The 57671-nt window shown below is 48.2% G+C and carries 41 protein-coding genes (2 of these 41 cut by a window edge); 32 read left to right on the top strand and 9 right to left on the bottom strand.

The window, feature by feature from the left end; all coding sequences use genetic code 11:
- The 6 genes from NFR62_RS03425 to NFR62_RS03400 form a co-directional block, all read left to right on the top strand.
- Positions 1 to 1390, top strand: partial view of a discoidin domain-containing protein gene (locus tag NFR62_RS03425; protein ID WP_251614104.1) — the 3' portion only. It extends 227 nt beyond the left edge of the window; 1390 of the gene's 1617 nt are visible here — the last part of the coding sequence; the start codon falls outside the window, past its left edge; its stop codon occupies positions 1388 to 1390.
- 35 nt (positions 1391 to 1425) lie between these two features.
- Positions 1426 to 3432, top strand: a complete 2007-nt coding sequence (locus NFR62_RS03420) for an extracellular solute-binding protein (protein WP_251614100.1) — start codon at positions 1426 to 1428, stop codon at positions 3430 to 3432.
- 10 nt (positions 3433 to 3442) lie between these two features.
- Complete coding sequence (locus NFR62_RS03415) at positions 3443 to 4378, top strand: ABC transporter permease (protein WP_251614097.1); 936 nt, start codon at positions 3443 to 3445, stop codon at positions 4376 to 4378.
- A 10-nt stretch (positions 4379 to 4388) separates the two neighbouring features.
- Complete coding sequence (locus tag NFR62_RS03410) at positions 4389 to 5306, top strand: carbohydrate ABC transporter permease (RefSeq protein ID WP_251614094.1); 918 nt, start codon at positions 4389 to 4391, stop codon at positions 5304 to 5306.
- Between the two features lie 68 nt (positions 5307 to 5374).
- Complete coding sequence (locus NFR62_RS03405; RefSeq protein ID WP_251614091.1) at positions 5375 to 7084, top strand: hypothetical protein; 1710 nt, start codon at positions 5375 to 5377, stop codon at positions 7082 to 7084.
- A 197-nt stretch (positions 7085 to 7281) separates the two neighbouring features.
- Positions 7282 to 9849: a hypothetical protein gene (locus NFR62_RS03400; protein ID WP_251614088.1), complete on the top strand. Its 2568-nt coding sequence runs from the start codon at positions 7282 to 7284 to the stop codon at positions 9847 to 9849.
- 190 nt (positions 9850 to 10039) lie between these two features.
- On the opposite strand, the gene NFR62_RS03395 is transcribed toward NFR62_RS03400, so the two are convergent.
- The 4 genes from NFR62_RS03395 to NFR62_RS03380 form a co-directional block, all read right to left on the bottom strand.
- On the bottom strand, positions 10040 to 10375 hold the full coding sequence (locus tag NFR62_RS03395) for a hypothetical protein (protein WP_251614084.1): 336 nt from the start codon (positions 10373 to 10375) through the stop codon (positions 10040 to 10042).
- Positions 10376 to 10731: 356 nt separating this feature from the next.
- The gene (locus tag NFR62_RS03390) at positions 10732 to 10902 is read right to left on the bottom strand and encodes a hypothetical protein (protein WP_251614081.1); all 171 of its coding nucleotides are present in this window, start codon (positions 10900 to 10902) and stop codon (positions 10732 to 10734) included.
- A gap of 44 nt (positions 10903 to 10946) precedes the next feature.
- Entirely contained in the window at positions 10947 to 11399 is a 453-nt protein-coding gene (locus NFR62_RS03385) for a GNAT family N-acetyltransferase (RefSeq protein WP_251614078.1), read from the bottom strand.
- Between the two features lie 285 nt (positions 11400 to 11684).
- The gene (locus tag NFR62_RS03380; protein WP_251614061.1) at positions 11685 to 19613 is read right to left on the bottom strand and encodes a cell envelope integrity TolA family protein; all 7929 of its coding nucleotides are present in this window, start codon (positions 19611 to 19613) and stop codon (positions 11685 to 11687) included.
- 312 nt (positions 19614 to 19925) lie between these two features.
- Between NFR62_RS03380 and NFR62_RS03375 the strand changes: the two genes are divergently transcribed.
- The 8 genes from NFR62_RS03375 (at position 19926) to NFR62_RS03340 (ending at position 32315) form a co-directional block, all read left to right on the top strand.
- Positions 19926 to 22712, top strand: coding sequence for an HAD-IC family P-type ATPase (locus tag NFR62_RS03375; RefSeq protein ID WP_251614058.1), 2787 nt, complete (start codon positions 19926 to 19928; stop codon positions 22710 to 22712).
- A 15-nt stretch (positions 22713 to 22727) separates the two neighbouring features.
- Positions 22728 to 25085: a glycoside hydrolase family 2 protein gene (locus tag NFR62_RS03370; RefSeq protein ID WP_251614055.1), complete on the top strand. Its 2358-nt coding sequence runs from the start codon at positions 22728 to 22730 to the stop codon at positions 25083 to 25085.
- A 58-nt stretch (positions 25086 to 25143) separates the two neighbouring features.
- The gene (pflB, locus tag NFR62_RS03365) at positions 25144 to 27366 is read left to right on the top strand and encodes a formate C-acetyltransferase (protein ID WP_251614052.1); all 2223 of its coding nucleotides are present in this window, start codon (positions 25144 to 25146) and stop codon (positions 27364 to 27366) included.
- Positions 27367 to 27588: 222 nt separating this feature from the next.
- Positions 27589 to 28611: a leucine-rich repeat protein gene (locus NFR62_RS03360; protein ID WP_251614049.1), complete on the top strand. Its 1023-nt coding sequence runs from the start codon at positions 27589 to 27591 to the stop codon at positions 28609 to 28611.
- A 9-nt stretch (positions 28612 to 28620) separates the two neighbouring features.
- A complete protein-coding gene (gene pflA / locus NFR62_RS03355; protein WP_251614046.1) occupies positions 28621 to 29298 on the top strand; it encodes a pyruvate formate-lyase-activating protein in 678 nt (225 codons plus the stop codon).
- Between the two features lie 34 nt (positions 29299 to 29332).
- Positions 29333 to 29764 (top strand): 3-hydroxyacyl-ACP dehydratase FabZ family protein, encoded by a 432-nt coding sequence (locus tag NFR62_RS03350; protein ID WP_251614043.1) that lies wholly within the window; start codon positions 29333 to 29335, stop codon positions 29762 to 29764.
- A gap of 150 nt (positions 29765 to 29914) precedes the next feature.
- The gene (locus NFR62_RS03345; RefSeq protein ID WP_251614040.1) at positions 29915 to 31258 is read left to right on the top strand and encodes a PTS sugar transporter subunit IIC; all 1344 of its coding nucleotides are present in this window, start codon (positions 29915 to 29917) and stop codon (positions 31256 to 31258) included.
- Positions 31259 to 31337: 79 nt separating this feature from the next.
- Complete coding sequence (locus NFR62_RS03340; protein WP_338049883.1) at positions 31338 to 32315, top strand: cation diffusion facilitator family transporter; 978 nt, start codon at positions 31338 to 31340, stop codon at positions 32313 to 32315.
- Between the two features lie 76 nt (positions 32316 to 32391).
- Here the strand turns inward: NFR62_RS03340 and NFR62_RS03335 are convergent, their stop codons facing one another.
- Positions 32392 to 32982 (bottom strand): hypothetical protein, encoded by a 591-nt coding sequence (locus tag NFR62_RS03335; protein ID WP_251614037.1) that lies wholly within the window; start codon positions 32980 to 32982, stop codon positions 32392 to 32394.
- A 328-nt stretch (positions 32983 to 33310) separates the two neighbouring features.
- On the opposite strand from NFR62_RS03335, the gene NFR62_RS03330 reads away from it, so the two are divergent.
- The 10 genes from NFR62_RS03330 to NFR62_RS03285 all read left to right on the top strand — a co-directional run bounded on the left by NFR62_RS03330 (position 33311) and on the right by NFR62_RS03285 (position 42671).
- A complete protein-coding gene (locus tag NFR62_RS03330; protein ID WP_251614034.1) occupies positions 33311 to 34234 on the top strand; it encodes a homoserine O-succinyltransferase in 924 nt (307 codons plus the stop codon).
- Between the two features lie 61 nt (positions 34235 to 34295).
- Positions 34296 to 35720: a pyruvate kinase gene (gene pyk / locus NFR62_RS03325; RefSeq protein ID WP_251614031.1), complete on the top strand. Its 1425-nt coding sequence runs from the start codon at positions 34296 to 34298 to the stop codon at positions 35718 to 35720.
- 21 nt (positions 35721 to 35741) lie between these two features.
- Complete coding sequence (locus tag NFR62_RS03320; RefSeq protein WP_251614028.1) at positions 35742 to 36407, top strand: response regulator transcription factor; 666 nt, start codon at positions 35742 to 35744, stop codon at positions 36405 to 36407.
- Between the two features lie 13 nt (positions 36408 to 36420).
- Positions 36421 to 37698 (top strand): sensor histidine kinase, encoded by a 1278-nt coding sequence (locus tag NFR62_RS03315; protein WP_251614025.1) that lies wholly within the window; start codon positions 36421 to 36423, stop codon positions 37696 to 37698.
- Positions 37699 to 37864: 166 nt separating this feature from the next.
- On the top strand, positions 37865 to 38749 hold the full coding sequence (locus tag NFR62_RS03310) for a nucleoside hydrolase (protein WP_251614022.1): 885 nt from the start codon (positions 37865 to 37867) through the stop codon (positions 38747 to 38749).
- 288 nt (positions 38750 to 39037) lie between these two features.
- Complete coding sequence (gene rplM / locus NFR62_RS03305; protein ID WP_251614019.1) at positions 39038 to 39484, top strand: 50S ribosomal protein L13; 447 nt, start codon at positions 39038 to 39040, stop codon at positions 39482 to 39484.
- Position 39485: 1 nt separating this feature from the next.
- Positions 39486 to 39899: a 30S ribosomal protein S9 gene (gene rpsI / locus NFR62_RS03300; protein WP_251614016.1), complete on the top strand. Its 414-nt coding sequence runs from the start codon at positions 39486 to 39488 to the stop codon at positions 39897 to 39899.
- A gap of 238 nt (positions 39900 to 40137) precedes the next feature.
- A complete protein-coding gene (rsmA, locus tag NFR62_RS03295; protein ID WP_251614011.1) occupies positions 40138 to 40944 on the top strand; it encodes a 16S rRNA (adenine(1518)-N(6)/adenine(1519)-N(6))-dimethyltransferase RsmA in 807 nt (268 codons plus the stop codon).
- Between the two features lie 59 nt (positions 40945 to 41003).
- The gene (locus NFR62_RS03290; RefSeq protein WP_251614008.1) at positions 41004 to 41804 is read left to right on the top strand and encodes a hypothetical protein; all 801 of its coding nucleotides are present in this window, start codon (positions 41004 to 41006) and stop codon (positions 41802 to 41804) included.
- Between the two features lie 126 nt (positions 41805 to 41930).
- Complete coding sequence (locus NFR62_RS03285) at positions 41931 to 42671, top strand: SLC5/6 family protein (protein ID WP_251614004.1); 741 nt, start codon at positions 41931 to 41933, stop codon at positions 42669 to 42671.
- A gap of 36 nt (positions 42672 to 42707) precedes the next feature.
- Here the strand turns inward: NFR62_RS03285 and NFR62_RS03280 are convergent, their stop codons facing one another.
- Positions 42708 to 43196 (bottom strand): hypothetical protein, encoded by a 489-nt coding sequence (locus tag NFR62_RS03280; protein ID WP_251614001.1) that lies wholly within the window; start codon positions 43194 to 43196, stop codon positions 42708 to 42710.
- Between the two features lie 287 nt (positions 43197 to 43483).
- A complete protein-coding gene (gene pckA / locus NFR62_RS03275; protein WP_251613997.1) occupies positions 43484 to 45064 on the bottom strand; it encodes a phosphoenolpyruvate carboxykinase (ATP) in 1581 nt (526 codons plus the stop codon).
- Between the two features lie 255 nt (positions 45065 to 45319).
- On the opposite strand from pckA, the gene NFR62_RS03270 reads away from it, so the two are divergent.
- Complete coding sequence (locus NFR62_RS03270) at positions 45320 to 47248, top strand: leucine-rich repeat protein (protein WP_251613994.1); 1929 nt, start codon at positions 45320 to 45322, stop codon at positions 47246 to 47248.
- 118 nt (positions 47249 to 47366) lie between these two features.
- Here the strand turns inward: NFR62_RS03270 and NFR62_RS03265 are convergent, their stop codons facing one another.
- The gene (locus tag NFR62_RS03265; RefSeq protein WP_251613991.1) at positions 47367 to 47606 is read right to left on the bottom strand and encodes a Veg family protein; all 240 of its coding nucleotides are present in this window, start codon (positions 47604 to 47606) and stop codon (positions 47367 to 47369) included.
- A gap of 130 nt (positions 47607 to 47736) precedes the next feature.
- Between NFR62_RS03265 and NFR62_RS03260 the strand changes: the two genes are divergently transcribed.
- Positions 47737 to 49245: a DUF3794 domain-containing protein gene (locus NFR62_RS03260; RefSeq protein ID WP_251613988.1), complete on the top strand. Its 1509-nt coding sequence runs from the start codon at positions 47737 to 47739 to the stop codon at positions 49243 to 49245.
- Positions 49246 to 49347: 102 nt separating this feature from the next.
- Here the strand turns inward: NFR62_RS03260 and NFR62_RS03255 are convergent, their stop codons facing one another.
- Positions 49348 to 50199 (bottom strand): helix-turn-helix domain-containing protein, encoded by an 852-nt coding sequence (locus NFR62_RS03255; RefSeq protein ID WP_251613985.1) that lies wholly within the window; start codon positions 50197 to 50199, stop codon positions 49348 to 49350.
- Positions 50200 to 50390: 191 nt separating this feature from the next.
- Here NFR62_RS03255 and NFR62_RS03250 point away from each other — a divergent pair, with 191 nt between their 5' ends.
- The 6 genes from NFR62_RS03250 to NFR62_RS03225 form a co-directional block, all read left to right on the top strand.
- Entirely contained in the window at positions 50391 to 51689 is a 1299-nt protein-coding gene (locus tag NFR62_RS03250; RefSeq protein WP_251613983.1) for an SGNH/GDSL hydrolase family protein, read from the top strand.
- Positions 51690 to 51729: 40 nt separating this feature from the next.
- Entirely contained in the window at positions 51730 to 53118 is a 1389-nt protein-coding gene (locus NFR62_RS03245) for an ABC transporter substrate-binding protein (protein ID WP_251613980.1), read from the top strand.
- Positions 53093 to 54034, top strand: a complete 942-nt coding sequence (locus NFR62_RS03240; RefSeq protein WP_251613976.1) for a carbohydrate ABC transporter permease — start codon at positions 53093 to 53095, stop codon at positions 54032 to 54034. Before NFR62_RS03245 ends, NFR62_RS03240 begins: the two co-directional genes overlap by 26 nt.
- A 2-nt stretch (positions 54035 to 54036) precedes the next feature.
- Complete coding sequence (locus NFR62_RS03235; RefSeq protein ID WP_251613972.1) at positions 54037 to 54912, top strand: carbohydrate ABC transporter permease; 876 nt, start codon at positions 54037 to 54039, stop codon at positions 54910 to 54912.
- Between the two features lie 335 nt (positions 54913 to 55247).
- Positions 55248 to 57149 (top strand): DOMON domain-containing protein, encoded by a 1902-nt coding sequence (locus tag NFR62_RS03230; protein WP_251613969.1) that lies wholly within the window; start codon positions 55248 to 55250, stop codon positions 57147 to 57149.
- A 70-nt stretch (positions 57150 to 57219) separates the two neighbouring features.
- Positions 57220 to 57671 carry the 5' end (the start) of an Ig-like domain-containing protein gene (locus NFR62_RS03225; protein ID WP_251613966.1) on the top strand. 3637 nt of this gene lie beyond the right edge of the window, so 452 of the gene's 4089 nt are visible here — the first part of the coding sequence; it begins with the start codon at positions 57220 to 57222; its stop codon lies off the right edge, out of view.

Raw genomic sequence — 57671 nt, 5'->3', positions numbered from 1 at the left:
CGGCGGCGAACCGATTACGGCTATGGAAGCTTTAAAGCAGTTCGACGTGGCTATTATTCACAGTTCGCAACTCTATTCGTGCGAAAACGCGAAAGAACTCGTTAAGGAGCTTAGCGACAACGGCACATACGTTATAGCGTATATAAGCATAGGCGAAGACGCGCAACTTCACGTAGGCGACGGTTTGGGCGAAAACGGGTACGCGTCGTATTACATATACGAAAACGGAATGCCCAAAATGAACGCTTCGTGGGGCTCGTATTTCGTTGACGCGGGCAATCCCGTTTGGCAAGCAACCATACTTAACACCGCGCGCGACATTATGGACTACGGAGTGGACGGGTTGTTCCTCGACACGCTCGATACTGTAGACGTGGCGTACAGCACGATAGGCGGAATGGTTGACCTCGTTAGAAGGCTCGACGAGGAATTCCCTGACGCGAAACTTATTCCCAACAGAGGCTTTACCGTGTATCCGTATATTTCGCAATATGTAGACGGAATTATGTTCGAAAGCTTTACAACCACTTACAACGAAAAAGCGGAAGTGTTCGAAGACCGTAGCGAAGCCGACCTCGACTATAACACCACCATAGCGTGCAACGTTATAAACCGCGCCCGCCGTTACGATTATATGCCCGTGTTCTGCCTCGACTATGTGAACGAGTTCGAATACAGCTACGTTCCGCAAGGCATAATGAACAACGTTTGGCAATACGACTTTATATCTTATGTAACCTATACGCGCGCGCTCGACGCTTGCCCCGTGCCCGGAGTTAAGCCCACTTCGCAACGCGGCTCGCTTGCGCTTTCCAAACTCGGGGAAGACAGCGGCGACGTAGGAACGAACGGCGACACGAGCGCGGCGAACCTTGCCTACGCCGAAAACGGATTGTGCAAAGTTACCGTTGATACCACGTTCGCGGGATATTCGGGCGCCAAACCTTTAACCGACGGCTTCTATGCGACAAAAGAAAATCACAACCAAGTGAATTGGGCAACGGAGTCGTGGGCGAGCGAAAATAATCCGAAAAAAGACCACTGGATTCAATTTACGTTCAATCAAGAACAAACGGTTAGCGAAGTTGCGGTTTATTGGGGAATAGACGGCACCGGCAGCAATCCCACCATTTATTCGGCGCGCGAAGCGTGGGTAGAAGCTTGGCTCGACGGCGAGTGGAAGCGGTTGGACTACTTCTTCTGGAAAACCGAGAGCGGAGAATATTTAACTCAGCAACAAAGCACGGTGTTTAAATTCGACGCCGTTAAAACCGACAGAATACGAGTGTATCAACCTAAAAACATGGGCGACGGAACTTCGTCGCGTACCGACGGAGACGAAACCGTGTTCTCCGGCATAATGTGGGTGAGCGAAGTGGAAATCCGCTGAGCGCGATTTAATACAAAATAGGGAGGACTGTGACTGTGAAAAAGATTATATCGTTAGCCTGCGCGTTTTTGCTCGCGCTTACGTTCGTGGGCACTCTCGCGGGTTGCAACTATAAAAAGGATTACACCTATAAGCCTATTAACAGGGGCACTTTAAGGGAGCCCGAAGTGGAATTTAAAACGGCGGCGGAGGACCCCGAGCAGAACGCAAAGTTCCGCGAAAAGTATCCCACGCTCAAAAAATACGAACAGCCCGTTAAAGTTACTGTGGGCGCCATACAGTATCAACTCGAATCGGACGTTAAGTCGGGCACTACGCCTATGAACCAGTCGTTTAATAAGATTGCGCGCGATGTGTTGAATATCGAGATTGAATACACCGTAGTTTCGGTTAGCACGGGCTACGACCAAAAGCTTAACCTTGCAATATCGGCGAACCAAATGCCCGACATGTTTTACACCACGCAGCCCGAAATGTTCACTATGCTGCGCGACACGAAGATGCTTGCGGACTTAACCGATTCGCTCTATATGCTCAACGACAATCTTTTGGACAATTATTTAACTTACATGCCCGAATTGCTTGAAGCGTGCATGGAAGACAGCAAGCTGTACGCGCTTCCTCAGCAGTCGAACAAATACGCTTCGGCTCAAAGGCTTTACATACGCAAAGACTGGCTCGATATTGTGGGAATGCAAGCGCCCACAACGATAGACGAAATGATTGCGGTTGGCGAAGCTTTTGCCAAACCCGAAAACAAAGCGAAAATTGCGGAAAAAACGGGAGTTGCGGCGAGCAAGCTCGTGCCGCTTTCAATGCACAAAGACATTACTTATGCGGGTTCGTATTCTGCCGAAGGCATGTTCAACGCGCACGGCGCGTCGGTGGGCTCGTATTTTAAAGGCGAAGACGGACAGCTTTATTCCTCGAACACTTCGCCCGAAGCTCGCGCGGCGATTGAAACAATGCGCACAATGTACGAAAAAGGAATACTCGACAACGAGTTTTCAAACATTACTTCCGCCGACGTGCAGTCTTACGTTTCGGCGGGGCAGATAGGCATGGTGTTCGGCGAGTGGTGGCTGCCCAAAGACGCGCTTGGAACATGCGTTAAGTCTTACGGCGCGAAAGGAGCCGACTGGACTTGGGTTGATTTGCCTTCGTACAAAGGAAACGAAAGTTTGCCCATTGTAGACACAACGCTTATTTCGGGCTACAACCTCGTGTCTAAAAATTGCCGCAATCCCGAAGCGGTGGCAAAACTTATAAATCTGTTCTACGATATTTATTACAACGACAACGCCGAGCAAATGTACGGCTCGGGAGTTCTCCCCTCGAACGGCTTTTACTATCAGTTTGTGCCCGTTAAAGTTTGGGACGGAATGGCGAGCGCTGCGGAATACCACAGAGTTCAAACGGTGTTTAACGAGCTTTACGAGGGCGGACTTAACAGCCGCGAACTTTTGAGCGGCGGACTGAGCGAAGACCTTACGAACGCTCAAATAGCCGAATATGAGGCGGGGGGGGGTCGTCTTTATAAAATAAGCGCCTCCGAAAAAGGTTTTTATTGCCTTAACCGCCAAGTAGTTGAAAAAATAAATTCGGAGCCTGCGCTGAAAGAGGCTTTCGACACAATGCGCAACCGTGAAAAGATTTTACACTTTGCGCAAGGGTATCCTTATTTCGTCGCGTATAAGCAGGGCATTTCAATCGACAAAATGACAACCGCCGAACGCGAGGGCTGGGGAATTTATCACGAAATGATAGACGAAAACGGCAGCTACGCCTATGTGGTGGATTTGTCGGAGGGAAAGAAGAAGGCGAAGTACGACGAGTTCTACGGCGTTGCGCTTTCGGCTATGACCGACAAAGGCGGCTATCTTGCCGACCAAACGGGCATATACTATGCGCGTATCATAACGGGCACAAGCGGCATGTCGGCGTTCGACGAGTTTATAAGCGTTTATAACCGCAACGGCGGCGACGTTATATTAAAGCAAGTAAACGAATGGTATGCCGCCGAGCACGCGAGCGAAAATTGAGGCGGGGGTTATGGAAAGACGTCAAGTTATTACGGCGCGTCCCGCCCGTAAAAAAATAAATTTAAAAGAACAGCTGACGCTTCATTCCATGCTTTTGCCCGGAATCGCTTTGGCTACCGTTTTTCAGATTTTGCCTATGATAGGCATTATCATGGCGTTTCAAGACTACAACGTGGTAGACGGCTTTTTCGGCTCGCCGTTTGTGGGCTTTATGAACTTTTACGACCTGTTCATGCGCCCGGACTTTATGCAAGCCACTCTCAACACGGTGATAATTGCGTTCAGCAAAATAGTTTGCATAACCGTACTTTCCATTGTTCTCGCGCTGTTAATAAACGAAATACGCATAGGCGCAATAAAGAAAACAGTTCAAACGATTATCTTTTTGCCGTACTTCCTTTCTTGGACGCTTCTCGGCAACATAATGGTTGATATGTTTTCCAAAAGCGGCGGCTTTAACTATTTTTTGAGCTTTTTCGGAGTGGAGCCCGTAAGTTGGATTACTTCCAACACTTGGTTCCGCACCATAGTTGTGGCATCCGACGTTTGGAAAACGATAGGCTATCAAATAGTTGTGTTCTTGGCTGCGATTGTAAACATAGACCCCGCGCTTTACGAAGCGGCGCGCATAGACGGCGCCAACAGCCGCCAACTTTGCCGCCACATAACGCTTCCGGGAATTATGAGCATGATAGTGCTCATGAGCATTTTAAACATAGGCAACATAATGAACGCGGGCTTCGAGCAAATACTCGTTATGTACAACTATCTTGTTTACGAAACGGGCGACATTCTCGATACTATGGCATATCGCATAGGTTTGTTGCAAGTGGGGCAGTACTCTATGGGTACGGCGATAGGACTGTTTAAGTCGGTTATAAGCTGCGTGTTCTTTTCGGCGAGCTATTTCCTTGCTTACAAAGTTAAAGGTTACAAAATATTCTAAGGGGGGAGCGATGGAAAATATCAAATTCAACAAACAGCATCTTAAAATTGCGCCCTCGCGCCGAGCGTTTCTTATTATAAATACGTCGCTTTTGGTTTTGTTCGCGTTTGTGTGCCTTGTGCCGTTTTTAAACTTGCTCGCAACAAGTCTTTCGAGCAACGACGCGGTAAACGCGGGCGCGGTGGGATTTTTGCCGGTAGGCATAACGGGAACGGCGTACAAAATTTTAATGAGCAAAACCGAGTTTTTCCGCGCTTTCGGTTATAGCGTGCTAAGAGTGGTTACGGGCACCGTGTTGTCGCTCGTGGTAATAACTTTGGGCGCTTACCCGCTTTCCAAAACGTCGAGCGTATTTCGCGGCAGAGGTTTTTATGTGGTGTTCTTCACCGTTACCATGTTTTTCTCGGGCGGCTTGGTGCCCACCTACATAATAATAACGCGACTGCATCTTAACAACACGATTTTCGCGCTGATTCTTCCTACGGCTATGAACGCTTGGAACATGGTGCTTTTAATCAACTTTTTCAGGCAGGTTCCCAAAGAGCTCGAAGAGGCGGCGAAAATAGAAGGGGCGGGGCATTACCGCGTTTTGGTGCAAATAGTGCTTCCCGTGTCGCTTCCCGCAATAGCCACCGTTGTGTTGTTTACTGCGGTTCAGCATTGGAACGCATGGTTCGACGGAACCATATATATGCAACCCGCCAAACTTCCTTTGCAATCGTATATTTACAACATGATAAACGAGGCGAACACTTTGCGGCAAAACCTTACGAGCTCGCCCGAAGACCAGGCGCTTTTGGCGACGCTTCCCACTAAAACGCTCGAATCCGCTCAAATCTTTATTGCCATGCTACCCATAATGCTCGTTTATCCTTTCGCGCAAAAGTTCTTTATTAAAGGCTTGGTGCTCGGTTCGGTTAAAGAATAAGTTTGTTTTCGTAAAAAATCAAGTTATATAAAGCGGTTAAAACACGAAATAGAAAAGGAGAGAAAATAATGAAACGAACGTCGAAAATTCTTGCGTTGCTTGCGGCTTCCGCAATGTGCTTCTCGTTTGCGGCATGCGGGAATAAACCCGCGCAAAGCGTCCCGAAATACGAGTATACCGACACAATCGAGCGTCCTGAAATAGACATGCCCGAAATAGCTACGCGGGTTAAATATCCCGCCAAGCCCGATTCTAAGCCCTCCGCGCCCGCCGAAGGCGTTGCGCCGTCGGTTAAGGCGTATACGGCTTCGGAAGCGGCAAGCCCTTATTCGGTTACCGATTCGGGCGATGCGAAACGAATTTCTTATTCCGACGTGTCGGATTGGTCGTATGTTTATGTGCAAATAGAAAACTATTCGCCCGATTACGGCAATTTTAAAATAACGCTCAACAACGACCCCGAAAACAAAGGGACCGACGCGGCGAGCGCCGAGCGCATAGCGGTGCAGGCTGTTTACTACGAAGCTTACGAACTCGGCTATTCTCCCGTAACGGTATTTAGCGGAGAGCTTACGGGCGGCGAACAATACGTTATAGCCGACTTGGGCGAAACCCTTATAACCGACGCGTCGTTCGGCGCGGTTGCGGGGCAATCGGTGCGCAATAAAACCGTGCTCGGCTTTGTGGTGTTTATCGACTCTCTTCCTTCTATGCCTCCCGCAAACGGAGCTTCGGGCACGCTCGATATTTTAAACTTTCAGCTTTTGAAAAACGGCGACCCCGCTCTTGAAGACAGATACGTTAAGCCGATTGCTTCGTTTGAAAACGCCGAAGCGAGCGAGGGAATAACCGTTGCGAAAGGAGAAACGCTCACTGTGAGCGGCACGGGAAGCGTGAGCTTGCCGCTTGATAAATACACTCCCGATTTTGCGAAATTTACTCTTTCGGTAAACGGAACGCAAAGCGAAAAGGTGAAAGTGGGCGTGCGTTACTCTTTGAAGGAAACTTACGAACTTTCGCCCCAAACCGAAGCTACGCTAACCGGTTCCGAGCAAGATGTTGTTTTCGATTTTAACGCTCTGCGTCCCGCAAGCGGCGGCGACGATATGGAGTCGCGCCTTATTAAATACGGCGACGTTACGCACATTGTGCTTTTGTTCGATTCCGTTACCGACTTTGTTTTAAGCGACGTTAAATGGACTCGCACCGCAACCGACGGCGCGTATGTTGCCGACAGCTGGACGAGTAATTCTTCGTCGGTTACAAAGAATTGGGCTTACGAGGGCGGCAACGCGGGTTTTGCGCTTGAATATCACACCGCGTGGAATTACGTTTCCGTTCCCGTTCGCAAAGGCGAAGGAATAGCAAAAATAGTGCTGACTCTTTATGCGCCCGACGGGCTTAACCATTTGGGCGTGGGCGTTGTGAACAACTCGCCGCACAACAGCGCGGGGCAAAACAAAGGCTCGTTTATAGTTCGCCGTGCCGCCGACGTTATAAAAGGAGCGGACACGGAACCGTCGGATTACAGCGGCGAAAAGTATATGCAGGGCATTACCGAAACGATTGCTTACAGCGCCGAAACAAAAACTTACACTTTAACCTACGATTTTTCGAAAATGAAAAAAGACGACGACGAAAAGACTTTTGCCGACTACACCACAACGGCTATCCTGTTTTATATGAACTGCCCTTGCGGCGGAGCCGACGCAAAAGCCCACGAATTTGAGGGGGCCCGCTCGCTCTACTTTATGAGCATACAGCTTTTGGGCGAATAGTTTCCGCGTTTGTTGCAGTGGATTGCCGCGTCGCCTAACGGCTCCTCGCAATAACAACACCGCACGCGTAACTGTGTCATTGCGAGTGATAGCGAAGCAATCCCGTGCACGGAGCGAAAACAACGCGATAATTTATTAAGTTATTCATGCCGATAAAGGCGTAAATAAAAAATTCTTAAATTTTAAGGAGGAACATTATGAAGAAAACAGTAGCAAAAAGAGCTACGGTATTGCTTGCAATACTCGTGTTGCTCGCGCTCTCTCTTTCGGGACTGAGCGTTGTCGCCTTCGCGGAAGGCAACCCCACAGTGGGCGCGTTTACAACAAATGACGCATATAAGTTTAATGGAACGTCAGAAACAGAATCGGAAAATAAAACGACAGTTAGCTATAATTGGACGACGGCGGGCACATATCTTGCAAGAGTGAACGTTGCGAATTATACGGGAGGCGGAAGCATTGAGCTTAGCTTAACGCCTGTTCAGAATGCGCATATTCGTCTTGTTTTGTTCGGTGCGTCAGCTTGGAACGTTTTTGGCGCCGACGCGATTGCGGATACCGAAATGACGGCGGGAGAAGCTTTCGAGCGCACAATAAGCTTGGCGGCTTGGGATTCCGACCTTACGAGCGCGAGAACATTTGATTTGGGCTTTTATTTTGACTCTAACATAGCCAACACTGGCAATAAAAAGATTACCGTAAATAAGTTGAGCGTTGGCGGAGTGAGTTACACACCCACCGAGTATACTCCCGAAGCTCCCGAAGTACAGGCTCCCGAAAAGTCGTTTAAAGAGCTTGCCGATTGGACTGTGACCAACGGCACGAAATCGGCTAACACGCTCGAAAAGTTGACCGGCGACGAAGCAAACGGAACTGTTGACAATGCGGCGGGCGACATAACGGCAAACGCCGGCGCGGCTACCGTTACAATCGAAGTTCCGCTAAGCGAGACGCTACCCGGCTGGCCTAACGATTGGAGCGCGCTTTATGTAAAGTTTAAGGCAACTAATATTGCGAGTTTGGCAGGACATATAGAAGAGGTTGCCGCAGGCGACGTTAATCTTTTCTGCGCCGATATTTTGGGAAGCGCTTGGAATGCCGAAGCGGTATCGTCTGTGACGGAAGGTTATAAGCTTTCTACCGTTAGCAGTTTGAGCACATATTTCGGCGCGTTTAAAGGCGATATTTCGAAAATTGTGTTGGTAGCCACAGTTAAAGATACTTCTGCGGAAGCTAAAATCGAATTCGGCGGCATGACGTTTGCAAGCACTCAACCCAAATTCGTGAACGATATAAGCTCTCCCGACCTCTCAATCGGCGAATGGGCGGGAGCCGCTTGCTACACGCTTACTCCCGATGCCGAAGTTACGGTAGGCGAGGGCAAAGACGCCGTAACATACTCGGGGTTAAAAGTTGAATACAGCGCAACTACGCAGTATGCGAACGTTAAAGCCGACGTTACAAATTACGATTTTACAAAGCATCCGAAATTGCGCATAGGTTTCTATTCGAGCGCCGCAGTGAAAGTAGGCGTATATGCAAATATAGAAGGCTCGCAGTGGGATGTGGCGGTTAAAGGGCATGCCGATTATAAGGCAGGTTATAATTCTATTATAATTGATTTGGAAGATAAGGTCTATAAGTCGGTTAATCTTTACATAGACAGCGCCGAAGCCACAACATGCGAAACGGCAAAAACGCTTGTTTTTGATTCCGTAACTTTCTACACTCCGTTTAATGTTGCCGCGCAAGATTCTACGGCAATAATAGACGGCGCCGTTGCGATAGAATTGCAAGACACCACCGACGGCAGCATACAATGGACGTGCGAAACTACTAACGGCGCAAGCTACTCGCGCGTAAAAGTTCCCGTAGAGCATTGGTATAAATTCGACCGCTACGTTTTGTTGGACGTTACGCTCGATTCTCCTTTAAAGCTTGGCGTATATTTTAACGCGGGTTCGCTTTTAGAACATGCGGCGCTTAGTGCGGGCAGATACAAACTGTGCCTCGATACGCGCGCTTATAATAATTGGGAGTCTTTTGTGGAAGACGGCGACAACATTCTTTTGTTCTATTGCGACGCGGGCTCGGGAGACGGCGTAGTTGCGGGCAATAAAAAAGTTACCGTGCACAGCATAAGTTTTGCGGAAACCGCCGAATATGTCAGCTCGCCCGATTCGTCGAAAGCAAGCGTGAATTTCGCAAATGAAACCGTTTCTATCGAAGAAGGCTTCGAGGCGTCCGCTTCCGCAGACTTTAACGCGTTGCTCGAAAACGGTTCCGCAATAGCGCCCGGCAGCATGCTTTATGTTCGCGGAAAAGACGCGAGCACTGCGGCAACCGAAATTAAATTGCCCGCCCGCCCGACTCTTTCGGCTGCCGACGCGCCCACGCCTACCAAAGGCGAAAACTATATCCGTTTCGGCGACGCTTCGTTCGAATATAAAATGGGCGACGGAGAGTGGGCTAAAACGGGTTCGTGGGGCAACCTTACTGCGGGCACCGAATACACCGTGTACGTTCGCAAGGCGGCAACCGAAACCGCGTTCCGTTCGGAAGAGGTCGAACTTAAAATAACCACCAACGGTACAAAGCCGAGCGGAGGCAACGACGGCGATAACAACGGCGGAGATAATTCCGAAGAGCAACCCGCTAAAAAGAAATGCGGCTCGCAGGTAGGCTCGCAAGCCGTTGCGGTCGGTATGCTTCTTGTGCTCGCGGCAGGCGCGGTAATTGTTCTTAGAAAGAGAACCGCAAAATAATACGGCTTAACAAACAGGAAAGTAAAAAAATAAAAGCACCCGTCGAAAAGCGCACTTCCCATAGGGAATTAAAAAACTAAATTATTAAGAGTTATACTTTCAAGCAAGGACAAAAGCTCTCGAACGATATGTTCGAGAGCTTTTTACTACAAACCTTTTAGAAAGATAAATTGAAATTTATAAGACTTGTTCAATTTTTATATATTATAATTTTGCAATCTTTTTCAAAACGAAAATTCGCCCATTTTCTTCCTATTTGTCGCACAAAATAGTATTCATCGTTCGGAAATATCTGTTTTGTCATAAATCGTAACAGGTTTAGCGCATCGGCAGATTCGTTCAACACGATTTCACGCGTACTCCATCCGTCTGTTACAGGTGAATATATTTCGTGAATCATATCATAAAACAACTCTTTTCCGTTGATTGGTATTTTTCTTATTAAGTCCGACCTTCTGTCGCAATTGAGCATACTTTTTAACAGGTCATACTGTTTGCTATCAAGCGTTATTTTACATATTTCCATTGTAAGCTCCTTATTTGACCAATTTATTCAGCGAAAATCAAAGTTGCCTTGTAAAATATCTATTATATTCTCTGAATAATAAATTTTGCCGTTTATTGTCCTGTCTTTTATACAAGTCTTGGAACATATCGACTATCGAAATATTACATAGACCTTTATTTACAAGCAATTCATATTTTCCTTGTGAAAAAGCAAATTCTTCAATTAACCATTTGGCGTCCGCATTATTTTTTATAACGACCTCTCCCCAATATACAGACATAATACTTTCAAATTGTTTTTGCGATAATCCTAATTTACCGAATGTATTATTGCGATATAATTGAAAATATAATTTTTCTATATCTTTTAGACTTTCAATAGTGTAGTCGGGGGGGGGAACCGTCTAATTGTCCGCTTATAGCTTCTAACCTATTGAGCAATTCGTCTTTGTATGAGATAAAATATTTTTCGGCTTGGGCTATATCATAAAATTCTTTCAATTTTTCGCCGTATTTCAGCGCTATTATTAAACTGTGTTCGGACATATTGTTATTTTCCTTTATGTTATGAAAAATTCTTTTTTAGCCAGTTATATAAATTTTTCCATGTCAAAATGTCCCTCAGCGTAAATTAGTTGTCCGTTCTTATGCTCATAGCCTAATTTACGGTAGAATGGTATCGCTGACATTGCGGCGTGAATTTCAATTCTATTTGCTCTTTTTGCGTATTCGTCGTTTTCCAAAAATTCTATAATCTTTCTGCCTACACCTTTTCTCTGATATTTTGGATCAACAAAAATAGTATGTATCCAACTCTCGGTTAAGCTGTCCCAATATGTAGCAATGCCACCGCAACCGATAATTTTTCCGTTGTCTTTGACAACATAAAAATGTCCGTTGTCCATTTTAGTTTTGATTTCATCGTATGTGCAATAAAAATATTGCGACGGATAGAACTCGGCAAAATCGGAATATTTACAAGAACGAATTACCATATCGCATGTTTCCTGTATTTCGTTTTCTTCAATCAATTTTATGTTCACTCTTTATACTCCGTTAAATTACTGTTTATCGTACAATCATTATATCACGAAAAATGAAAGAGCGCAACTGATTGAATTTTGCGAGAAATATAAAACATATCTATATCTCACTAGGCTACGAGTAGCCAAGTTCGTCCACGCTTAAAATACAATAGAAAAGGTATGGCTTTATGCCATACCTTTTCTATTGCCTGCGACTTGCCTAAAATTCCCTATGGGAATTACTGTAAAGTCCGACGGGTGCTTTTTATAATTGAGTGTTTAATATAGTTTTGTTGTTTATTCTTAAAGCAAGGCGAGGAGGGAATCGAGTGCTCCCGACATATTTCCAACGGCGGAACCTGCGTTGGAGCAATCCGTTACGGCAGTTTGCGCCGCCGCTTGCGCTTTCTCAACGTCCGATTTGTACCAATTCAAGAATCCCATATCGAGGTTTGCGGCTGCGTTCGTTAAGTGCGTTGCGGCGGAACCCGCGTTGTTGCTTGACGTTGCGAGGTAACCGCTTGCGCCCATAAGCCCCGAAGCTCCGTTGCCGTTTTTGTCGCCTGCGTTTCCGAGCGATTCGGCGAGCGCCGCTTTAAGTTTTGCCGCGTCGGCTTCGCTAAGCGACGGAAGCGCTTTCGAGCACAGCGCCGTTGCCGCGTTCATTAGTTCGGTTGCCGCGTTTGCCGCCGACTTAACGTTGTTTGCGTAAGCCGACAGATTTTCGGCTGCCGATTTAACTTCGTTTCGTTTGTCTTTGCCGTATTGAGTGTTTAGAATGACGCTCGCCGTGTTGCCTGTCGTTGCGTAAGTTTGCGAAAGTTCGAACAGAACTCCGCTCGATTTTTCGAGAGCCGCCACAGCCGCGTCGGCACCGCCTGCGTATACGCTTTGCAGCTTAGCCACGTTTTCGGCGGTGGGGTTGTATTGTTTTGCCGTGAGCGCATGCGCGGTGAGGGAGAGCGCATTATTTAAAGTTGACGTTAGCGAATTAACCGATTCGGCATTTTGGCAAGCCGCGCTATTCACTTGCGCCGCATATACGGCTATTGAACGGATAGACGCGTCTAAGACGTTTGTTCCTATGTTTTCGGAAGCGGCTTTCGCTTGCGCCGCCGCTTGTTTTGCTCTGTTTGCGAGAGCAGCGGTTTGTTCGTTGCTGTCGGCGTAAGACGTTTCCGTAAGAATTTCCACCGCTTTGGCGGCGCCGCTTGCCGCAGTGTTCGCGGCGTCGGCATATTCGAGCGCTTCCGCTATTGCGGTAAGAGAGCCGTCGGCATTGCCTTGTTCGGCATATTCGAGCGCGTTTTGCGAAGCCGCGTTGCCGCTTGCCGCTATGCTTTCTGCCGACAGCACTGCGGCGTTGCCCGCTTTAAGCGCCGTTGATTGTTTGGTTTGCGCCACAAGTTCGGCATTCTCTTGCGCTTTTAAAAGAGCAGTTTCGTTTTCGGATATTTTTGCGGCTCTGTTTGCGGCTTCGCTCGTGGTGCTCATTGCGCCTATGGCGTTAAGCGCTTCGCCCGCATATATTGCCGCGTCGAGCATATTTCCCGCAGCCGCAGCCGATTCGGCGTTGTTCGCCGCTCTCTCGGCTTCCGCAATCGATTTTGCGCACGCCGTGCTTGCCGCAAGGCTCGCTTTTGCGGCGGTTTCTTTAACTGTGCCGTTCATGTCGGCAATAAAGTCTTGCGCCGTTTTTAGGGCGTCGGCTCCGTTTTCGCCTGCGGCTTCGGCGGCTTTAATCGTAGCTGTTGCCGCCGCTTTGCTTGCTTCTATCGCGCCTACGGCAGCCATAGCCGCGTTGCCTGCCGCCGAATACGCGCGAACCGACGATTCGTAGGCAAGAGCTTTTTCGGCGGAATCCGCCGCTTTAACCGCATAGCGGTAAGAATCTGCGGCAAGCTCAACCGTACTCTCTGCGGCGCTAACCCGTTTGTTTTCGGCGCTTAAAAGCTCTTCTCGCGCCTTTTCCGCGTTTTTGGTTGCCTGAGCGGCTTGTTTGCTTAAAAGGTCGTAGCCGAAAGGCTTTTTGCCGGTGGTTTCCCACTGAGCGTTCGCCTCGTTCAGCTTTTGCCGAGCTTCGGCGTTAGCTTGTTCGGCATTGCGCAAATTCTGTTCGAGTTCTGTTATTTTGCCGTTCAACTCTGTTAATGAAGTTACGCTCTTGTTAGCCTTTTCGGCTTTTTGTTGCGCTTTCTCGGCAAAAGTTTGGGCGGCTTCAACGGGGAAGAGAATCGCAAGGTCGTCTTCAAGGCGGCTTAGGTCGTGAGTTAGGCGCGAATCGTCAGCCCAACCCGCTTTGCCTCCGAAATACACTCTGTAAGGATAAGTCGTTCCGTCGGTGGTGTAATGGGGGTCGAGAGTGCGTTTGCCCGAAACGGTGCCGTCGGGTTCGCGTATAAGATTTTCGAGAGTGGTGTTGTTAAGGCTTAGGGTTACAAGACCCGCAAGTTTGGTGTTTAATTCGAGCCCCGTTATATAGTTGTTTTTGGAAGTGTCCACATAAAGATTTAAGTCGCCCAAACTACTGCTGCCCGCAAGTTCCGCAAGCCCGAGCACAAGCGAGAATCTGCCGCTGTCGGAATTGAAAGAGTAGTTTTTAAGTATTTTGCTTAGGTCTTTCGTTTGAGCGCCGCCGCTTCCGCCGCCCGACACCGAACTCATTATTTGGTCTTTTATGGTGTCGGACATGAGTATGAGTTTAAACAGATAGTAGGTGGGGTTTGCAAGGAATTCGTCTACCGTTGCGGTGCTAACGTCTGTTCCCACAAGCTCGTAGTAGTATTTAACCGCTTTCCAGTCGTATTTGCGCTCGTATTTGTCCACCACGAAATACAGCATGTTGTTTGCAAAGTAAATGTAGCTGTCCGATTTTTGAACAAGTTCCACTACTAACGACACTCGCGGCACGGCAAGCTTGATTGCCGCAACGGTTGAGCCGTCGTCAAGTATTTTTACTTTTGCGTCTATATCTATGTTTGCGTCTATTGTGAGCACTTTAAGATTGAGCGTGCCCGTTATGTTGAATTCGCGCAAGTCTGCGGTTTTTATAATACTGTATAAAAGCGTGTCTATGCTCGATAAATCCATAGCGCCGTCGGGCGGAACTATTTTATTGTAGGCGGGCGCTCCCGACTCTAAGGTTTCGCCTTTTTCGAAAGCGTCTAAGTCGGCTCTGAAATACACCGTGTCGCCGTTTGCTATAAGGTTGCTTATTTCAAGATAAGAAAGTTCGCCGTTTGCGTGCGCCACAGTTACCGACGCGATTTTTCCGCTTGTGGAAAGTCCGAATATTCCGTTGTCGATTTTGATTTGCAGGTAAGAATTTTCGTCGAATCCGAGCGATATTCCTCCAAGAACTTTATCAATAAGTTCTTCGGTTATAAATCCCGTAAGTCCGGATATTCCGCCGTTTTCTTCGTTTGTGGCGTCTTGCACGTTTTCGGCAACTCCGAACAGAGAGTTTATCGTTTCTCTAATCGAATCGAGCCCCGCAATTTCCATAGTTTTGAAAACGTCGGTTTGTATGTGTTCGTAACCTACCGAGTCGGTTAGGTCGTTAAGCATGGGAATATCAAGATTTAAAATGTCGCACAGCGAGCCTATTATTCCCGCAACCGCTTTAAAGTTCACTTTAACATAAAGCTTATTGTAGTTGACGTGGGCTTCAAGCTTTGTAATGTCGAATTTGGGAACAACCGAGTTTCCGAATTCGTCTATGCTCGGAGTGTAGTCGGTGTGGTCTATTAAATACAGCTCTATCGACTGTTCGCCCGTTTTGCCGTCGAGAAGTATTTTAACGTAAGCGTTTAAAAATCCTTCGGTGCGTTCTATGTTCAACTCGCCCGAAATGGTTGTGTTGCCCGAGTTGCCGCGCACGTTCCCCTCGAAGTTCAAGCGGTAGTAGTGGCGGTTAAGAGTGTTGAGAGCCGGCTCGATATAGCTTTGTAGCAGAGCAAGGCTAACATATCCGCCGTTCTTCGCGTTTTTCACTTCGTCGGCTATCGCTGCAAAGTGCGCTTCGTCGGAAACGGGGCGGAGCGCAAGATTGAGAGCGCCCTCTATGCTGCCCGCGTAGTTAAAGTTATATACGTTCACGTCTAAACCGTCGGCTTCGCCCGCGAGCCTTGCCGAAAGTGAGAAGTCGCCCGCGCTTATGCCCGCCGTAATGCCGCTTATGTTCACTGTGTTGCCCGCTTCGTCGGTAGCTTCCGATTGTTTGAGTACGGCGACGTAGCCGAGCAAGTCGGCAAGAGTTTTGCCGCCGAGCGCTTTTTCGAGCAAGCTCACTGTGTTTGCCGAGTGTTCCGCTATCGCGCCTACGGCGAGAGCCGCTTCTTCGCTTCCGCCCGCCGCTTTCGTGAGCCGTTCTATTTCGGCTTTGAGAGACGCCACGTCGTCGAGCGTGAACGAAAGTTTTATTCCGCCCGCCGTATTAACCGCGCCGCCGTTGTTGCGTTCGGGGTCGTTCAACGAGAGATACGCCGTTCCGTCGGAATAAAGAAGGTAAGCGGTGTGTTGTTTGAATTTAAGTTCGGCGCTCAAACTCAAAGGTCTGAGCGACAAACGAATTGTGCCGCTTAGCTCGCCGGATATAAGCGAGGATTTAATTGTTCCGTCGGTTATTTTGAGTTCGAACGCGTTAGACGAGAGCAAATTCGATAGGTTGGGCAGTAGTTCCGCCACGTTCATAAGGTCGAGGTAAGTTTCGGCTTCGGCGCTCGAAATGCCTCCTACGTTTTGCGCGCCGTAAGCGATTTGCGCGTCGAGTTCTATGCCGAGCCCCGCAACTTGCATGTTTTGTAACGACATTCCCGTTATAGCGGTTTCGTTTGCAGACAGCGTAAGCGAGTAGGGAGAACCGTTTGCGGGAACAACGGGAATAATCAAGGAACCGTTTTCGTCTACGCGTATTCCCGCGAGTAAAGTAGTTATTCCGTTAAAGTCGTGTTCGGGCACAACCGATTGCAAGAACGATAAATCAAGCAGAGCTTTTACCATTTCCAACCCGAACGGCATATCGAGCACGGGCAACAGTTCGTTCAACATATTTTCGGCGGTGCCGAGCAACGAAATTATTTTTGCAAAAGAGTCGCTTCCCGCAAGCGCCGTTATTTTGTCTTGCGCGTCAGCGCCCAAAATCGCCGCAAGCCGCGCCGCGTCGTCCGACGAAAGCACTTCGGGAATTTTGTTCACAAATCCGCCCGCAGACGAAAGCACTTTGTTTAGCTCGCGCAGAATAGTTCCCGCGTCGGTTGCGGCAAGTTTTAATTTCACGTTACCCGCCGATAAATAAATTATTCCGTTTTCGAGAGCAAAGTTTATTGCCTGCTCCGAAAGGTATGCCGTTCCGCCGAGAACGAATTTGCCGTTTTCGAATTTTAACCGAATATCGGCGGCAAATTCCTCGCGCGCTTCGTCTTTTTCGAGCGCTCCTTCTATGCGCACGGTAAACGCTTTCGCGCTGACTGCGTTTTTAATGGGGGCAATGAATTTTGCAAACGCCGCAAGATTTATAAACTCGCCGCCTTCCGGCAAAATGCTTTCGGGTTGTATTTTTTCGGCATATTCGGAACCCGTAACCGTCGCCTGTATGTTCGCTTTCAAATTCTTTTCGGGCAAATATGCGTTTAAGTTTGCTTCTATTGCGCCGTTACCGAGTTTTATTTGCGCCGCGATTGTTTCGGAAAGAGTAAGGCTTGCAATAAGCTCTTTTCCCGTTCCGCTTTCGGAAGAGTAGGAGAGGTTTAGCCCGTTGAGAATGGAATTTAGATTTAGGGCGTCGAGGCTAAGCCCGAGCGAACTCAAAAGATTGAGAACGGTTTTGCCGTTTTCGGGCATTAGCGTTCCGAATTGCTCGGAGAGCACTTTTTCCGCGTCGGCAATGTTTACGCTTGCCGCAAAGTTGCCGCATACTATGTAAGCTACGCCGTTTTTAAGCGAGCCGTCGGCTCCGCTCAAATACATGGCTTTGAGAGGAATTTCTCCGATTTGCGGAAGTTTTACCGAGAAACTCGCTTTTAAGGCGAGCGGGTTTGTGTTGAGCGTAAGCTCGCCGTTAGTAAGTTCTACTCGAGTTGTGCCCGCCGTAACCGAACATTCGCCGAGTTTTAACGAAAAACTCTTCGACGAAGCGAGCTTTTTGATTTCGGGAAGCAACGAGGCGATTTCGGACGCGTCTAAAAAGCTTTGCGGATTTTCGGGCGTGCCCACAGTTTCGCCGTCGGCTATTTCGCCTTTTTCGAGTTTAAGCTCCGCGTTTAACTCTATTCCGTCTACTTTCAAACCTTTAATCGAAAGCGTTTCGAGCATGTTTCCGTGCGTGAGAACCACCGACCATTCGGGGCCGATAAGGGGTTTAACTTGCAAATTAAATTCGGAGCCGTTGTAGTTTATGCTCTTTAAGAGAGCGAAAGCGGTGTCTAAGTTGAGCCCGCCGGGAAGCACGCTCGGCAGTAATTTTATTATGCTTTGCGCGTCGAACGACGGAAGATTCGCGTTGGGAATAAGCGAAGAGAGCGAATCGGCAAGAGCGCCGAGCTCGTTTACGTTTGCGCGGATTGCCGCGTTGCCCGCTTTTACGAACGCCGTTTCTCCGTTAAACCACAAATTCGCGTCTATTCCGAAAATCGAAAGAGAGCCGTCCGCCGTTATTCCCGCCGCGCTCTCGTTCGCTTTGGCTATGCGCAGCAAAAGATTGTTTACGTTTACGGGCGTCCCGTTTGCGTCAACCGAAAGATTGCCGCTTATTTTGTAGGCGGGCATTGCGATTGTGTTTGCAACCGCGTCGAGCAAAGGTTTTAGCTGAAGATATTCGGATTCGTTTAATTCGGGAAGAGTAACGCTTGAATCAACGTTTGCGCTAACCGTCATTTTAACGGCGTCCAACATAATTTCGGCGTCTATCGTGTCGGCGGTAACGGAACCGTCGTCCGCCTTTTTCAAGCCCATGTCAACGTCGAGAGCAATTCCCATGAGTTCGAAAGGCATGCGAATGTGAACGTGAGTGTCCGTTTCGGTTATTGTATGGTTTTCGAAAAGCGTCGCCAAAAAGTCGTCGCCGAATTCGAATCCCGAAAGATTTAGTCCCAGCGCGCTCAAATCTGAAACCGACAGAGAATATTTGTTGTTCCCGAGCGCCAAAAACAGCGAGTCGTTTTTATACGTTGCGAAAATGTCGTCGCCTACCGCAAAGCCGTAGTTGCCGCCCGCTATGTCTATTTGGGCGCGAACGGGGTAGGTTCTGCCGAACGCTTTGAGAGTTGCCGAGAGTTTAAGAACTTCGCTTCCCGAAATATACGCGCCGAAAGCTTCGTTAAGGTAGTCGGACGGTCCTTTTTCTGTGGAAACGTCGCCCGTGCTTCCCGTAGGAACGTAGTCGGCAAATATTTGCGCGCGTTCGGGCATAAAATCTTTTTCGTAAGAATAAGTTTCGGTAAGGGAGCTTTCGCACTTAGTGCCGCCCATTATGTCTATTTTATAGGTGTCGTAAGATTTGATTTCGCGTACAACCCAGTTTGAATCTATCGTGTACACAAGTCGGCACGCTAAAAATTCGGGATAAGCTGTAACTCCCGCGAAAGTCATCATTTCGTAGCGCGAGTATTTTTGCGCTTCGGACGCGTGCATAACAAGTTCGAAAGTGAACGTTCCGTCGGAGTTTTGGGAAACGAAACTTCCCGATTGCACCGATTCGTTCGTTACGCTGTATTTCGTTATTTCCTGAGGCACAACGCCGTAACGTTGGCGGTATACCGAGTTAGAAAGCTCGGTAACGCTGTCAGACCACGATTTAACCGCGCCGCCCGAAGCTTCGCCTTTGCGGTAAAGAAGGGCGCCGTCTTTAAAATAGCGTTGCTCCGCTACCGACGCGATTGCCGAGAGAGACACCGATTCGCTGAATATGTGCCCGCCGCGTTTGGAGCGGTAGTTTAAAACGGTTTGCTTATAAAAGCCCATTGCCGTAACGGTGCCGTTGGTTGTGCTTTGCACGCTGTCGGTGTTTAAGTATACGTCGGCGGCTATGGCAAAATTTTCCGCCGCAGAATAGTCGAGGGGAGAATTTTTTCCTTCCTGAGGTTTTGCGGTTGTGGATATAAGTCGGTATATGTCGAATTCCGTAAAACTTTGGTCGGCGTATATATCGTTGTTGGCTGTAAGCACATAAAACGCAATCGATATTATAGGGATTAGCGCGAATAATAATTTTGTTCTTTTAATATGCCATCTCATATTTTAACTCCGTTTAAGCGGGGAAAATAATTCCTTGTTTTTTTCGCGCGCAAAAATTTTTTTGCACATTATGTTAACGGATATTATATTATAATAATATATATCCTTATATAATTATATCGCAAACAACAAGCAATGTAAAGTTTTTTGAAAAATTTTCGCGTTTGAATTTGCAATTTTGGGCTATAAATTGCACAAAATTGCTTTTTACTGAAAATCGAAACAAAAGCAAAAGTGAATTCACCTTATCGTATATTTTTCGACTTCGGCTTTACTTGACAAAAAACGTTCTTTTGTGGTATTATTTAAAGCATGAAAAAGACGAAAGATTCGGTTGAAAAAACACGGGGAGGCGAATCCGTTCGAACCCCGCTCGATAAAAAGACCGCCGACGAAATCGCGCGCGCTCAGCGCGTGGTGGAGGGCGGCGAGGAAAAGCCTTTAAAGTCCGCGAAAAAAGGCGGCGAAAAGGCTAAGCTTAACGCCGAAATCGGCTCGGTAAAAGCGGAGGAATCGCTCGAACGCCTCAAAAAGCTTCCGAAAGTTGTTACCAAAGATACGAATACAATCGAGCTTGATATAGACCGCAGAGTGTTCGACGGCAGCGGCTCCGACGCCAAAGCGTCCGCCGAGCTTTCGCGTAGCGTAACGATAGACGGCACAATGCTCAGCCAAGAGCGCCTTGCCGCGCAAAGAAAAAAGAAGCGCAAATTTGTGAACACCGACTATTCGGGCGCCGAAAGATACGAGCCCGACTATTCTCGCGGGCTCACTTCTTTTCAGGTTGAAAAGCGCGAGTCCGACGGATTTATAAATTTGAGCAAGCGCAAGTCCGGAAAATCTTACGGACGTATTTTTTTCTCGAATATTTTCACTATTTTCAATCTTTTGATTTTCATTGTGGCGGCGGCTTTAATCGCCGTAGGGGCGGGGCTGAACCAACTGTTCTTTTTGGTTATTGCGGTAGCTAACCTCAGCATAGGAATTTTTCAGGAGATAAAGAGCAAGCGCGCCGTAGATAAACTCAATTTGATTACCGCTCCGAGCGCCATAGTTATTCGAGACGGCGAAAAGCGCGCCGTTCCCATATCCGAAATAGTGCTCGACGATATTATATATCTTGAAATGGGCAAGCAGATTCCCGCCGACGCCGTAGTTGTTAAAGGCGACATAGAGGTGAACGAAAGCATGCTCACGGGCGAAAGCGTGCCGATGCGCAAAAAAGAGGGCGCCGAACTTTTTTCGGGCAGTTTCGTTACGAGCGGCGCCGCTTATGCGAGAGTGGTGCAAGTGGGCGAAAACAACTATGTGGAAACGCTCACGTCTTACGCGAAAAAATACCGCAAGCCCAAATCCGAACTTCAAGCGTCGGTTAAGCTTATAATCCGCGTGGTTACTATTATACTCATTCCGCTTGCCATTCTTATGATTTTCAAGGAACACAAAGCGTTCGGCTTAACGGGTCTGCCGCCGTCAGAAAAGTGGAAAACGGTTATAAGCAACACGTCGGGCGCGGTTATAGGCATGATTCCCGCAGGAATGTTTTTGCTTACGAGCACGGCGCTTGCCGTGAGCGTGGTGCGCCTTGCCAAGAAGAAAACTCTCGTTCAAGATTTGTACTGCATAGAAATGCTTGCGCGCGTAGACGTGCTGTGCCTTGATAAAACGGGCACGATTACCGACGGCAGTATGCAGGTGAACAACGTTATAGAAATTAAAGGCGGAACGCAGGACTATCCGCTTCCCGAAATTATAGGCAGTATGCTGACCGCCACCGAAGACAACAACCAAACCGCGCTCGCTTTGGCGGCAAGGTTCGGATACAGTTCGGCTTTAAAGCCCAAAACGGTTATGCCTTTTTCCAGCCAAAGAAAGTTGTCGGCGGTAACTTTTGAAACGGGCGGCACTTACCTTTTGGGCGCGCCCGAGTTCGTTTTGAAAGATATGGGCGTTAGAATAGAAAAAATTGTGAGCGAAAACGCCGCAAACGGTTACCGCGTGCTTGTGTTGGCTCATTCTCCCGCCGAAATCACGGGCGAAAAGCTTCCCACAGTGCGTCGCCCTATTTGTCTTATAGTTATAGAAGACCACATACGCGACGACGCCGTCGAAACAATAAAGTGGTTTAAAGAAAACAACGTTGCCGTTAAGGTAATATCGGGCGACAACCCTATAACCGTTTCGGAAGTGGCGCGCAGAGTGGGCGTTGAAAACGCCGAACTCTATATTTCGCTCGAAGGACTAAGCAACCAAGAGGTTTTGGAAGCGGCGCCCAAGTACACCGTTTTCGGGCGCGTCACCCCCGAACAAAAATGTTTGCTTGTGAAAGCGCTTAAAGCGAAAGGGCACACCGTTGCCATGACGGGCGACGGCGTGAACGATATTTTGGCGATGCGAGAAGCGGATTGCAGCGTTTCAATCGCGTCGGGTAGCGAGGCCGCCCGAAACGTGAGCCACCTTGTGCTTTTAGACAGCAATTTCACGAGTATGCCCGACGTGGTTAAAGAGGGTAGGCGGGTTATAAACAACATTCAAAAGGCAAGCTCGCTGTTTCTCATGAAAACGTTTATGAGCATGGCGCTCGCAATTATCTTTTTGATTATGCGAAAGCCTTATCCGTTCGACACATCGAACTTGTTGCTGTTGGAACTTCTCGTTATAGGGCTTCCGAGCTTCGCGCTCGCTTTGCAAAAGAACTCGGATATTATTCGAGGAAGATTTTTGTCGAACGTTATAGGGCGGTGCGTGCCCGGCGGCATAACTCTTACTATGGCGGTAATGAGCGTGTATATTTACGGCAACGTGATTATGCCGAACTTGACGAACGCGGCGTATGTGAGTATGCTCGTAATTGCGCTAACCTACACTGGCATGATAATTCTCTACAAAAACTGCGAGCCTTTCGACGCATTTCGAACGGTGCTTGTAATAGCGATAGGCGCGCTGAGCGTTGTGGCTCTTGTGTTTTTGCCAGACGTGTTCGGAGTTTCGAAAATCGAAAAAGTGGATTTGTTTTTCACGACTACGGTTGTGCTTGCAAGTTACTTTGTGGTGTCTATAATGATGCGCATTATGCGCGGAGCGAAATTGCTTCAATAATAGCGGAGGCGGTAATTGATTAAGCATATACCCATAAACGACGGATGGCTGTACCGCAAAGGCTTTACGCAAGATTGCCTCGAACGCGAGTTCGATTGGTCGGATAGCTTTATAGTTCAAATTCCGCATAACATAGAGTGCGACAGTCGCGAATATTTCGACGAAAGAAATATGCGCGCGCTCAGCACTTATTCGAGAGTTTTAACCGTTCCCGAGTCTTATAACGGCAAGCGGCTATTGTTGAGTCTCGAAGGGGTGCTTTCGTATGTGGAAGTGTACGTTAACGGGATTTTCGTTACCAGCCATAAAGGGGAAAGCCCTTTTGTGGCGGATATAACCGCACCCGTAAAATACGAGTACGAAAACCGCATTGTATTGAAAGTTGATTCGAATTTGCGCGCGGAAGTGCCTTGTTGCGGCACTCGCGGACCTTTGGCGCTGTTTGGCGGAATATGCCGCGACGTCGTTTTTATGATTTGCGACGGCAGAGACATACGCGACGTGTGCGTTCGCACATACGGCGCGGGAAACTCGCGCACCGTCACCGCCGACGTGGAAATGTTCGATTATTACCCCGACACCGAGCTCGACGGCGAAATATTCGATTTCGACGGCAACAGCGTTGGGACGCTCGCGGCGCGTAGCGTTCAAGGCAATTCGGTGCGATTAAAAGGCGAATGTTCGCAAATTCAATGTTGGTCGCCCGATTCTCCCGCGCTTTATACTGCGTCGGTGCGTCTTAAAAGCGGCAAAAAAATTCTTGATTGCAAAAGCGTGGCGTTCGGATTTGTTTCGGCTGAATTTAAGCGCGACGGCTTTTATCTTAACGGCAAGCCGACTAAACTCATAGGGCTTTTGCGCGCCGACTGCTATCCGAGCATAGGGCGTTCGGCAACGGGTGAAACCGAAAGGCGGGACGCTCGCATAATAAAAGCGGCGGGTTGCAACGCTGTGCGCACAATGGGACAAGCCGGGCGCGACTTTATAGACGAGTGCAACCGCATAGGTCTTATGGTTATAGAAGACGTTTACGGCGACGGCTATGTGGGAGGCGCCGAATGGAAAGACGCGTTTTTAACTAACGTTACCGACATGGTTACGCGCGACCGAAACAATCCGTCGGTTATAGCGTGGGGAGTGCGCGTAAATAATTCGGGCGATTCCGACGAGCTGTATTTTAAGGCTCACAAAACGGCGAAAGAAGCCGACCCCACGCGCGCCACTTTGGGCGCCCGCAACTTTCTTGCGAGCCGCCCGATAGAAGACGTGTTCGCGTTTAACGAAACTTACCGCCCGTCGCGCAAAAAACGCAAAACGGGCAAGCTGTTTGTGCCGTTTTTGCTCGGCGAGCATTGCGGCAAAAACCGCCCCGCCCGCACATACGACGCCGAGAGCGTGCGTTTGGAACAGGCGCTTAGGCACATAGAGGCGATTAACGACACGTTGGGCGGCTCCGCGCTCGGTGCTTTCGGAATGAGCTTTTGCGATTTCGCTACGGGGCGAGGCAGAGGAAACGGCGACAGCGTGAACAATTACGGCGTGTTCGACCAAAACCGAAACCCCAAACTTGCCGCATACGCATACATAAGCCAAACCGACACCGAACCCGTTTTGGAACTTTCTTCTAATCTGTCGGCCGACGATTACACGGGGAAGCTGTACGTTTTCACAAACGCCGACAAAATAATTATGTACCGCAACGACGTTAAAGTCGGAGAGTATTTTCCCGACAGAAAGCGGTGGCAGCATTTAAAGCATCCGCCCGTAGTAATCGACGATTTCGCGGGCGAACTTCCCGCTTGCGAGTTGGGCTCGGGATTTAAGTTGAAGCTGTTTAAAAGTCTTTTAAAAGAATACGACAGAAAGGGCGCGTGTTTGTTCGGCTTTTTAAATTCGCGTAAAGAAGCTTTATTGCGTATATTTGGCAAATACGATAGGCGCGCGCTCGGCGAACTTCTCGAAAAATATTCGCGCGTTCCGCCGAACGGGGCGAAATACACGTTCGAAGCGGTTTACGGCGGAGAAGTTAAAAAGACGCGAACGCTTTCGCCCGACATAGTTAAAACTCTTAGGGTGCAACCTTCGTGCGAGAGGGAGCTCGTTTGCTCAAAATCTTATGAGAGAATAGCTTTTTCGCTGTTTGCCGAAGACGGCTTCGGAAACGTGCTCGACTATTGCTTTATGCCCGTTTCGGTTCATGCGGGCGGCTCGCTTGCAATAGAGGGTGCGAATCATTTGAGTTTGGAAGGCGGGCGCGGGGGCTTTTTTGCAAGAAGCGTTTCGCCGGGAATAGGAGTGGTTACGGTTAGGAGCGAACTCGGCGTTCGGGAATTTGAATTCGAATGTAAATACGACGAAACCGAAAGGTTTTAGCAGAGTGTGAAAAAACGCAAAAATTATTTATCCGCAAATGCGGGAAGAGGGCAAAAACATGGAAGCATGGAAAGATTTTAAAAAAGGCAACTGGTGTGAGAGCATAGACGTGCGCGATTTTATTCAAAAGAATTACGCGCCGTATTCGGGCGATTCGGGCTTTTTGAAAAAAGCTACCGCGAAAACGAAAAAATTGCTTGCCATATACGAGGATTTATTAAAGCGCGAGCGAGAAAACGGCGGCGTGCTCGGGGTGGATACCGAAAAGGTTTCGTCGCTTTTGAGCTATGCTCCGGGATACGTTGACCGCGAAAACGAAATTATTTTCGGATTGCAAACCGAGCAACCGCTTGTTCGCGGCGTGAATCCGTTCGGAGGCATACGCATGGCGCGCGGCGCTTGCGAGGCATACGGCTACAAGCTCAGCCAAAAAATAGAAGACAACTTCGAATATAAAACCACTCACAACGACGGCGTTTTTCGCGTGTATACCGACGAGATGCGCAAGCTTAGAAAATACGGCATACTTACGGGGCTTCCCGACGCCTACGGCAGAGGCAGAATAATAGGCGACTATCGCCGAGTGGCTCTATACGGCACCGACAGGCTTATTGCCGACAAAAAGCACGATTTCGAATCGCTCGCCCATAAATACATGAGCGAGGAAAACATAAGGCTTAGAGAAGAAGTATTCCGCCAGGTTGACTTTTTGGGTAAGCTTGCGAAAATGGCGGCGGCATACGGCGACGACATAACCCGCCCTGCCGAAAACGCGCGCGAAGCTATTCAGTGGACGTATTACGCTTATCTCGGCGCTATTAAAGAACAAAACGGCGCGGCTATGAGCATAGGCAGAACCTCTACGTTCTTCGATATTTACATTGAGCGCGACATTAAAAACGGCGTTCTTACCGAAGAGAGCGCGCAAGAACTTATAGACCAACTTGTGTTAAAGTTGCGCTTAAACCGCCAGCTCAGAACGCCCGAATACAACGAGCTTTTCGCGGGCGACCCCACATGGGTAACCGAGAGCATAGGCGGCATGGGAGAGGACGGCCGCACGCTCGTAACGAAATCGAGTTTCAGAATTTTGAACACGCTGTATAATCTTAACGCGTCGCCGGAGCCTAACCTTACGGTGCTGTGGTCGGAAAAACTGCCCGAAGAATTCAAAAAATTCTGTTCGGCGGTGAGCATAGACACAAGCTCTATTCAATACGAATCCGACGACCTTATGCGCCCCATATACGGCGACGATTACGGAATAGCTTGCTGCGTTTCGGCAATGAAAATAGGCAAACAGATGCAGTTTTTCGGCGCGCGTTGCAATTTGGCTAAGGTACTTTTAATGTCTATAAACGGCGGGCGCGACGAAATGACGGGCGAGCGCGTGGCGTTTGAAATGCCCCCTTTAAGCGGAAAACTGAACTATGAAGAAGTGCTCGAACGCTATCACAAATATATCGACTGGCTTGCCGAAACGTATGTAAACACAATGAACATAATTCACTACATGCACGATAAGTATGCTTATGAGAAGTTGCAAATGGCGCTTCACGACACTTATGTTGAGCGGCTAATGGCGTTCGGCGCGGCGGGCATAAGCGTTGCCGCCGACAGTCTTTCGGCAATAAAATACGCGAGCGTAACTCCCGTAGCCGACGAATCGGGACTTATCGTTGACTACGTTACACAAGGCGATTTCCCCAAATACGGCAACGACGACGACCGTGTTGACGACATAGCCCGCCACCTTACCGACTACTTCTATAAAGCGCTATGCCGCACCCCGTGTTATAGAGGCGCGAAACACACGCTTAGCTTGCTTACCATTACGAGCAACGTTGTGTACGGCAAGAAAACGGGCGCCACTCCGTGCGGAAGAAAAAAAGGTGAGCCGTTCGCACCGGGTGCGAATCCGCTCCACAACCGCGAGCACAGCGGCGCGCTCGCATCGCTGAACTCCGTTTCGAAGCTAAGCTACAACTATTGCCGCGACGGAATTTCGAACACTTTCGGACTTGTGCCCGCCACTCTCGGCAAAGACAAACCCGTTCGCGTTCAAAATCTTTCCGCAATTCTCGACGGCTACTTTGCGCGCGGCGGACATCATCTTAACATAAACGTATACGATAAGTCCGTTTTGTTGGACGCCCACGAACATCCCGAAAAATATCCTAACCTAACTATTCGCGTTTCGGGCTATGCCGTTCGTTTCTGCGTGCTAAGCAAAGGGCATAGGGAAGAGGTGCTTAAACGCACTTTCTTCGAACAAATGTAACGGCGGCGCATACGGGCACATATAGGCGCTACGCTCGGCACGCCGATTCGGTTGCGTATGTGTGAAATACGCGCCCTCATCGGCGAGCCGACTGTTGCGCCTCTTTGCACCCGTCTGCACCGCCTTAGGCAATAGTCTTACGGCATACATGTCACTGCGAGCGAGCAAAGCGAGCGCGGCAGTCCTAAGCGCAAAGTCGAGAAATCTTTTAAAGGAAGAAAAATGACAAACGAACAAATAAAATTGAATGAAGCGTTTGCTTCTGCTTGTGCAAAAAAAAGCGCGGAATTTATTTGGTCGGGCGACGCGTTCGGCGAGCTTGCGGACACTTCGCAGTCGGATTATGCTCGGTATTTCGGGAATTACACCGCTGTAAACTCGCGTAAATTCGATTGTTTTTCTTTGCAATGCTGCGGGGAATGTTCCGTTCGGAACTTTTCGGAACTCGACGCGGAAACTTTCAAAAAATCGGCGCGCATTGCCGCCTCGCGTAAAAAGTTTTGCGGGAATAGCGAAATAAAAAATGACTTCGATTTATTTTCCGAACTTGCGGGAGCTGCGCAAAAAGCTCATTCGCGAAAAACAAGAGCAGAGTTTGAAAAAGAAGAGGTAGAACGACAAAAGCAAAAAGAAGCCGAATTGCGTCAAAAAGCGTTTGAACTTGCAAAACAAAAGGAAGAGCAGGAGAGACAAAGACAGCTACAAGCTAAGCAAAGACAACTGCAAGAAGCGCAATGGCAGTTGCAACTCAAAATTAAATCCGACTTTGAAATAGAGAACGGACTATTAAAAAAATATAAAGGCAAAGGAGGAAATGTCATAATACCTAATAGCGTAAGGAGTATTGGAACTGAGGCGTTCTATGGATGTAGTAGTCTAACAAGTATAATAATACCTAATGGCGTGACAAGTATCGGCGTATATACATTTTCGGGATGCAGTGGCTTAAAAAGCATTAAAATACCTATAAGTGTAAAGGGCATTTGGTATTGCGCATTCGCGGGATGCAGCAGTTTAACAAATATAACAATTCCTAACGGAGTAACGAATATCGGTGGTAGTGCGTTCGCGGGATGTAGTAGTTTAACAAGCATAACAATTCCTAATAGTGTATTTAATATTGATTGGAATGCTTTTTCGGAATGCAGTAGATTACGAAATGTTACCATGCCAAAAAAGATAAAAAATTGCATAAATAAAGCTTTCGGCGACGAACGCAAGCATATTAGATTTATTTTTACATAAAAAACAGTTATGGTTAAAATTCACTCAATCGAAACTTTGGGAGCTCTCGACGGGCCGGGAATACGCACCGTAGTATTTTTTTCGGGGTGCGTTATGCGGTGCAAATACTGCCATAATCCCGACACTTGGCAGGGCGGCGAAGAGCGTGACGAGGCGGAACTTGCGGATTGGTGCGTCCGCTATAAAACCTACTACGGCAACAACGGCGGCGTTACGCTTTCGGGCGGTGAGCCGCTGTTTCAAAAAGAGGGCGCAATAAAGCTTTTAAAAGAGCTTAAAAGCAGACGGATTCATACGGCGCTCGATACGGGCGGCGGAGTGTTTTGCCCTGAGGCGTTGGAACTTGCCGACCTTACGATAATAGATATTAAGCACCCCGAACCCGACGCGTTTTCTAAGCTTACGGGGGTGCCGCAAAAGTCGCTTATACAGTCGCTCGAATATTTGCGGGAGCATAACAAAAAATTTTGGGCGAGGCTTGTGTGCGTTCCGAAGCTCACCGACACCCCCGAAGTTGTGAGGGCGGTTAAGCGTATGGCTGCGGGCGCGGAAAAAATCGAGCTGTTGCCGTACCACACAATGGGTGTGCCGAAATGGCGCAAATTAGGGCTCGAATATCCGCTCGAAGGCGTTCCGCCTTTGTCGCAAGAAAGGCTTGAAGAGCTGAAACGAATATTGCAGAAATAAAAATCGGCAAAACCGAAAAAGGAGATATAAAAAAATGAACAAAGAAGAAATTATGAAAATAATTCCGCACCGCGACGACATGCTTTTGCTCGACGAGGTGAACGTGAACGCCGACGGAGTTGCGGAAGGCGTGTATCATGTTCGCGGCGACGAATTTTTCTTGCGCGGGCATTTTCCGGGCAATCCCGTTGTGCCCGGTGTGATTTTGTGCGAAATTATGGCGCAATCGGCTTGCGCTTTGTTTGCCGATAAGGGCGGCGACTTTGTGCCTATGTACACGGGGCTCGACGGCGTTAAATTCCGCAATCCCGTGCGTCCGGGCGACACAATTAAAACCGAATGCAAAATAGTGCGCAGCAAAGCGATTTTCTACTTTTGCGAAGGCAAAGTTACGGTAGACGGCAAAACGTGCGTATCCGCGTCGTTCAGCTTCGCGCTCGCACCCAAAGACAAAGCGAACGTATAGAGAGCGAAACTACATCGCATTGTCATTGCGAGCATAGCGAAGCAATCCCATGCAAGGCATGAATAACGCCGCATAAATTGCCGCGCTCGTTTCACTCGCTTGCAATGGCATAATAAAGCAATATATATTTAAATTGCGTTAGAGGAGTTTATGAACGAACAAGAAATTACTGCCGAGAACGAAGACAACGAGAAAAGAGAAGCTCTTTCTGCGAACGCCGACGAAACAACGTTTTGCGACTTAGGTTCCGAGAACGGGCAAAGCCGTTCGGAACTTGCCGCCGAACGGTTAGCCGAAAGTTTGGGCGCTGAATACGAAAAGTCTGCCTTAAACCGCGAAGAAAGGCAAGAGGAAAGCGAGCCGCGAAAAGAAGAAAAAAAGACGGCGAAATATTATTTTAAAAAATTTGTAAACAGATATTTTATAACCGCTTTTTCGGGTATGGCGCTCGGCTTGTTTTGCACTCTTATAGCGGGCACTATAATAGGGCAAATAGGCACTCTTATAGGTAACAACAAAGTAGGAAAAATCATACAATACATAGGTACCGCCGCCAAAATGATTATGGGTGCGGGCATAGGTGTGGGAATAGCTCATTCCTTTAAGGCGAAAAAACTTACAACGTTTTCGGCTGCCGCCGCAGGTATGCTCGGCGCCAACATGACTAACATATTCGTGCTTAGCGGAATAAAGGTGTGGGGCGCTACGGGCGGCGGAATAGGCATAGGCGACCCTGTGGCGAGCTATGTTGCGTCTGTTGCCGCAATAGAGGTGTGCTCTTTAATAGAGGGCAAAACTCCCGTAGATATTATAGTTGTTCCGCTTGCGGCTATGCTTGCGGGAAGCGCGGGCGCAATCGTGCTCGGTATTCCTTTCGGAATGTTGTTCGCTTTGCTCGGGCGCGGCATAAGCCACGCAATCAGTTGGGAACCTATATCTTTCGGCATAATAGTGGCGGTAGTTATGGGGCTGTTGCTAACGTTTCCCACTTCGAGCGCGGCGTTCGGTGTTATGCTGTTCAGTCCGCTCGCGGGCACTTCGTTGCAAGGCGCGAGCGAGCTTGCGGCGGCTGCCGCTTGCGCGGGGTGTTGCGCGCACATGGTGGGGTTCGCCGTCGCGTCGTTCCGCGAAAATAAGTGGGGCGGGCTTGTTAGTCAGGGAATAGGCACAAGCATGCTTCAAATTCCCAACCTTGCCAAAAATATGCTTATTCTCGTTCCCGCTATTGCGGCGAGCGTTGTTGCGGGACCTCTTACGAGCGCGGTGTTCGGGCTAAGGTGCAACTATACGGGAAGCGGAATGGGCACGGCGGGTCTTGTGGGCGTGTTCGGCACCATTTCCGCGTCGCACGCGGCGGGGCTTGCCGCCTGGCGAATTGCGCTCGGAATAGCGGTGTGCTATTTTATTGTTCCCGCAGTTGTCGCTTTGCTCACTTCCGAACTTATGCGAAAATACAAAGTTATTAAATTCGGCGACATGTTGTTGCCCAAGTAAAACATTATTTTCGGCGGACTCGCTGGTTCGCTTTGCAGAGATAAACGGCAAAAAAAGAAAATAAAAAAACGGTGAGATTTTGAACGAAGAACTTCCTAACGGCTTAAATAAAACCGAGTTTTCCGAAAATTCGGTTGTTCGGAAAAAGACGGACGAAGAACAATATGCGCACGCTCGCGCGCGTGTTGCTTATCGCGTGTCGGCGGCGAGCATAGGGGTTAATCTTGCGCTTACCGCGTTTAAACTTTTTGCGGGAATCTTCGCCCGCAGCATGGCTATGGTGAGCGACGCCGTTCACTCCGCGAGCGACGTGTTCAGCACTTTTTTGGTTATTATAGGCGTTAAAATAGGCGGCAAAAAAAGCGACGAGAACCATCAATACGGGCACGAAAGATTCGAGTGCGTAGCGGCTATATTGCTTGCCGCAGTGCTTGCCGCAACGGGAGGCGTTCTCGGTTACAGCGGCATTAAAACGCTTGCGCGCGGCAACTACGAGGCTTTGGCGATACCCGGCACAATCGCACTCGTGGCGGCGGCGGTAAGCATTGCCGTTAAAGAGGGGATGTTTTGGTTCACTCGTGCGGCGGCTAAAAAAATAAATTCGAGCGCTTTGCGCGCCGACGCATGGCACCACCGCAGCGACGCTCTTTCGAGCATAGGCGCGTTTGCGGGCATACTCGGCGCTCGGCTCGGCGTGCCCGTTCTCGACCCCATTGCGTCGCTCGTTATTTGCGTGCTCATATTCAAAGCGTCGGTAGATATTTTTGCCGACGCAGTGCGCAAGATGACCGACGAAGCGTGCGACAAAAAAACGGTTGACTTACTTATGGCGATTATATCTTCGCAAGACGGAGTTGACGACGTGGATAAACTTTTAACCCGCAAGTTCGGCGACCGCGTATACGTTGAAACCGAAATATCGGTGTGCGGCGATTTGAGTCTGCGCGACGCTCACGCCGTTGCTCAGCGCGTGCACAACAGCATAGAAGCGGGGTGTCCCGAAGTTAAGCATGTTACCGTGCATGTCAATCCGTCGGACCATCCGCCCGAAGAGTAGAAAAAATGTAAAAAAAAGTCCGTTTATTGCAAACGGACTTTTTTATGTTTGTATGATAAACTTTTTTAAATTCGGCTCACATTCTTTCGCGGATTCTTTGCTCTAACATTGCGCGTTCGTCTGTTTTTATTTTTGAAACGTAAGAGAGGAGAAGAGTTGCGAGTTTGCGGCTCATTTCGAGTTTTTTGGAGGGGTTCTTTTTTAGAATTTCTATAAACACCCTTTCGAGCAACTTTTTCATAAAAGGACCGTAGGCAATGCGTTCGTTTTTAACTACGCATTTAAAAATGTCTTCGGCGGGGTCGGTTTTGTTGTTTGAGAGCAAGTCCACCAAAATATTGAACGGTACGCCTTTGTCAGCTTCGGGCGAATACGAAAATACCGCTCTGCGAACTGCGGGGAGGTCGGCGAGCGCTTTAACCGTTTTTTGCATTCCCTTTTTATAAAACATGTCGAGAATAATTCCGCCGAACAGCGCGCTCGTTTGCTCGCTTTTGGCAACTTCTTCTTCGTGGGCGGAACAAACGTAGTCCCATACGTCGAGCGCAAGCGAAAAGTCAAGATTCAAAAACGAAGTAAACGACTTTTTCGCAACCGCTTCGGTTAAAAAGTCACCCTTGCACATTTGCTCGAACAGCGACAAATATTTAAGTTCTTTTGCGTTCATTTCTCAAACTCTCCTGTTTTTCCTCTGTATAATTAGTATGAATTTATTACTGCAATTATAGCATAATTTTACCGTTTTGAAAAGTTTTTAACTATGCTTTTTTGCTTATTTTCGGCATTTTATACCGCTTTTTACCGTTTTTTTGCCGCTTTCGCTCAGTTTGGCTGCTTTTAAAATGGCGCGATTGCGAGCAAACCGTTTACTTGCGCGCAAAGGCGCATATTGATTGACAAATTTCGCTTTGCGTGATATAGTGAAAGTATACTGAAAATTTACGTTTTTTTAATAGCGTTACCGGTATTCATGTAAGAAAAAGGAGTTGCACTTAATGCCCGTTAAAGTTCCGCTCAGCCTGCCGTCGGCGCAACTGCTGACAAAAGAAAACATATTTATCATGGATAGCGCCCGCGCGGTAAGCCAAGAAATTCGGCCGCTGAGAATAGCCGTTTTAAATCTTATGCCTAATAAGATAGACACAGAAACGCAGTTGTTGCGGTTGCTTTCCAACAATCCGTTGCAAGTCGAGGTTGTGCTTCTTAGAACGGCGTCGTATAATCCGAAAAGCGCGGCACGCGAGCATTTGGAAGCTTTTTACCGCACGTTCGAAGAAGTGAAAAGCGAAAGCATGAAGTTCGACGGGCTTATAGTTACGGGCGCGCCGGTAGAAAAGCTAAAATACGAAGACGTTGCGTATTGGGAAGAATTAAAGAGCATAATGGACTGGGCGGAGCACAACGTGTATTCGTCGATGTATATTTGTTGGGCGGCGCAAGCGGCAATGTTTTACCTTTACGGAATAGAAAAAAAAGTTGTGCCGCAAAAAATATTCGGCATTTTCGAAAGCAAGGTGCTCGATAAACGCAATCCGCTTGTTCGCGGTTTCGACGATTATTTCGCGGCGCCGCACTCGCGCCATACTCAGGTTGACGCGTCAGACGTTCGCAAATGCGGTATGGTGGATATTCTTGCGGAGTCGGAAGAGGCGGGGATTTATCTTGCCGCCGATAAGTCGCTCAGAAAAGTGTTTGTGTTCGGGCACGGAGAATATGACGCCGACACTTTGCACAACGAATATATGCGCGACTTATCTTCGGGCGCCGACATTAAGCCGCCCGCGCATTATTACCTAAACGGAGAAGTGGGCAAGTTGCCTCGCCTAAGTTGGCGGGCGCACGAATCGCTTTTAATTTCGAATTGGCTGAATTATTGCGTGTATCAGGCTACGCCTTACGATATAGAAACCATAAAATAAGTTTATTCAAAATAAACGGTTTTAGCCGAATTTATATAAGAACCGAAAAAGAGGTAACAAAATGAGAAAGACGAAAATTGTTTGCACCTTAGGACCCGCTACCGACAACTACCAAACGCTTAAACGTCTTATAAAGGCGGGCATGAACGTTGCACGCATAAATATGTCGCACGGAACGTATGAAGAGCACGCCGCGCGCATAGAAATGGTTAAACGCGCGAGAACCGAATTAAAGCAAGCTGTTGCCCTAATGCTCGACACAAAAGGTCCCGAAATTCGCATACGCACTTTCGCGGGCGGAAAAGCCGAACTTGTAGACGGCAATTATTTTACACTTACCACAGAAGAATGCGAGGGCAACAACGGCCGCGTTTCCATAACGTATAAAGATTTGCCCAAATTCGTCAAGAGCGGCGACATAATTTTATTGAACGACGGGCTTATAGAACTTAAAGTCGATTCGGTTGCGCAAAACGAAATCGTTTGCGTTGTAACGCACGGCGGCGAGCTCAGCAACCGAAAGAGCATAAATTTGCCGGGCGTGAACATAGATATGCCGTATATATCCGACATAGACCGCGAAGACATGCTTTTCGGAATAGCGCAAGACGCCGACTATTTGGCGATTAGCTTTGTTCGAAGCGCTTGCGACGTGCGGCTTGTTAAAGAATTGCTTTGCGCCAACGGCGGCGAAAACATTCAGATTATAGCCAAAATAGAAAATCGCGAGGGCGTGAATAACATTCGTGAGATTATAGACGGTTGCGACGGCGCAATGGTTGCTCGCGGCGATATGGGCGTTGAAATACCTTTCGAGGAACTTCCCGCCATTCAAAAACAGATAATAAAGCTTTGCTACAATCAAGGCAAAAAAGTTATAACCGCAACGCAAATGTTAGAGAGCATGATAAACAACCCGCGCCCCACCCGCGCGGAAATAAGCGACGTTGCCAACGCGATATACGACGGCACTTCCGCTATTATGCTGTCGGGCGAAACGGCGGTTGGCAAATACTGTGTGGAAACGGTTAAGACTATGGCGAAAATCGCCGAAAAAACCGAAAGTTCCATTCACTTTAAAAACCGCTTTCACACTCTCCAACCCGAAATAAAAACTATTACCGACGCCATAAGCCACGCCACCGTTGCGGCGTCGTTCGATTTGAGCGCAAAAGCGATTATAGCTTTGAGTCAGTCCGGCTTTACGGCGCGCAAGGTGTCGCGTTTTCGCCCTAATTGCGTTATTATAGCCGCCACGCTGTCGGAAAAGGCATATAACCAACTCGCAATGAATTGGGGCGTGGTGCCCGTTTTAAGCGAGCTGCAACCCGACTACCTCGAATTGTTCGCTCATTCGGTGGAGTGCGCGCGCGGCACGGGGCTTATAAAAGACGGCGACCTTGTGGTTATAACGGGCGGTATTCCCGTAGGAGTGTCGGGTAACACCAACACAATGCGAATAGAAATTGTCGGCGACGAAAAGTAGCCGATTTAGGAGGGCGAGAAGATGAAAATACTTATTGTGGAAGACGAAACAAGCATATCGCGTTTTGTGCAGCTCGAACTCGAACACGAGGGCTACGAAACGAAATGCGTAGCCGACGGCAGAGAGGCGCTCGACGAAGCCGTGAACAACGACTACGACCTTATTGTGCTCGACGTTATGTTGCCGTCGCTTAACGGCATAGAGGTGTTAAGGCGACTTAGGCAGGTTAAGCAAACCCCCGTTATAATACTTACGGCGCGCGACCAAATTATGGATAAAGTCGCGGGGCTCGATTTGGGCGCAAACGACTACATGACCAAGCCTTTCGCCATCGAGGAGCTTCTTGCGAGAATACGCGCCAACGTTAAAAAAGAAATGCGTTCGTCGCAATGCGTTTTAACGTGCGGAAAGCTTAAAGTTGACGTGGAGTCGCATATAGTTACTTTCGGCAGCGACGTTATAGACCTTACGAAAAAAGAATTCGACCTTTTGGTGCATTTGCTCACTAACCGCAATGTGGTTATATCGCGCGAACAGGCGCTCGACGCCGTTTGGGGATTTGATTTTTACGGCAACACCAACGTGGTTGACGTTTACATACGTTACTTGCGCAGCAAGCTCGACGACGTGTACGGCGTGCAAATTATTCAAACGGTGCGCGGCTCGGGCTATGTAATCCGCGACTGAACGGGCGGCGTAAATGAAGAACAGAGCCGACAAACATAATAAAGCGGAGAGCGAGACGGAAGCGCGTCATGTTTCGTCGGTGTTTCCCGCCGACGGAGACGACCGTTCGGACGTTGAGCGCACTTTAAGCGACATAAAGCAGGAAAAACTGTCCGAAAAAACGCCTCTTCAAAAAAAGCGCAATCCGTTTTTGATTGCGCTAATGATTTTGTTTTTTCCCATAACGGGAATAGTGCTCGGCGTCAGATTGTTGTTCCGCAAAATAAACATGCCGTTAACCGCGAAAATGACGCTCATTTATTCTATTATATTTTCGTTGGTGCTCGTCGGCTTCACCGTCTTTTTCGTGGAGAGCATGAGAAAGAGCGACGGCGGCACAAGCGGCTATATGCGCACCTTGCAAGTAACTTCGGCTGTGCTCGTGATAGTTGTAAGCGTGCTTTACGCGGCAATGGTATGGGTAACAAGTCAGTTCATGTTAAAGCCCATTCGCAGCATAACCGACAGAATAGACGACGTTACGGGCGACAATCTTTCGGCTCGGTTAGACCAGGTCGATAGTCAGGACGAGCTTAAAGAGCTTACAAACCGCATAAACGAAATGCTTGACAACCTCGAACAGTCGTTTGTGCGTCAGCAAAATTTCGTTGCCGACGCCAGCCACGAATTAAAAACGCCCATTTCGGTTATTCAAGGTTATTCCAATATGCTCAAACGGTGGGGAAAAGACGACCCGAAAATTCTCGACGAGGGAATAGAGGCAATCGCGCGCGAGAGCGAAAACATGAAGCGAATAGTGGAACAGCTTTTGTTTTTGGCACGTCTCGGAAATTTTTCGATGAACGCCGTGCGGTTCAATCTTGTGGAAGTGGTTTCGGAAATTGCCGAAAGTTACAAAATGGTGGATTTTACCCACGCTATTACTTTTAAGCGGAAAGAGGACGCCATAACTGTGGAAACTGACAAAAATCTTCTCACAGAGTGTGTGCGTGCCCTTGTTGACAACGCGATTAAATACACCCCGAGCGGCGGAAAAATAACCGTAGGGTGCGAAATGAACGGCGAACATGCCGAAATAAGAGTTTCGGATACGGGCATAGGAATAAAAGAAGAAGACTTGCCACACATATTCGAGCGGTTTTACCGTTGCGACAAAGCGCGCGGCAGAGAAAAAGGTTCGAGCGGACTCGGGCTTTCGATAGCCAAGAGCATAGTTGAAACTATGGGCGGCGAAATAAGCGTAACGAGCGAACTCGGCAAAGGCACCGAGTTTGTGATAAAGCTTTTTTAAAAGGCTGTAACAGTGTTGTTGAATGGCGCGAATGCACATGATTGACGCAGTAATTCTCTTACAACAGTGTCATTGCGAGGAGCGAACGGACGTGAGCGACGCGGCAATCTCCTACACGGAGCGAACCTACGCACAAAACGCAACAAAACAAAAAAGGCGGTGAAATATGGAAGACATTATTTCGAGAGAGCGAAGCGACGCTCTTGCAAAAATAGAGAGTTTGCAAAACAAAGAAAAGCGGCTCGTAATATTTTCCGACTACGGATTGGACGACGCTTGCGCAACGGCTTATTTGCTGAACAACCGCGCCGACTACGAGAATATAGACGTTATGCCGATTGCGGGCAACGTTCACGCCGTTACGGCAATGAACAACGCCAAAAAGTTGCTTGCGGCGGCAAAAGACGACGGCTTGAACCTTAGCGGAGTGCGCCTTATAGATTCCGTTTCTTATTATCAAGATTGTTGCACTCTTCCCGCTATTCACGGCAACGACGGAATGGGCGATATTTTCGACGACGCACAAACTTCTCCCGTGCCTACGCTCTCATACGGCGAATGGACGAAAAGCGTTGCGGCGGGCTACCGTATTTTGTCGCTCGGACCGTGCACTATGGTTAAGCGCACGCTTGCCGACGCGGTGAATCTGCCGAGCGGAAAAATCATGCTCATGGGCGGTTGCAACCGAGTGCCGCCCAACTTCGGCAAATACGAATTTAACGACGGAATAGACCACAACGCTTTTGTTTGGACGTTACGGCGTCCGCACGTTGCCGCCACTCTCGACACCTGCCACGTTCCCGCTTTTAACACGCTCGGCAAGAGGCGCGAGGGTTCGCGTCTTTTAGACGTGTTGATGAACAGATGCACCGAGCTTGCGGAAATAAGAGGCGACGAGGCGAACTATATTTACGACCAAATCGCCGCGCTTGCTCTTATTCATCCCGAGTTTTTCGACGTGGAAGAAGTGTTCGCGCCCGACTTACTCCGCTTTATGAACGAGCTCAGGTTGAAAGACGAATACGCCGAAAAAGGATATAATTTGGATTAGCCGCTTCTCTTACAATAATCGGCGCAATCCTACCGCGCGCAAGAGAGTTGAGAATGGCGAATATTGTTAATACTCGAATAATATCTTATCTTTTTTACTTGACAAGAGGCGCTCGATTGTTATAAAATATATGGGTATTTTGCGCTCGGCGCATAGCTTTGTTTGCGGATTTAGCCCCCGCGAACAGCGAGCGAAGCGTTAGGAGCGGAGAAAAGTCGTGCGGGGCGAACGGCGTGAAACGTTTGTTTACGCGCGCGAAATATTATAAAAAGGAAATCGTGAATAATAATGAAAACGTTTATGGCTAACGAGCAGACGGTTGAGCGCAAATGGTATGTAGTTGACGCCACCGACGCGCCGCTCGGAAGATTGGCAAGCCAAGTTGCGGCGGTATTGCGCGGAAAAAACAAACCCGAGTTTACTCCTCATGCCGACGCGGGCGACTTTGTGATTGTTATAAACAGCGATAAAGTGGCGCTCACCGGCAAAAAGCGCGAGCAAAAAATGAAACGCCACCACACGCTTTATATGGGCGGGCTCAAAGAAGTTAAATATTCCAAATATCTTGCCGAAAAGAGCGACGAAGCCGTGTACGAGGCAGTTAAGGGAATGCTTCCCAAAAACTCGCTCGGAAGAAAGATGCTCAAAAAACTTCGCGTATATAAGGGTGCGGAGCACAAGCACGAGGCTCAAAAGCCCGAGCCTATGAAACTCGTAGAAAAGAGGTACAACTGATATGGCAACCAAATCATCGGCAAAAAAGAAAATACAGTTTTGGGGCACAGGTCGCCGCAAAAAGGCGATTGCCCGCGTGCGTTTGCTTCCCGGCAGCGGCAGCATAACGGTGAACAAGAGAACGCTCGACGATTATTTCGGGCTCGACACGCTTAAAATCATAGTGAACCAACCGCTCGAAGCAACGGGCGCCGCAGGAAAATTCGATATTTTCGTAAACGTTAAGGGCGGCGGCTTTACCGGTCAGGCGGGCGCTATCCGTCACGGCATTGCAAGAGCTTTATGCGAGGCGGACAGTGCATATCGCCCTACGCTTAAAAAAGCGGGATTCCTCACGCGCGACCCCAGAATGAAAGAGAGAAAGAAATACGGTCTCAAAAAGGCGCGCAAATCGCCTCAGTTCAGCAAACGTTAATCGCTTGTTTCAAACAGCTTCCTTCTTCGGGAAGCTGTTTGCTTTTTTGGGGGCAAAGAAAGCGAAATTGTTTTGTTAAAGTCGCTCGGAGTGCTACTAAGCACACCGTCGCGCCTTTGCCTCGCACTTTCTCTTGGTTGCTCCCCGAAAACGGCTACATTCCCGAAGCGGGTTTACTTATTGCGGTTAGATGAAAGCTTCGGAAACATTGCGGAAAACGCGACAAAAAAGGTAAAATATGGAACTTAAAACTCTACTTAAAAGTCATAATTTTGCTTGCAGCAAGCGGTACGGGCAAAACTTTTTATCCGACCCGCAGCTTTTGAGCGCCATTGCGTCAGACGGCGCGCAAAGCGGCGATAATGTGCTCGAAGTTGGTGCGGGTGCGGGAACGCTTACGCGCGCGCTTTGCGGGCTCGGCGCTCGCGTTACCGCATTTGAAATAGACGAACGTTTGCGCCCCGTGCTTTCTGAAACTCTTGCGGGCACCGACGCGGAATTGATTTTTTCTGACGTTATGACATACGATTTAAGCTTGCTTGAACTCGGAAAGTATCGCGTTGTGGCTAATTTGCCGTATTACATAACAACGCCCGTAATCTTCCGCTTTTTATACGACGAAAACCTGCTGAGTTTGACTATAATGGTTCAAAAAGAAGTTGCCGACAGAATATGCGCCAAAGAGGGAACGCCCGACTACGGCGCGCTGTCGGCTCAGATGCAAGCTATGGGAAATGTGCGCATAACCCGAAAGGTGCCGCGCAATATGTTTTTTCCGTCGCCCGACGTAGACAGCGCTGTGGTTAGGCTGGATATACAACCTATTTGCAACAGAGCTCTTTTGCCGCATTACAGAAAGGCTGTTGCTGCAGCTTTCGCAATGCGCAGAAAGACGCTTGCCAACAATCTTACCGCCGCTTATTCGTTGCCTAAACAAACGGCGGAAGAACTTGTTTTAAAAGTGTGCGGAAATCGCGCCGCTCGCGGCGAAACGCTTTCGCCCGCCGACTTCGTGCGTCTTGCCGAATTGCTAACAAACGTTTGAGCGCGGGCGGGACAAAAACGGTTGCCGCGTTGTTATAATTATAAAAGGAGGCGGAACTTATGACTGTGACTTTAAGCGCGCTGTTGGCGTTGTTTTTGCTGTCGCCGATGTTTTTAATAGTGTTTATAGCGATTGCGTGCGGCTCCGTTTCCGAAAACAAATCGGGCGACAGGATTATTCCGCCTTGCGACAAAACGGAAAATAATGCGGCGAATAAATTTTCCGAACGGCAAACGCTTGTTCCCGCCAAAAAAGCGACGGTAGTTGCCGAAAGAGCCGACAGGCTTGTTCCGCCGCCAAATCCCGCGTTTGCGAAAGGTTCCGCAGTAAATAAAAACGTAGGGTGGGCGCCCACCGCAAAACTTGTTCCGCCCGCAAAATTTGCGCAAGCGGCGCATAAACCTCTTTCCGCTCGGCAAATAAGGTTTATGAAAACAATTCGCGTTTTAAGCGTGATTTTGGGCGTGTTATGCGCTTTGGCGGTGTTCACAATTTCGGCGTGCACGTTTTTCGGTTCAAACGCCGCAATGCGTTACATAGAATTGCAGTTGGAGCGTTACCACACCGTTCGCGCCGTTAAAGGGTATATGGCGGCGTCGTTTGTTTGCATGGCGCTTTCAGCCGTTTGCGTAATGTTTACGTTCGTGAGCTTTTCGGAGCTTTGCAAAGTGGGGGAAGCGGGCGGTAGTTTGGCGCTTTTTTTCGCGTTGCATATTCCGCTCATATTGTGGGCGGCTTTCTTCCGCGATTCGTCGCTTTCGCAATGCTTGGTTACCGTTATAATATCCACAGTGTTTCTGTGTATATACGCCGCTTTAATGTGCTGTTTTGTAAGGCGTTCGAAAAAACGTAAAGCGTAGCTTTATTTTATAAAAGGAAGGTGATGTGTTTTGGACGTTACTTTTGACTTTTTGATATTTATGTTTTTGTTGCTTCAATTGTATGTGTTTTTGCCGCCTGCAATTGTTTTCTCGGGAGTGTTGGTTGTGTTTCAAATACAACGCTTCGTAAGAAAAAAACGCTCTAAAAATAAGCCGAGCGATGAAAATTGTGAACATAAGACCGAACTCCAAAAGACTAATGTTCAAACGGTGCAAATCGAAAAGCCTGCTATTACTGCGCAATCTAAGTTTAAGCTTGTCCCGCCTTCTAATAATGCTAAATTGAACAAAGATAATAAAATAGTCAAGAGTCTTGTTCCGTTTAAATCGCAAAAGGTTGATTTATACAAACTTAAACAACAGAGTAAAGCAATGACAAATAGAATTAGCATAGTATCGCGTGCTGTTTGTATGGTTATATGTGCTGCTCTTTTATTGCTTGTGTTTTATGTGGCAGTTCATTCGGTGAACAATGTGATTGATTTGAATATTGGAAAAAAGCGCGTCGTGTGGACTATTGTTTTTACCGTTGCAGACGGTATTGCAACTTTGGCTTTTTTTGTATTTTGGCGTCGCGCTTATAAGTCGCACGCGCTGTATGGCTTTTTTATATTGCTTTATTTCGAGTTATGGCTTTTTTATCTTTGGTTCGGATGGTCGGAGTATATCGTAAAGAACATAAATGTGTCGGATATTGAATTTAAAGGGAGTTTTTTTATAGGGGCGCTTTGTGCGATTTTGGCAGTTGTATTTATAATTATATTACTTTTTTGCGAGCCTGTTTCTAACTTAAAAAAAGAAAAAACGCCTCGTAAGCAAATTAACGCCGAAGTTAAAAAGGATTGAAAAAAAAGACGCTAATGCGTCTTTTTTTAATACGGTTTATTCGTCGTCTTCGTCGAGTTCGTCCTCTTCTTCGTCGTCAAAGTCTTCGTCGTCTTCGTCAAAGCCGTCGAAAGTGTCGGGATAGTCGAAATCGTCCGAACGTTCGGGAACGGGTTCCTCGTCTTCTTCGGGCTCGTCGTCGTCCAAAAGCGGCTCGTCGTCGAGCGGCAAAATACCGATAGGACTCATGTCGTCGGAGTCGCGTTCCATAGCGTCCCACTCGCTCTTTTCTTCGGCGGCTTCGCGCTCTTCGCGTTCTTTAAGGCACAAAAAACAAATTTCCTCGTCTTCGCCTATATAGTTCACTTGGCAAACGGGGCAAAGCTTTTCAAGCCCCGCCTCTTCGTCGTCGGGCAACAAAATGCTGGGGTCCACAAGACCCATTTCGGCTTTGCAAACTGTGCAGTATTTTTCTTTTACGTCAATATAATTCAGCTCGCATCTCGGGCAGAGAATGTAAGCGGGCTTCTTGTCTTCTTTTTTCACTAAATCGGCTCCCCGTTTTTCTCGCCATTATTATATTCATATTCGTGCCGTTTGTAAACTGTTTTTAGCGTGTTTTTTAAAATTTTTTACAAGTTTTTTTCGTCGCGCCGTTTTTCCCGTGTTATAAAAGGTTGCAAAACGCAAAAGCGCCGCCGCTCTAACTTGAAATAACGGTAGACGATTTAGTGGAGCACAGTTGGCGCGGGGAGTGACGGAAGTAATAAAAAAAGACAGGCTGTTTGCCTGTCTTTTTGTTTTTGAGCTAATTAGCTAATTTAGACGTTTAACTATGCTTTGGGACCCGCGTTCACAATGTTGGCGGGCATGTGAGTATATTTTTTAAAGTTCTGCACGAATTCGCCCGCAAGTTTTTTAGCAAGACGGTCGTATTCTTTCTTGTCTTTCCATACGCTCTTAGGGTTAAGTATGCCGCTATCCACGCCGGGACAGGTTTTGGGAACGGCAAGCCCGAAGAACGGCTCCGTTTCGTATTCCACTTTTGCAAGTTCGCCGTTGAGCGCGGCGGTAACTATCGCGCGAGTTGCGGGAAGCGACATGCGCTTGCCCACTCCGTAGGCGCCGCCCGTCCAGCCCGTGTTAATAAGGTAAACGTTTGAGCCGTGCTTTTTGATTTTTTCGCCGAGAAGCTCCGCGTATACGCTCGAATCGAGGGGAAGGAACGGAGAGCCGAAGCAGGTTGAGAACGTGCAAACGGGGTCGGTTATGCCGCGCTCGGTGCCAGCCACTTTGCTCGTGTAGCCCGAAACAAAGTAGTACATTGCTTGTTCGTTAGTGAGTTTCGATACGGGAGGCAGAACGCCGTATGCGTCGGCGGTAAGGAAAATAACGGTGTTGGGATGACCGCCCACGCCGGGAATAACCGCGTTGGGTATAAAGTCGATGGGGTAGGCAACGCGGGTGTTTTCGGTAAGGGTTTTGTCTGTGAAGTCGGGCACGCGGGTGTCGGAATTTACGATTACGTTTTCCATAACCGCGCCATGACGGATAGCTCCGAAGATTTCGGGTTCTTTTTCCGCGCTGAGGTCTATGCACTTGGCATAGCAGCCGCCCTCTATGTTGAATATGCCGTCGTCTCCCCAGCCGTGTTCGTCGTCGCCTATAAGTCCGCGATTAGGGTCGGCGGAAAGGGTGGTTTTGCCCGTTCCGGATAACCCGAAGAAGAGCGCCGTGTTGCCGCTTCCGTCTTGCGCCATGTTTGCGGAACAGTGCATTCCGAGCACGCCCTTTTTGGGAAGCAGGTAGTTCATAACGCTGAACACCGACTTTTTCATTTCTCCGCAGTATTTGCTTCCTGCGATTAACACCAACTTTTTGGTGAACGAAACGAGAATCGCGGCCTCGCTGTTTATGCCCTCTTTTGCGGCGTCGAGCTTTAAGCCGGGCGCGCAAATAACAGTGAAATCTTCTTTATAGTTTTTAAGTTCTTTTTCTTCGGGGCGAATAAGCATGTCGTGCATAAAAAGATTTTGCGACGCAAACTCGTTTATAACGCGCACCGCAATGCGGAATTTATGGTCGGCGCCCGCAAATCCGTCGAAAACATATAAATCGCGGTTCGAAAGATAGGCGGCAACTTTGCCGTATATGCGCTCGAAAGTTTCGGGCGCAATTTTCTTGTTTTCGGCGCCCCAGTTGATTTCGTTGGTGATTTCGGGCTCGTCGGCAATAAAACGGTCTTTGGGGCTTCTGCCTGTGTATTTGCCCGTTTCAATCAAAAGCGCGCCCTTATCGGTAAGACGTGCGGGCTCGGTTTTAAGTGCGGTTTCCACAAGAACTGCGGGGCTGAGGTTGCGGCTCACGCTCTTGGGATTCATGATTCCGTATTTTTCAATGCCGTAAGTTTCCATGATTTTATACTCCTTAAAATTTATTTTACGTTCTTTTGTGCAAAGGTTAAAACACAACTATGCCAACCTTCACCAAATACAATTATACACCATATTTTTTAATCGCGCAAGTAAAAACCGATAATATGTATATATGTTAAAGATGTTTTACTTTTAAACTTTTTTGAAATACTTGTCTTTTGTAGTTTTTCATGTTATACTATACCTGTTATACTATATATATTATATAAAAAATTTTTAAGAGGGGACAAGCTTATGAAATTGAGAAAGAGAAACATTAGTATATTGTTTATTATTGCAATTACAATTTGCACAAGCTTAGGGTTATATGGTTGTTATGACTATGCTACTGACAAATCCGGAAATTACCCTTCTGTACCTGATAACTCGTTAGATAAAAAAGACAATTCACCGTATTTATATGATTACTGCGAGGACGGAACAATACGATTTAATGGTTATAGGGAAAAAATTATTTTAGCACATTTAATACCTACCAATATTGAAAATATACCCGTAACCGAAATTGGGCAAAGAGCGTTCGAGGGCGAACTCGAAAAATACGGAATAACGAGCGTAACTATTCCCAAAACGGTTAAAGTTATAGGAGCGTCGGCGTTTGCAAACAATAAACTTCTCACTAACGTAACGTTCGAAGAAAACAGTGAATTGAAAACAATTTCTTCGGAATGTTTTTCGGGTTGCGAAAGCCTCGAAAACGTGACGCTGCCGAACAGTTTGATGAATATACAAAGTATGGCGTTTTACGGTTGCAACTCGCTTACAAGCATAACCTTGCCAAAAAACGTATTTAATTGCGCCTCTAATGCATTTGCAGAGTGCTCTTCTTTGCAAAGCGTGAGTGTGCAAAGCGGAAATCGAACGTATACTTCCTTAAACGGTGTCTTATTTGAAAATGACGAAAAATTACTTGTGCTGTATCCGTTTGGGAAAACGGATACGGCATACGTTGTGCCCGACAGTGTGCTTGAAGTACAAGCGTATGCTTTTATGGGCAACAAGCATTTGCGCTCGGTGGATTTGAACAATGCGAGCTATGTTCGTCAATTCGCGTTTTTCGACTGCGAAAATTTGAATGAAATCAAAGGGGACGCATTGACGTTTGCGGAAGCGGGCGCGTTCGAAGATACCGCTTGGTTTACCGCAAAAATTGCCTCTTCGTCCGAATTTGTGGAACTCGGAAAAGTTCTGTTTAAGTATCAAGGAAACTCGGAAGAAGTTGTTTTGAAAGACTATGCTTATGTCATGGCGCTTGCATTTGCCGAAAACGTGAATATTAAAAAGCTCACGGTTGAAGGCAATTTGTGGTACGGTTTCGATATGAGCGCGTTTTACAATTGTAAAAATCTTGAAGTTATAAAAATAAAAGACGCAAGCAAAATGCTTAGAGCTGGTGTGGGAAGTTTTGCGGGCGTTTCCGAGAATTTAACGGTATATGTGCCGAAAACATTTGAGGAAGATTATAAAGAAAGTGAGGATTGGGCAGATTGCAAAAATATATTGCCCATAAAAACAACTGTGCATTTCGATTCTTGCGGGGGAATGTCAATTGCAGACGGAACTGTATATTATGCTTATCCGCTTTCTCCTAATCCGGTCTCCGAGAAAGTTGGTTTTCAGTTCAATGGTTGGGAATGTAAAGTTGGAGAAGACATTTTCAATATAAAAACGGGAGAAATTTGGGAACACGATTTAGAAGAGTGCACTTTTACCGCGAAATGGAGCGAGAGAGATTACACAATTCTATTTTATATTGAGAATTACAAAGTTGAAGAAATGCATTACAAAATAAGCGAGGGGCTTATTTTCCCCATTCCCGAAAGAGAGGGCTACACGTTCGACGGTTGGTACGAAAGCGAGGAGTTCACAGGCGAAGCAGTAACCGAAATAGCGGCGGGAGAAGCGGGCGACAGAGACTACTATGCAAAGTGGATTCCCAATAAATATGTTTTAACGCTTAATTACAACTACGACGGTTGTCCTGTGCCCGCTACGGAAGAAATAGAATGCGGTTCGGCGTTTAAATTAGATGCGCCCGAACGCGAGGGCTACATTTTTGACGGCTGGCGTTATAACGGGATTTTGCTCACAAACGAGAACGGCGAGTCGGTTATGAATTGGAATATCGCCGATAACGCCGAATTATACGCCGATTGGTGGTAGAGTAAATTAAAAGAGGTATTATCGATTTCTTAAAAAAAAATATATATATTATATAAGAAAAAAGCTATGCTTATCGTAAAGCATAGCTTTTATTTGTTAGGCGAGCAGCTTTGCCTCGCTATTTTTCGCTTAGTTTTATGTCGCCGCAAATAACGTCGCTGTATGAGCAGGCGAGCAGTTCTATATTTTTATTGTCCGCTATTTTAAGGGTGAACACCTGCGGATAAACGGCAAGAATGCTTCCGCTGTATTTTACGATTTTCTTGCGTCCTTTGTTCACGGATATTTTAAGAGGGCGTCCCGTCAGCTCGTTTACATAGGCTTTAACTTCGTCGATACTCTTTGCGCACTTTCTCATATTCGAAAGTTTTTCCTTCGGCTATTATAAATATACGAAATAAAAAAAATTTTTGTTCTATTCAGGACGGGCAGGCTATATAATATAGTGTTATTTAGGACAAATCATCTTTTAGGAGGCAAAGACACTTATGGCTTTTGAACCTGTTTATTCAGACCTGTCGCCGTCGTATCCGACGCAGCTTGCCGCAGGTCAGGCGGTGATTGAAGCGAGACTGTTGCCGGCGGGCTTTACGGTGGGGAAGGTTCTCTCCGCATCCGCCGACGTCACGGTTGTTCCGGGCGAGGTTTTCACGGGCGAGGCGCGGTACGGAGGAAAAGCCAACTTCCGCGTGCTGGTGCTGGACGGAGAGGGAATATGCCGCAGTCTTGACTACGTTGCCGAATTTTCCGACAAGCTTACGGGCGAGGGGATTACCGCGCAGACTTCTCCCGCGCTTTCGTGCTGCGTGCTCGACACCGACATAGTGCTTGCCACCGAACACGAAATCAAGCTCGCGTGCGTTGCCGAAGTGCGCCTTATCGGCGTGGGCGGCGAAAGCGTGCGTTGCTTAACGGGCGGCGGCGACGGCATATACACGCACGACGATAGGCTTGATTTTACCCGCCTTTCGGGAAGCTGCAACGAGAGTCGTTCTTTTTCGGATACGGTGAGCGTGTCGAATATAGACGAATTGCTTTTTTGCGAACCCCGTTGCTGCATAGTGAAGCGCACTTGCGGCTCCGACACTGTAACGGTAGAGGGCATTATAATAAATGACGTTACGGGGCGTAGCGGCGACACCGTTGTGTCGGTTAGGCAGGAAACGCCTTTTTCGGCGGAACTTGCGGTTACGGGCGCTCACGGCGGCGACGTTTGCTCGGTGTTGGCGCAAATTCAATCGTCGCATGCCGAGCTTGTTGGCGGCGAAAGTTCGTCGGTTGCGTGCGATTGCACCGTAGGCTTTGTTTGCCGCACATTCTCGGAAGACGTTGCCAATCCCGTTTGCGACGCGTTCAGCGTTACGCACGAATTGCTTATATCCGGCGAATCGGTTAAGGTTCCCATTCCCGTATGCGAAGAAACTTTCTTCGAGCGCGTTGAAGGCAAAGTTACGCTCGACGAAAACATGCCGCTTGCGGATAAAATTTTATCGACGTGCGGCAGTAGGCTGAGCATAACAGCCGCCCTCGCCGAAGAAGGCAAACTCACGGTAGAGGGAATGGCGGCTTGTTCGATTGTGTATTGCTCGGAAGACGGGCAAAAAGCTTCGGCGGCTGTTGAACTTCCGTTCTCGCTCACAGTTTCGGCAAACCTTAAAGAGGGCGATGTTGTTACGGCGCGCGGAATTGTTACGAACGTAAACGTTAAAATCCGCCGCGACGGAGAACTTGAAATAAAGGCGGATATTGCGGTGGAATATTCGGCTTGCCGCGAAGAAGTGAAATATATTATATCCGAACTTGCGGTTGGCGAAGAACGCGCACTTCCCACAGGAGCGGTTGCAATTCATATCGCGCGCAAAGGCGAAACCCTTTGGGACGCCGCAAAAGCTCTCGGCACAACGCCCGAAAACGTGTTGTTGCAAAATCCCGGCATAGCTCTTCCGCTTTCTGGCGGCGAGCGCGTGCTCACATACCGTTGCCTCAGCGAAAAATAAAAACATTGAGCGCCTTACGGGGTGCATAGCGAATAATTAAAAAATAAAACCGATGCCGAGAAAAATTCTTGCGTCGGTTTTTTTCGTGCGTTCAGTTGCGCGTTATGCGGGGGGGGGGGCGCCTTTATTTATTTTACGGTAAGCTGTGGGCGGAACGCCCGTAAACTTACGGAACAGACGGTTAAAGTAACTTTCGTTTTCGAATCCGAGCGAAAACGCGATTTCTTTAACCGTCTGTTTGTTTTCCAAAATGGCTTTTGCGGCCGCGCTCATGCGCTTGTTTAGCACGTACTGTCGGGGCGCTATGCCAAACTGTTTTGTGAACAGGTTGGCGAAATACGTTGTGGAAAGATACATGAGCCGGGCTAAGTCGCGGTTCGAAATTTGCTCGGATATATGTTCGTCTATATATTGAAGCACGGGCAAAAACCTCGCGCTTTCGTTAAGGTCGTCTAAAACCGTTTTATTCGGCAAAAAGCGCGACAACAAGTAGCGGCAAATTCCGTCGGTTTTGAGAAGCGCCGAAGGCGATTGCGCCGTTTGCGAGGAATTGAAAGTTTCGATTAGTTCGGAAAAAGCCGCTTCGTCGGAAGGGAGCGCCGCAGTTTTATATGTCGGTTTTAATATGCTCAAATAATTCGCGGTGGTTATATCGAGTTCGAAGTGCACCCACGCGTGTTCCAAGATTTCCTCGCAGTCGGCGTCTATCACCGAAAACGCGGGCACGAAATAAATATAGCCGGGCGTAAGCAAAAGCTCGGTGTTTTGAAGCAAAAGGCGTGCTTGTCCGCTGTGCACGAAATACATTCGGTAATACGGAAAAAACGTGACGAATTTATGCCACGACTTATCCACTTTATCATGCCCCGCTTCGGTTGTGCGGATTGTCGTTTGCGCGAAAGGATTGTTGTCCGGTTTCGCGCTTAAAATTTTGTGCCAATCTGCTCTCATCATGTGATTATTATAACATAAGTATAAGAAATTTGTCTCCCTGTCGGGAGAAAATCTGTAATTTGTGCAATTATATCGTAATTTTCTGCCTTGAAAAAATTGTTTTCGGGATTTATACTGTTAGTATCGAACAAAAAATGCGGAAAAACCGCGAAAAAATTTTGCCGACGGCAAAAAGTAATCGGAGGGTAACGATGAGCAAAATAAAAAAGACCGTTGTATCGGCTGTGTGCGCCGCAGTAATGCTTTTGGCGTTCGGGTGCGGCGAACCGAAAAGTCCGAGTAAGGAGCCCGACGTGACAGAACAATATCCGTTATACGTTTCCGATATTGAAAGCATTTCGTACAGCGCGGAAACTTACGCGCAAAAAATGTCGAGCCCGTTTTGGCTTTCGAACGTTATGTACAACGAAATTGCGGTGCCTTTTGAATACGAGGACGGAAGCGTTTACGCAAACTTAATGTACGCGCCCGAGCGCGTTGTGTCCGTTATGGACCAACAGCTTAAAGTTACATACGAGGAAGGAAAAGACTACACGGTGGATAAGGCGAACAAGCGGCTTGTTATTCCCGCAGGTTCCTCCATTGTGCCGCTTTACGAAAAGGCGGACGAAGGCGTGAATCCGCCCGAAGGCAACTACGAGCTTGTAACCGCGCCTCCTGGCGGGCTTGCCATGCCGGACAGCGTGAGCAAATACGTTATTTGGAACAACGGCGGCGGTCCGTTCGTTTATACCGAATGCAGTTATTTTTACGGTAAGTATTTGTCGGTTACTTACGCTTACGACGTTTCCGAACTTCCGAAGAGCGTTTTTAATCGCCACGACAAAACCATGCTTGCGGGAGTACGCAACAAACTTAAAGCGGGAAACGATATAAGCATGGTTGTGCTCGGCGACAGCATTTCGGCGGGTTCGTCGTCTACTTCCGACTTAAAGGTTGAGCCCAACACTCCGAGTTATTCCGAGCAGGTAAAAGCCGAGCTCGAAAGGGTTTACGGCGCGAAAGTGGACTACACAAACGTTGCGAAAGGCGGCAGCATGAGCGATTATCCTCTCGGCGAGGGGGCGGCGGCTCTTGCGGCGGCGAAATCGGCAAAGCCCGACCTTTGCATAATAGCCTACGGCATGAACGACCTTTCGGGCACTACTCCCGCGAAGTTTCAAAGCAACATAGAAGAAACTATGCTTGCGGTGAAATCCGAATCGCGCGACTGTAATTTTATTTTGGTTAATTCGTTTCCGTGCAACGATAAATTCGTAGGCAACGTATACGAGACTTTGGGCAAATACCGCGCAAAGCTTAACGAATTGCAAGAAAAGTACAACGACGGCTCCGTTACGGTTATAGACATGCTTGCGCCCGGAGAACACTTTTTAACGAGAAAGAAGATTTGCGAAATATCTTCGAGCAACGTAAATCACCCCAACGACTTTATGCACCGCGTTTACGCGATGAATATCATGACGGCGATTTGCGATTATAAAAACTGAAAAAAATAAGTCCGCGTTGCGGAAAGGAGAAAATGACATTATGAAAAAACTGTTCAAACTGCTAATTGCTTGCGTGCTCGCTCTTGCGTTCGCCGTGTCGGCGGCGGGTTGCGGCGAAATCAAACGCGGCGGCGAAATTACCCGCGACGAATACGACGTTAATTTAACGTTGCCCGCGTCGTATCAAGGGGAAATCAAAGTTTTGCGTCCCGACAACGAGGTTGAGGAAAAAATTCTCAACGCTCTTATCAAAGGCTTTAACGAAAAATATCCGCTGATAAAAGTAACCACAAACTTGCTTTCTATGGATTCGTATAACGCCACCGTTATGCGTCAGTTCGAGGCGGAAGTGCTTGCCGATATTTTGTGGACGGACTCCGCCAAGTATTACTTTTTGGTGGCTAACGGAATCGCTTTGAACCTCGACGCATATCTTGATGCGGCGAAAGCGCAAGGCGTGTTCGACTACGAGCAAGATTTTACCGACGAAGCGAAAAAAATGGGTAAATACGGCGAATATTTGTTTGCCGTGCCCCGCACATGCGATTCGGTTATAACGTTCTACAATAAAGAAATTCTCGGCGTTGCGGGCGTTGATATGAGCGTACTCAAAAACGGCTGGACGTGGGACGAATTTTTGGGCGTTTGCCAAAAGGTTCGCGACTATTACGACGCGCAAGGCAAAAACAACTACTATCCGATAGACGCCAATCTTAACTGGGAGTCGGTGGGCTATCCCATAATAAAATCGCTCGGCGGCGAAGTTATTAACTCCGACGGCAAATTCGCGCTCACGGCGGAAGTAAATCAAAAGGTGAGCGACTTTATAAAAGTGCTTGTAGACAGGCGTTTTGTGGCGAGCAAAAACGACTCGGTTAGCAGCTTCGAGGGCGGCTCGGGCGCGCTGTTGTTCCAATCGGCAACCATCGACAAATTCGAGAATTTGGCTGTAACTCGCGGCAAGTTCGACGTTTGCTCGTTCCCGCTTATAAACGGCGAAAATTCGGCAATCGGTCACGGTTTTGCGGGCTACGCGGTGAACCGTAAGCTTAAAGACGAGCCCAAAAAACTCGAAGCGGCGCTCGCGTTTATGGCGTATCTTATGAGCGAGGACGGACAGCAGATTATCGCCAAAGAGGGCGGACTCACGTTGCCGTCGATAAGAAGCGGACTTTCGCAAGAAAACCCCGACGCGATTTGGCACAAAGAATATACCGAAAAAGGATTTAACGTTGCTGCATACGCATACGGTTCGCAGTATAAAACCGACCTCGACTTTATCGGCTACATAGACCCCATTTTCGCGTCCGACGTTGTGAGCGCTATCAGAACGTATGTAGGCTCGTATGCCGTGAAAGAAACTCCCGCAAACGCGCTCAAATACTTTAAGGCGGACATAGACGATGCGTTCAACAGCGTTGTTGAATAAGGCTTCGCGCAAGCGCACTCCGCGCGAGAACGTGAAATACTTTTGGCGTAAGAACCGCACGGGTTGGCTTTTCGTTTTGCCGCTTGTTATAGGCTTGGGAATATTTACGGTGTATCCCATGATACAGTCGTTTATATGGTCGTTCTATAACTATACGGGCAACAGGCTTTATTACCCCGTAGGGCTCGGAAACTACATAGCTATTTTCACGCGCGATTCCGAATTTTGGCGTGTGCTCGGTAACACCGTTTTCTATACGTTTGTGTCGGTGCCCATAGCGCTCGTTACGAGTTATCTTTTGGCGGTGCTCGTGAACCAGAAAATGAAGAGCGTAGGCGCTTTCAGAGTGTTGTATTATTTGCCCGTTATAATTCCCGGCGTGGTGTCGGGACTCTTGTGGAGCGACATATTCGCCTACAACGGACTGTTCAACAAAATGCTCGGTTGGGTGGGGCTGCACAGCGACTTTTTTAACAGCGAAAGGTGGTATGTTGCGATAGGCTCGATTTTCCTCATGAATTTGTGGGGCGTGGGCGGCGGCATGATACTGTGGCTCGCGGCGTTCAAAGCTATTCCGTCACAGCTCTACGAAGCGGCGAGAATAGACGGCGGCGGGCGGGTGCAACAGTTCTTTCACGTTACTATTCCGATGAGTATGCCGATGATATTCTTTAACGTGATTACCATGCTGATAGGTTCGTTGCAATTCAACGGCACTCTCGTGTTTGCCTACGAGGGCAAGGGCGAAAACGACTCACTGTATATGTTTGCCGTTAAAATTTATAACGAGGCGTTCAAGAGCAGTAAATACGGCTATTCGAGCGCGCTCAGTTGGGTTTTGCTGTTTTTTGTGGGCATTGTTACAGCCGTTTGCTTCTATGTGCGCAAAAAAGTGTTCGACTGGGAGGAGGGCTGAGAATGCAACAGGCGTTATTTAACAAGAAAAGGATAGCGAAAAAAGAGCTCGCCTATAAAATAATAATCAATATGGTTATGGCGCTTATTGCCGTTATTCTCATTTTCCCGTACTTTTACATGATTAGCAAAAGCCTTATGACGGTGGAAGAAACGCTGTCGAGCGAAATTAAACTGCTTCCCGCAAAGCCGCAATTCGGAAATTACATGCACATCTTCGGCGACAAAGGATACGGCGCGGCGCTGTTGCACACAATGGAAGTTATTTTGTTCAACGCTATCGCTGTGCCGCTCTCGGCGACTTTTATTGCTTACGGCTTTGCGCGCTGCAACTTTTTCGGCAAAAAAGCTTTGTTCGCGTTCATGCTCTCGACAATGATGCTTCCCGCCGTAATCACTCAAATTCCGCTTTATGTGCTGTATGCCAAAATCGGCTGGCTGAACACGCTGTTGCCGCTCACAATTCCGAACTTAACGGGCGGCGGCGCGATATATATCTTTTTGGCTCGCTCGTTTATTCAGAGCTTGCCCGCCGATATAGACAGCGCGGCGAAAATCGACGGCGCGGGCGCGCTCAGAAGATTCTTCGTAATCACAATGCCGCTCTTAAAACCGATTATAATTTACATGCTTATCAACGTGTTCACGGGAGCGTGGGGCGACTATTACGGACCGCTTATTTGGCGCCTTGACGAAGACTTTCCTAACACAATCGCCTATAAAGTGTTTTATCTTTTGCAAAACAAAACCGTTGCCGCCGATATGGTTAATATCCGCATGGCGGCAGGCGTTTTGATGAGCATAGTTCCCGGAGTGCTGTTCTTTGTGTTCCAAAAGCAGTTGATTGAAGGGGTGGCTATGGACGGACTCAAAGGCTAACGGCGGCATATAGCGGCGCGTATAACGGCTACGTCGGTCGAGTCGGCGCGGTTATGTGCGAGGGAGCACACGCCCTTGCCGTCTCGACCGCTGTTACCGCTCTCCGCACCACTCTCTGCCGCCTTAGGTGGGGAAATAGGGAAAACTCACAACCGTTCTTCGCCGCCTTAGGTGGGAATATAGGGAAAACTCGCAACCTTTCCGCCCCGCCTTACGGGGATGTCCTTAGCCGAGCGTGCGAACGCCACGAGCCGTAGGCGAGTATTGCGAGGAGCGCGAAGCGTAGCGCGGCAGTCTCAAACGTAAAGCAAAAAACAAAAAAAGGAGAAAAAAGCGTGAAAAAAGGAAAAGGCATTTTGTGCGCGGCTATGGCACTTATCGCGGCTTTGAGCGGCGTTGCGTGCGGAGATGCGGAATCGAACCCGCCGGCGCAGTCGGAACTTAAATCCGACACGCGCAATCTTTCGCCGCAGGAATACAGCGTTGCTAACCTTACGGCGATAGACGATTACGGCAGAACTGTGGAAATCGCCGAACCGGGCACGGGCGACAAATACGTCGGGCTATTCTACTTTGCGTGGCTCGGCAATCAAGGCATGACGGGCATATACGACGTGGATAAGTTGGAAAAAGAAAATCCCGACGCGCTTTATAACCCGCAGGACACTACGGGAAAAAGCCCCGCGTTTCAGTTTCACTTCACAAACGAGCCTCTTTACGGCTATTACTCTATGAACGACGAATGGGTTATTACTCGGCATATAGAGCTTTTCACTATGGCGGGAATAGACTACGTTTTGTTCGACTACACCAACTCGGTGGAATACAACCACGTTGCCGAAACGGTTTTAAAAGTGTGCCGCAAGTTCAAGCAACAAGGTTGGAAAGTGCCCGCCGTAGGTTTTTACACCAACACGGGTTCGGCTTCGGTGGTGCGCTCGCTATATAAAACTTTTTATAAAGGCGGCGAGTATGACGATTTGTGGTTCAGATTTAAAAACGACCCTCGCCCCGTGATTGTGGGCGTTTCCACCGCGAACGGCGGCGCAACCGACCAAACGGACGCGAGCGAGTTTTTGCCCACCGACAGCGAGGAGTTCAAATATTTTAATTTTTACGAATCGCAGTGGCCGTCGTCTACTACCCGCAACGAAGAGCGCGGGCTTCCTTGGATGCAATGGGGCGACCCCGTTCCGCTCGACAATAAGTTCGCGTCGGTGTCGGTTGCTCAACATTCGCAAAAAAGCGTGTTCTTTTCGGAAATGCTCAACACCACTTCGCGCGGCTATAACGGCGCGGATAGCGTAGAAGAAGACTGGAAGAAAGGCGCGAATTTCGAATGGCAGTGGAACATGGCTCAAACTTACGCCGAAAAAGGCTTTGTCGATAATATTTTCGTTACGGGTTGGAACGAGTGGACGGCAATTAAATACCCGTCGGCGCAGTATCACGACCCCGACAACAAATGGGCGGGAATCCCCGAAGGACCGAGTCAGGTTACGGGCAAAGAAATTTGGCTTGTTGACGGCTACAACGCCGAACACTCGCGCGACGTTGAAATGAGCAAAGCGGCGGGCGACGGGTTTTATATTCAAATGGTGCGCGGCGCTCGCAAATTCAAAATGGGCGAGGCTAAGCGCTACAAAATGCGCACAAAAACTTTTGCCGACCTGAGCAATTTTGCGGCGTGGGACAACGTTTTCGTGGAATACGCCGACTTTGCGGGCGACGCTATTGCGCGCGACGGCGAGAACGCGGCGAGGGTGGCTCACAGCTACATAGACAACAGCAACCGCAACGATATTAAAACCATTAAAGTGGCTCACGACGACAAAAACGTTTACGTTTACGTTGAAACGGTAGACGACATAACGGCGTACAACGGAACCGACACTAATTGGATGAACCTGTTCATATCGGCGGGCGACGCGACAACGAGCTTTGCGGGATTTAACTACGTTATTAACCGCAAGCCTAAGTCGGGCGGCAAAACGAGCGTTGAAAAGTGTTTGGCAAACGGCTATAATTGGAGCGACGCGGGCGAGGCGGAATATGCGTGCGCGGGGAATAAAATAGCGTATAAAATTCCGCTTGCCGCTTTGGGATTAAAACCCGACGACGTTCGGTTCTCGTTTAAGATTGCCGACAACGTGCAAAAAGAGGACGACATTTTAGACTATTACGTTTCGGGCGATTGCGCTCCCATAGGTCGGTTCGGATACGCCTATGGAAAATAAAATCTTGTAACGCTCCCTTTGCAAGAGCAAAGGCGTTAAATACAATATCTTTTAAAAAAGGAGAAGGAAAATGGAAAAAACGAAAAACAAACGCCTTATCTTAACGGCAATAGTTGTGTGTTTGGCGTTGTGCGCGTCGGCGCTTGCTTTCGCGGGCGGCGTGTTTGCGCGCGCCGCCGAAAGCGCGCTGACCGTAGAGGGAAAGCTCGAATGGCAGCAATATGTGCCTTCGGAGCGCAAGGAATACGATTTGAGCGCGCTCACTGTGAAAAACGGCGAAGAGACCGTTACGGTAACTCACGAAATGCTTGATTTTTCAAGCGTTGACGTTGATACGGCGGGAGACTACACCGCCAAAATTACCGTAGGCGAGGCTCAAGCCGAAGTGCCCGTAACTATAAAGGCGAGCACGGAATTCACGGTTGATAGAGTTAGACACTCGGATTGGGGTAGTATGGAGTTGTGGACTACAGGCGGGAGCAATTTTTCCGATGCAATAGGCAATACCATGTTGCCGTATGT

The sequence above is a fragment of the Pumilibacter muris genome (genome assembly GCF_943193045.1).
GTDB classification, from domain to species: Bacteria; Bacillota; Clostridia; order Christensenellales; family Pumilibacteraceae; genus Pumilibacter; species Pumilibacter muris.
Note: the sequence above shows the minus strand (reverse complement) of the source record. Positions and strands in the feature narration are given on the sequence as shown.

Bases quoted from the DNA above. Each gene is read 5' to 3' on its own strand.
- NFR62_RS03415 (WP_251614097.1), top strand. From the start codon at position 3,443: ATGGAAAGACGTCAAGTTATTACGGCGCGTCCCGCCCGTAAAAAAATA.
- NFR62_RS03410 (WP_251614094.1), top strand. From the start codon at position 4,389: ATGGAAAATATCAAATTCAACAAACAGCATCTTAAAATTGCGCCCTCG.
- NFR62_RS03405 (WP_251614091.1), top strand. From the start codon at position 5,375: ATGAAACGAACGTCGAAAATTCTTGCGTTGCTTGCGGCTTCCGCAATG.
- NFR62_RS03400 (WP_251614088.1), top strand. From the start codon at position 7,282: ATGAAGAAAACAGTAGCAAAAAGAGCTACGGTATTGCTTGCAATACTC.
- NFR62_RS03395 (WP_251614084.1), bottom strand. From the start codon at position 10,375: ATGGAAATATGTAAAATAACGCTTGATAGCAAACAGTATGACCTGTTA.
- NFR62_RS03390 (WP_251614081.1), bottom strand. From the start codon at position 10,902: ATGTCCGAACACAGTTTAATAATAGCGCTGAAATACGGCGAAAAATTG.
- NFR62_RS03380 (WP_251614061.1), bottom strand. From the start codon at position 19,613: ATGAGATGGCATATTAAAAGAACAAAATTATTATTCGCGCTAATCCCT.
- NFR62_RS03375 (WP_251614058.1), top strand. From the start codon at position 19,926: ATGAAAAAGACGAAAGATTCGGTTGAAAAAACACGGGGAGGCGAATCC.
- pflB (WP_251614052.1), top strand. From the start codon at position 25,144: ATGGAAGCATGGAAAGATTTTAAAAAAGGCAACTGGTGTGAGAGCATA.
- NFR62_RS03360 (WP_251614049.1), top strand. From the start codon at position 27,589: ATGACAAACGAACAAATAAAATTGAATGAAGCGTTTGCTTCTGCTTGT.
- pflA (WP_251614046.1), top strand. From the start codon at position 28,621: ATGGTTAAAATTCACTCAATCGAAACTTTGGGAGCTCTCGACGGGCCG.
- NFR62_RS03350 (WP_251614043.1), top strand. From the start codon at position 29,333: ATGAACAAAGAAGAAATTATGAAAATAATTCCGCACCGCGACGACATG.
- NFR62_RS03345 (WP_251614040.1), top strand. From the start codon at position 29,915: ATGAACGAACAAGAAATTACTGCCGAGAACGAAGACAACGAGAAAAGA.
- NFR62_RS03335 (WP_251614037.1), bottom strand. From the start codon at position 32,982: ATGAACGCAAAAGAACTTAAATATTTGTCGCTGTTCGAGCAAATGTGC.
- NFR62_RS03330 (WP_251614034.1), top strand. From the start codon at position 33,311: ATGCCCGTTAAAGTTCCGCTCAGCCTGCCGTCGGCGCAACTGCTGACA.
- pyk (WP_251614031.1), top strand. From the start codon at position 34,296: ATGAGAAAGACGAAAATTGTTTGCACCTTAGGACCCGCTACCGACAAC.
- NFR62_RS03320 (WP_251614028.1), top strand. From the start codon at position 35,742: ATGAAAATACTTATTGTGGAAGACGAAACAAGCATATCGCGTTTTGTG.
- NFR62_RS03315 (WP_251614025.1), top strand. From the start codon at position 36,421: ATGAAGAACAGAGCCGACAAACATAATAAAGCGGAGAGCGAGACGGAA.
- NFR62_RS03310 (WP_251614022.1), top strand. From the start codon at position 37,865: ATGGAAGACATTATTTCGAGAGAGCGAAGCGACGCTCTTGCAAAAATA.
- rplM (WP_251614019.1), top strand. From the start codon at position 39,038: ATGAAAACGTTTATGGCTAACGAGCAGACGGTTGAGCGCAAATGGTAT.
- rpsI (WP_251614016.1), top strand. From the start codon at position 39,486: ATGGCAACCAAATCATCGGCAAAAAAGAAAATACAGTTTTGGGGCACA.
- rsmA (WP_251614011.1), top strand. From the start codon at position 40,138: ATGGAACTTAAAACTCTACTTAAAAGTCATAATTTTGCTTGCAGCAAG.
- NFR62_RS03290 (WP_251614008.1), top strand. From the start codon at position 41,004: ATGACTGTGACTTTAAGCGCGCTGTTGGCGTTGTTTTTGCTGTCGCCG.
- pckA (WP_251613997.1), bottom strand. From the start codon at position 45,064: ATGGAAACTTACGGCATTGAAAAATACGGAATCATGAATCCCAAGAGC.
- NFR62_RS03270 (WP_251613994.1), top strand. From the start codon at position 45,320: ATGAAATTGAGAAAGAGAAACATTAGTATATTGTTTATTATTGCAATT.
- NFR62_RS03265 (WP_251613991.1), bottom strand. From the start codon at position 47,606: ATGAGAAAGTGCGCAAAGAGTATCGACGAAGTTAAAGCCTATGTAAAC.
- NFR62_RS03260 (WP_251613988.1), top strand. From the start codon at position 47,737: ATGGCTTTTGAACCTGTTTATTCAGACCTGTCGCCGTCGTATCCGACG.
- NFR62_RS03255 (WP_251613985.1), bottom strand. From the start codon at position 50,199: ATGATGAGAGCAGATTGGCACAAAATTTTAAGCGCGAAACCGGACAAC.
- NFR62_RS03250 (WP_251613983.1), top strand. From the start codon at position 50,391: ATGAGCAAAATAAAAAAGACCGTTGTATCGGCTGTGTGCGCCGCAGTA.
- NFR62_RS03245 (WP_251613980.1), top strand. From the start codon at position 51,730: ATGAAAAAACTGTTCAAACTGCTAATTGCTTGCGTGCTCGCTCTTGCG.
- NFR62_RS03240 (WP_251613976.1), top strand. From the start codon at position 53,093: ATGCGTTCAACAGCGTTGTTGAATAAGGCTTCGCGCAAGCGCACTCCG.
- NFR62_RS03235 (WP_251613972.1), top strand. From the start codon at position 54,037: ATGCAACAGGCGTTATTTAACAAGAAAAGGATAGCGAAAAAAGAGCTC.